Raw genomic sequence first — 56121 nt, forward strand, 5'->3', positions numbered from 1 at the left:
AATGTTCCGCCTTCATAGCCAAATAATTCAGATTCAATCAGCTGTTCTGGCAGCGCCGCACAGTTAATCTCGTTAAGCGGCTGATCCCGTCTATTGCTTAATTGATGAATGAGGCGAACGATCTTGCTTTTTCCGACACCTGTTTCACCAAGCAGCAGCACAGTTGAATTGACTCTGGCAATCTTGCGGACAAGAAGCATAATTTTATCCATTTGTTCACTTTTAGAAATAAGACCTTCGAATTCAAGCGGCTCTTTCAGTTCTTTCTTATATGTAGCCAGTTCGTCTTCCATTTCTTCAATTTTATTGCGCAGCTGCATAAGTTCTGTTAAATCGCGTGAGTAACTGATCACACTTTTTAAAGAACCATCTGGATGAAAAACAGGCTTTGTGCGTACATGAAAGTAGCGGCCGGTATTCGAGACTTGAAACAACTCTATCGGCTGTAAGCTTTCAATGACTTTCAAAGTAGCAGAGGGGTAAAAAATTCCCATCTTCTCCAAGTCCTTGACATGCTTGCCGACTAATCCGCCAGCTATCTGTTCATAGTTTTTTCTGCAGGTCGCATTGACGCGAATGACAACACCGTTTGCATCTGTTACTAAAATTTCATCAAAAGATGATTCAAAAATATCAAATAATTCGTCACGTACAGGATCATGAGATGGGTTCATGACAAGCTTCCTCTCGGGTAATAATTGCCTCCATTATAGCAAAAATTATCCCGAGAGATAAGCATGTCGTTTTTCCCTGTTAGAATTTATGCTTGAACAGCTAGTTGAGCAACAGCTGCTGCCAATGCTTCTTCTAAAATATCTAATCCTTCTTCTGCCTGCTCATCTGTAATAACAAGTGGCATTAAGAGACGCAATACGTTGCCGTAAGCTCCCGCACTCATTAATAACAGGCCACGGTCATTTGCTTCTTTAACAAGCAAGTTTGTTAGTTCTTTGTTAGGCTCTTTTGTTTGACGGTCTTTTACTAATTCCATTGCACACATTGAGCCAAGTCCACGAACATCGCCGATTTCTTCGTATTTTTCAGCAAGCTGACGGAGACGGTTCATGACAGCCTCGCCTAATTTTGCACCACGCTCATTTAGGTTTTCTTCTTCAATAATATCAAGAACGGCTAGTCCGGCTGCACAAGCAAGCGGACTTCCAGAATATGTTCCGCCAAGTTCTCCTGGAGTAGAAGCATCCATAATTTCCTTGCGGCCAATAACACCACTGATTGGCAACCCTGCTGCCATTGATTTTGAAACAGTGATTAAATCAGGCACAACATCAAAGTGCTCGATACCGAAGTAGCGGCCAGTACGTGCAAAACCAGCTTGGATTTCATCTGCGATAAAGATAATGCCGTGTTTTTGACACTCTTCATAAACAGCTTGAACAAAGCGTTTAGATGGAACGATAAATCCACCTTCACCTTGTACCGGCTCCATTACAACAGCGGCAATCGTTTCTGGTGCTGCATCGTTGATAAAGAAGTCACGGAATTGTTCAATAATCATATCTTCATATTGCTCTTCCGTTACTCCTTCTGGACGACGGTAAGCGTATGGATAAGGTGCTTTGTATACTTCTGGAGCGAATGGACCAAATTCATATTTATAAGGTTTTACTTTGCTTGTCATTGTCATGGTTAATAGTGTACGGCCATGGTACCCGCGGGAGAAGGAAACAACGCCTGGACGCTTCGTATATTTACGGGCGATTTTTACCGCGTTTTCTACTGCTTCCGCACCGCTGTTAAAGAAGATTACTTCTTTCTCATGGTCTCCAGGAGCGATCGCTGCTAACTTTTCTGCTAACTCAATATATGGCTCATACATCATTACGTTAAAGCCAGGATGAATATATTGATCAACTTGCTTGTGAAGTGCTTCTGTCACTTTTGGATGGCAGTGACCAACGTTCATTACACCAATGGCACCAACAAAATCGATAAATGTATTGCCATCAACATCATGGATTAATGCACCTTCCGCTTTTTCAGCAAAAGTTGGTACACCGTTTGATACGCCTTTTGGCACAGCATTTTGTCTTCTCTCTAATAATTTCTTTGCCTTTTCGCCTGGAAGGCTGCCGTTAACCTTTGCAAATTTTCTTGTCATGATGTTCTTACCCCTTTTCTAAAAAATAATTTCTACACTGATCTTATATGCAAAAAGCATGCCAACATTTAAAAAGGCGTTAATACTTATATTATTAAGAATAGACAGTCTTTTATTAAGTCACGGATGACTTATTTAAGTCATCCGTGACTTATTCATGAACAGCTGTGTACCCGTACTTCTCCATTTCAAGGTAAATCGTTTTTAACTTCGGATTTCCTTCTCCGACGATCTTATCCTCTAACAGCACAACAGGATAGAACATATCTTCCTCAATGACTCTTTCCGCAAACGCTTTTTTCTTCTCATCATCCGGCGGTGACTGGATATCTACATAGCTGATAGTAAACGGCTGGTTCGGATATTTTCTTGAAATAGCCGCTTCAAGCCACTCATACGTTTCTTTAGAAGACGGCAGATTTACGCAGCTCGGACAAAGCTGTTCGGTTCCATAAATGGTAATTTCGACTTTCTTTTCCATCATTCCTCCCCCTTCCCTTATTATCTTTATTTTAACGAAAAATTCATACTAAAGAAATAAGAATTCTCATTGACCAAATCTTTATCAATAGATGGATTTTTCTCATTATAATCATTATAATAAAAGAGAGAATGAGAAAGGAGTGTATCATAGTGGAAGAACAACAAATGGAAATGCAAGTACGAGAAGTATTAGATAAATTACGCCCATTTTTGCTTCGTGACGGCGGCGACTGTGAATTAGTAGACATAGAGGATGGCATTGTGAAACTTCGCCTTCTTGGCGCATGCGGATCATGCCCAAGCTCCACTATTACCCTTAAAGCGGGAATTGAGCGTGCTCTTTTAGAAGAAGTACCAGGTGTCGTTGAAGTAGAGCAAGTATTTTAATCTAAGCGGTAAACAAGCTTTACATTTAGCTGATAAATAAAAAAAGCAGAGATTCCAATATGCGGAGCCTCTGCTTTTTATGTATCTCTGCTTAAGTAAAAGGATTGTTCGGGTTGTAAAATCTCCCCTGTTCTCTCACTATAGCTGTTTCTATCTTCTATAGCTTAAAAAATCTTTGTTAACAAGGGTTTTTGGAGCCCGATCCGCAAAGATTGCCTCTAAGTTATCACAGCATGTTTCCATCATAGCAATCCGAGTTTCTTTCGTAGCACTGCCGATGTGAGGCAGTGCTACCACGTTTTTCAATTGAAGAAGAGGGTGATCTGCACCAATTGGTTCTTCATTAAATACATCAAGACCAGCCGCCGCAATATCCCCTGCTTGAAGTGCCTCATACAGCGCTTCTTCATTCACAATCGGCCCTCGGCTTGCATTAATAAAAATAGCGTCTTTCTTCATTTTTTGGAATTGTTCACGCTGGAACATGCCTTTTGTTTCCTTTGTCAGCGGAGCAAGACAAATAACAAAATCAGCTTCCCCGAGCAATTCATCTAATGAGCAATAACGAGCACCGAGCATTTCCTCGGCTACTTCATGGCGGTTACGGTTATGATAAATGATTTCCATATCAAAACCGGCAGCCCGTTTGGCAACGACTGTTCCTATTTTCCCCATACCAACAATACCGATTGTCTTATGATGAACATCTGTACCAGCTAAAAGCATAGGCGACCAGCTTTTCCACTCGCCTTGTTTCACAAACTCTGCTGCTTCAATCATCCGGCGGGCTGTCGCTAAGAGTAGGGCAAAGGCCAAATCAGCTGTCGTATCGGTCAATACATCCGGCGTATTGCAGATAGCTACATTATGACGGCTCGCTGAATCCAAATCAATGTTGTCATAACCAACAGCCATATTCGCAACGGCTTTCAAATTCTTTCCTGCTGCAAATACTTCTTCATCCATACGGTCTGAAATTACCGTTAAAAGAGCATCTGCCTCTTGTACCTTTTCTAGCAACACTTCTCGAGGAACTTGCACGTCCTCCTTTGACCACATGTCGACTTCATAATTCTCCTTTAACCTTGCTACAATTTCTTCCGGAAGCTTTCGAGTTACATATACGAGCGGCTTCAAATCTCCACCTGCTTTCTTCTATTATTCACCTTTTCATTTTAGCATAATTCAGATAAATGCTCCTTTTTCAGCAAAAGATTATCTGAGCCAACTAATAATCGGCATATTTAACTGATTGGCTGGCAGTCCTGCTTGCTCATAAAAGAAGCCTAAAAACTGCTCATACTCATGTGAACTTGCCGTATATTTCTTTAATATTTCTTCATTTTCTTTTCTCCGGTGGAAGGAAGCAGCGGAAAAATAATTTTCTACGCAATCAAAATAATGGGCCGGAAATAATAGACGGGCATAAATCAATCGCCAGGAAAAAGAAGATAGCGGCCTAACTTGCTCGTACTGCCTAATAAAGTCGATAAAACGTGTACGGTAAAACAAAGAGCCTCTCCAATATTCAGATCGTATCCATTCCGCTATATCTCGTGCAGGATAATCAAATACCCAATTGAACGGCAAATGAACAGCAGGCTCCCTTAACCAAGCCTGTTCATTAAATAAAGAGTGACAAATAGTCCCTGAATCCCATTGTTGCGGGGGGGCATCAATATCCGTATCAGCTGCATACTGCAGAGCATTTTCTGTTAACCCCATATAATAAGGGAAGGACTCCACGATCAGACGCGCAAAAGGATCATCTTGTTCTCTTACTAACTGACTAACGCCTTTTTCTAGCTTTTCTAGCCGCTGCTCCCACTTTTCTCTCCATTTGCCTAATTCGCTTGCTGAGTTTATTTGAAAAGAAAGAGATTGACCTCTTAAGTGAAAATGCGCCAGCTTTCTGCCAGTGACAGCTTTTATCGAAGACGGCCGCTTGCTTACAAGCACAACGAAATCTTTATTTTCTTCTGTTATTAAAAATCGGCCATTTACAGCAGGCAAAAATACAGCCGTTCTCTTTTCCCCCTGCTGCACCATGTGCCGGGACATTTGATGAAGCTCATATAAATATTGTTGTTCCTTCTTGGTAACGTCCATAATATGATAAAGTAACCCATCTCTTTCATAACACATTGCTTCTGAGCGAAATGGTGCCCGTTCTGCCTGTATATTAAAATGCTTCATTAATATTTGCTTGCCATCCATTTGCTTTCTCTCCTCCTCTTCTTCATTTTCATTGAATAGTCTGTACAGCTTAAGGGTATATAGGTAACAGAGTACTTTTTTAATAAAAAAAAGGAATTTCTTTATCTCACCTGGAATTCTTATTACAGGGAAAATATTCATTATTAACATATTAGAGAAAAAGGTGATCGTATGACTCTCGAAGACAAATCAGTAATGAGCATGTCCGAAAAAACGGCACGCCGCTGGCTCGGTGAAAGAGGAGTAACAGTAGATGATATCGCTGAGTTAGTAATGTTTTTGCAAAAAAAGTACCATCCCAATCTTGAAATAGAAGAATGTAAAAAAAATATAGAAAAAGTATTACAAAAGCGCGAGGTGCAAAATGCCATTTTAACGGGTATACAGCTCGACGTGCTGGCGGAGCAAGGCCAGCTCGATGAGCCGTTGCAATCTATCATTGCGAGCGATGAAAGCCTGTATGGTGTGGATGAAATTCTAGCGCTTGCCATTGTGAATGTCTATGGATCAATCGGCTTTACCAACTACGGATACATTGATAAGGTGAAGCCTGGCATTTTAGAGCACTTGAATGATAAATCTACTGGTAAGGTTCACACATTCCTCGATGATATCGTAGGCGCTATAGCAGCAGCTGCCTCTAGCCGTCTTGCCCATAAGGCGGCCAACGCAGAATAACAAAACACCCGGTTTAGCCTCATGCTAAACCGGGTGTTTTGTGTCTTGTGTCTTGTACTGATGATTCTTATTGATGTACCGACCATAAAAAGCAACTTACGAGCCATTTCTCTTGATTTACCGGCCTTAACTGCCTGTCACACGGCTCATCCTATATTTCCCACTCATCGAGATTATTTCTTGTATAAACCGGCTGCTCTTCTACTCCAGCGAGATGTTCCTTCCTTGTCACGCCCGTATGAACAAGCAATGTGTCGATCCCCGCCCGGATCCCCGCCAAAATGTCAGTCTGATAATTGTCACCAACCATTAATGTTTCTTCTTTCGTCGTGCCAAGTACTTGGAGGGCTTGTTCCATAATAATCGCTTCTGGCTTCCCGATAAAAGTAGGAGCTGTTTCTGTTGACACGGCGATGACCGACGTGAGAGCACCGTTGCCTGGAAGAAGACCGCGCTCAGTAGGAATAGCAATATCCCCGTTTGTCGAGATGAATGCAGCTCCATTTCTCACTGCAAGACAGGCCACCGCTAATTTTTCATACTGGATATGGCGATCAATCCCGCATACAACAACATCTGGCTGCTCATGTTCCACAAGGGTAAACCCTTTTTCCTTCAATGCTGAACGAAGCCCTTCTTCCCCAATCATATAAATAGCAGCTTGTTTATCCCTCTCAAAAATATAGTTAGCTGTGGCCATGGCCGCTGTAAATACTTGTTCAGGCTCAGTAGGAATGTGAAATCGGTTCAGCTTTTCTGCTACTTGAGCCGGTGTACGCGATGAATTGTTAGTAACAAATAAATAAGGAATATTTTTTTCCTTTAAACGGCTAATAAAATGACGCGCTTCTTTTATTTCTTCTGTACCCCGATACATCGTGCCATCTAAGTCAATCAAGTATCCTTTATATGCCTTCATGTTTCCTCCTTATGAACAAAAAACGCTTTCATAATGAAAGCGCGAAATGGTTATGGCTTAAATGCAGAAACTGGTCCTAATTCATTTGTTAAGTAGGCTCTTACTTGTGCTGGAAACTGTTCCAGCGCAGAAAAATTCTCTTCAAACACTCGCTTTACTTCCTTGTAATCAACAGCGGTGTAGTGCTGAACGAGCATTTTTCTTAAGGCCACAACAGCTTTTAACGAAGCGGCCGCTTCTTTTTCAATAACCTGTTCATCCTCTAGGATATCAACAATATCCTCATAGCTGCCCGGATCCCTCATAATAAAGCCATCAATCATGGCATTGCCAACATCGAGCATAGATTCAATCACGATATGAGCGATTCGTTCTAAAGCCGCCTGTTCAATGGCTGCTTCCCATTGTGGCTGTTTAGCAAAGACAGACAGCTTAGCCTCCATATACTTCAGAATTTCTTCAATTTTCCCCCGATCCACAAAATACACGACGGGCACCTCTTCTCTTAACTTTCTTTGATTTCCTCTTTATTTTATCATGAATCTATAAACAAAACACATCTTCGTCCCAGGTGAATCATGGTACAATCGAAACAAATAGACAGGAGTGACACGCTATGACAGAAAGATTTTTTCTTTACGATGAAACTGAACCAACGAAAACACGATATGTTAGCTTTATGGGAGAGCACCAACGCTTTGATCTCGCTTTAATGCAGACGGATCGTTATTTTGGAAAGCGTATTGTGTTAGATATTCAAGGCAGCCGCTTTGCCATTATCGGTCGGGATGATTTAGAAGAACCAGGGTATCTTGAGCATGTATTTAAGCTGACTGAAGAGGAAGCAGCCGAGCTCCGTGACTTTTTATATGAAGTCATTTAAAGCATAGTCAAAGCGCTGCCGGGCATGCTAATAATGAAGGCTTTATCACTTCACTAGATTTCAGTAGGCAAAACGAGGTAGTTAAAGCTGTATAACCATAAAGCAGCCGGAGGTAATGATTATGTTCTTTAATGATGAAGAATATACCGATTTTTCTAATGTAGAAACAATGCGCAACTATTTAACAGTGGAACAAACACCAGAAGGCCCTTATGGAGCACCGCGCGGAAAAGACGAGCCTGTGGAAAATAAATCTTCACCATGGGAAGAAGGACAGCGTTTTTATTCAGCATTCAATTACGAAAATAAGTCTCTTCATCAGGGACTGCCGCGTCGATTCCCAGGAGCGCACCCGACGCATGATGATAAGGAAAAAGATCAAGTAAGGATGTATCAAGATATCCCTCCGAACACATAAAAAAATCGAGCAAAGGGCTCGATGTAAAACAGTGGATGATAGGGGGTTTCTTATTTCTTTTCCAATTAGAAGCTTATCCCTCAAAACAGCATAAGATAAAAAATAAAATCGAGTCATCTTGCTCGATTTTATTTTTGAACTTTTTTGGCAACGAAATAGGCGCAGCCGAAGTTGCAGTATTCATATAAGTACTCTTTCAGCGTGCTAATTTTTGAATCAAATGTAGCTTTCTGGTTCGCATCTTCATAGAACCCCTTTAGGCGAAGCTGGCCGTATCCCCAATCCCCGACAATGTAATCATATTTCGTTAAGATGTCGCTGTAGCGTTCTCGGAATACTTCTTCATTAAAGCCATCGCTTCGCTCTTCAATGACCTCATAGCAATGATTTTGAATGCAAATCATCTCTCCTCATTCCTTTCTTCTTCCTTTATTATAGCCGATCAGCCAGTAATTACTAAGAAAAAAATAAGCAAAAAGGGGCAATCTACGTGTTGAGGGGGTGTTAACATGAAAAAACCATTGTTAACTGTGGGAGTTGCCAGTTTTTTAATGATGGCTGGCTGTAATGCAAACGATACAAACAACCTTGCCGGCGATGGTAACAATCGGGACCGTAATACAATAAACGTTGCTGACCGATATGACCGTGACCGGTACGATATGTATAACGGAGATCGTGGAAATGGCGTAGATGGCAGAATTGGCGGAATGGATAGAAACGACCGTTCTGACAGAGGCGGCCTCATGACCAACAATAGACAAGATGGCTTCGGTTATGTCCGCCACCAAAAGGGAACCGTTCGAGGACAATCCGTTTCTTCTCGGAACATGCATGTTCTTGATAGGGAGCGAACAGCAGACACGATTGGCCGGTTAAGCCTTGATCTTCCAAAAGTGAATGATGCCTCTGTACTCGTGACAGACCAGGAAGTATTAATTGCTTATAATACCGATGCTAAAGATGCCAAAGACCGCAGAGGAGTAGCCGAACAAGTAAAAAGAACAGCCTTAAGCGTTGTGCCGAGCTGGTACCGCGTCTACCTGACCGATGATACCGACTTGCGCCGTGATATTGAAAATATTGCACAAACAAATGGCGGGATGGATGTAGCTCGTGATTCTATCGGCCGTACTGTAAAACTAATGAAGCAAAATTCGCCTCAAGGCTATACAAAAGCGGATAGAAGAAATAATCAAAATGGCGGAATGAACGGATCAAATGGAATGAATAACAACAATGGGACGATTGGCAATAAGGGAATGAATGGCAACGAATCAGGCACGTCACAAAAAACTGGAACTCCGCAAACAACAGGTACTCCAGGCACAAACTGGACGACTGGACCAGACGATCAAGATCATACACCTGGTCGAGCTAACCCTTTTACTAACGGAGGCAGCTAACTAAAAACACCCGGTTTCTCTCTTCGCATCAATCTTTGATACCGTTAGAGACCGGGTGCTTTTAGTTTGTCCAGCTGCAGCGGCCAGCCCGTACGGCGGTTTCGGTCTCTCTGGCGGAGTCAAAGAACGACTCCTTGTCGAGACCTCCAACCTCCTATCGGGCTAAACAGGCCGCTTCCGCTTTTCTTTTTGTCTAGCTGCAGGCGCTAGCACGTACGCCGATTTCACTCTCTCTGTCGAAGTCTGAAAAGCGACTTCTCGTCGAGAGCTCCAATCCGCTATCGTGCTGAGCAAGCACCTTCCGCTTTTCTTTGTCTAGCTGCAGGCGCTAGCACGTACGCCGATTTCACTCTCTCTGTCGAAGTCTGAAAAGCGACTTCTCGTCGAGAGCTCCAATCCGCTATCGTGCTGAGCAAGCACCTTCCGCTTTTCTTTGTCTAGCTGCAGGCGCTAGCACGTACGCCGATTTCACTCTCTCTGTCGAAGTCTGAAAAGCGACTTCTCGTCGAGAGCTCCAATCGGCTATCGTGCTGGGCAAGCGCCTTCCGCTTTTCTTTGTCCAGCTGCAGGCGCTTAACGGCTAGCGGACTTCCTGCTCCTTCTTGCGATAAGTCAACATCGAATCGCTTTCACTCTTCGTGTTTCCTTTATCTCATGCGGAGCCGTCCAGTCCATACGCCGCTGAGCAAGCACCTTCCGCTTTTCTCTTTGTCCAGCTGCGTCTCCTTGCCCCTCGAGGTCATAAGCCGATCTGGCTGTGTGGCTGAAGAACGCCACTTCGCCATTTCGTCTTATGCTTGTCGGGACAGAACAGTCGGCTCCGCTTTTCTTTATCACGCTTCTAGTGTTTCTTTTTCGCCGAGTTCTTGTTTGGCTTTTGATGCTGAGTTTACTTGTTCATCTGCGTGGTAAGAGGAGCGGACAAGCGGACCGGCTTCACAGTGGCTAAAGCCTTTTGTCATGGCAATTTCACGAAGTTCTGCAAATTCGTCCGGATGGTAATATTTTTGTACCTTTAAATGTTTCTTTGAAGGCTGTAAATATTGGCCAAGTGTCACAATGTCTACATTATTTGTACGAAGATCATCCATCGCTTCGATGATTTCTTCCTTTGTTTCTCCAAGACCGATCATAATGCTTGATTTTGTTGGAATATCAGGCTGCATTTCTTTTGCTCTTCTTAAAAATTCAAGGGAGCGTTCGTATGTAGCACGGGCGCGAACTCTCGGGCTTAAGCGCTTGACTGTTTCAATATTGTGATTTAAGATGTCTGGCCGTGCATCCATCAGCATTTTTAAATTCTCTTCTACTCCTCCCATATCGGAAGGAAGGACTTCAATAGAAGTAAACGGATTCTTGCGTCGGATCGCCCGCACTGTTTCCGCAAAAACAGCAGCACCGCCATCTTTTAAATCATCACGAGCCACAGCTGTTACGACAACATGCTTCAAATTCATTAGCTGAACAGAATCTGCTACCCGTTCCGGTTCTGCCCAATCCAGTTCAGTCGGCAAGCCTGTTTTGACTGCACAAAAACGGCAAGCACGCGTACACACATCTCCAAGAATCATGAACGTAGCTGTCCGGCGCACCGCCCAACACTCATGAATGTTAGGGCATTTTGCTTCTTCACATACTGTGTGGAGGTTTTTCTCCCTCATCATCTTTTTTAAGCCTGTATAGTTTTCATTTGTATTTAATTTTATTTTCAACCAATCTGGTTTGCGTAAATGTTCCTCTTTCTTACTCATCTCTTCATCTCCCATCATTCTTCTTCGACCAAATAGCTGATTTTCCAAAAGAAAAACAATTCTCTAGCCACTGTACCACAGTCCATATTCTAACACAATTCTAGCCCTTTTCATGTTTTTTAGACGTTTTTCTGCATGAAACAAACAGAATTCCACAAAATAAATCAAGAACGCTAAAAGGGAGAGAATTATATTGCAAAAATCGCTTTGGCTCTTATTTATTATTTTTTCTTTAATGGTCCTTCCTGTTGAAGCAGCTGATCTAAAAAAAGATGAAAAAATGTACAAGACACGAATAGAGCTATTCAAGAAAATGGAAGCTGCTACGTCCATTCCTTGGTACTATTTTGCTGGTATGGATCAATATGAGAGAAATTTACGCTTTGTCCGCAAAGACTTGCCTGAACCTGATACGGTTTCTATTTATATTCCTGAAAGTAAATGGGCTGGACCCTTAAATCCTAATCAAGAAGATATGAATCCAGCTACGATTGCAGCTTTTCAAGGGTTAGGGGCAGATGGAAATGGTGACCAAAAAGCTGATCGGTTAAATGGAGAAGATGTCCTTGCTGCCGTTGGCAAATATTTGCTAGCGTATGGAACAGATCATGATAACATTAAAATTGCCCTCTGGCGCTATTACGGACGAGACAAAGCAGTTAGTATCATTATAGGCAATGCTAGGATGTATAAAGCATTTGGAAAGCTTGACCTTCAAGAAAAAGCATTTCCTCTTCCCCGCCGCTTCAATTACACATTTAAAAATACATGGGGGGATGCCCGAGGATGGGGTGGACGCCGCATTCACGAAGGGACTGATATTTTTGCTGATTATGGTGTTCCTGTCCGCTCTACTTCTTACGGCATTGTTGAAATGAAAGGTTGGAATCGTTATGGCGGCTGGCGAATCGGTATCCGTGACATTAACAATACGTACCACTATTACGCCCACTTAAATGGCTTTGCAAAAGACTTACAGCTAGGACAAGTCGTTAAACCCGGCACCATAATCGGCGGAGTTGGGAGTACAGGGTATGGGCCACCTGGTACTTCTGGAAAATTCCCTCCTCACCTCCACTACGGAATGTATAAAGACAATGGACGCACAGAATGGTCCTTTGATCCTTATCCGCACTTAAGACAATGGGAAAGAGCCGGCTCCTGAGTGGCTAGCCGGCTTTTTGACATAAAAGACGTGTAGAAGGCTGTTATTTTGCTATTCCCCCTCCCTACTTCTTCGATGGCAGCTCAATAGCAGGTGTCATGCTCCCGCCGCTATTATAAAACTCGGGCACATCACCATGAATCATCCCAATCGCTACCGGAATATCCTGTATAACGGTGGTCATATCAGTAGCAAATGGCACAATAATTTGTACGTTTACTTCTACTTCGATAAAGACTTCTACATAGGCATTGTTAATACCGTATGGCTTTACATTCGATTTTACATTAGACGTTACCTCACCGATAGCATGAAATCGAATCGGGATTTTGGGACCAAGGTTTCCTAATAAAACGTTGTTGGTGACTTGCCCAAGCGGAACGTAATATACAATCCCTTCCGTTTTATCTTTCTGATCTGTTTCAATCTCCACGTCAGACAACAATTCCAATGCCTGCAGATTGCCGCGTTCGGCCTCTTTTAAGTTTAACTGAACCAAATTCGTTGTTTCGGCCATGACTCTATTAATAATTTTTGCATTCAGCTTTGTAGTTGATGGATTATTTGGATCACTTTCGATAATGTCATTAATATCCATTACACTGGCGACCTTTTTATTAATGGCTTTATTGATGACCAAGGCCGCAATCTTTTTCGTTTCAGCATGAGCGTAGCCAATCAATGTCGGCTTGACGTTTTTATTAATGATCCATAAACTAGCAGCAGTCGAAAAGGTAAATAAAACAAGCGTAATAAGAAATACATAACGAAGAGGGAGTGGCCCTCTTTTCGATCTCCACCTTTTTTGTGCAGCCAAAAAAATCCCTCCTTCTTAGCTAATGTATGCTAAAAAAAGAAAGGATCATGCAACAAAGTTTTATTCCTCAAGATGAAACTCATGACGAAGCAATTTCCACTCCATCACATCACGTAAAAATTCAGGCATAAAATGTTTTTTGGACGGCGACCGATAAAGCTGTGGGAAAAATTGTCCATAGGCAAACATGTCTAATGTCGCTAGCTTATACTGCTGGTCATTGATAATCTCTTTCCCATCAATCGTAAAGCGATAACCGTCCATGTCTATCCCTAAGCGATCATATACAAACCGCCCCATCACTTTTCCTCTAAAACCAAGCCCCTTAATCGTTAAATGAGGCCACTTGTCGTCTGTTGTCTGCTTCAATACTTCCTTTAATTCCGCTCCTGACACTTCAATAAGACAAGGGTTAATCGGATGAGGAAGCATTCGGTGAATGTCGTATTTCGTGACGGTTCCCGCCGGAAGACCGCCAAGAAAAAGTCCAGCATTTAACAAGGCACCATCTGCCTTGCACCACTCTCTTAACGCTTCGCAAAGCAGCTGCGGCAATTCAGAAGGGGCAAACCAGTCACTCTTCAGCGGCTGAGGCAAAGAGATCACCGGTTGACTAAGCATCTGCTTCCCTTCCTGCTCGTATTCTTCAATCTCCTGCTGCTCATCCGCCGAGGCGGGCAACTCTTCCGCTGTATTGTACACACGTGCTCGTTTTCCGATGATTTGCTTCGTTTCTGTGTCGACTTCAATCATCACATGCCCAACATGATATCCAAACCGGCCAGCTGCCGCCAGCAGCGTCCCTTCCACTTCCTTTCCCTCATGAAGCAGATGATGTGTATGAGCACCTAGTACAACGTCTACCTCTGGGAGAGAGTAGGCCATTTTTTCATCCTCATAAATCCCTAAATGGGAAAGAACGACGACGATATCAGATGTCGGACCTATTTCTTTTACCTGCTTCTCTAATTCATCAAGCGGCTGGGACAGCTTCCAGCCAAGCTGCTCATAAGCCCCTGAAAAAAAAGCAGTAGCACCCGTGATCCCCAACGTCATCCCATTAGATAAGTGAAAAAAACGAAAAGGCTGAGCCCACTTTGGACGCTCACCGCTCTGATCATAAAGATTAGCAAGCACAACAGGGAATTGAGCATTATCGTATAACCTATCGAGCCCTTCTTTCGGCAAGGTGATTCCCTCGTTATTTCCGATTGTAACCGCGTCATAGCCGGCTTCGTTCAACAGCTCAATATTCCGCTTGCCAAGTGATCCTTCCGTCATCGGATGCGACCGATCCACATGATCGCCAATGTCAAAGATCAACACGTGTTCGCCTTCTTCTTCATGCCATCTTTTCCGAGCCTTCAGAAAACGCTGAATACGCGGCCAATTCTCAAAATGACTATGAAGATCGTTCGTATGATAAATATGGATGGTCTCTTTCAAACTCTCACCCTCCTCCTGTGTTAAGCCAGCCCTTCATAAATTAATCGAATGCCCATAAGGATTAAAATGATCCGCAATACCATCACTAAGGCATTAGATTGCAGCCTCGTATTTAAAAAAGCACCAAACTTCGCTCCAACCCAGGCGCCTGGAACGAGTAACACAGCATACAGCCAGAGAACATTTCCTAATGCGACGTGCGTCACTGAGCTGACCATCGCTGATAAAAAGATCATGAACATCGATGTCGCTACCGCTACATGCGGCGGGAACGCAAATAATAAAATCATCGCAGGCACCATGAGCGCTCCTCCGCCAATACCGAAAATGCCCGAACAAAACCCTACAATAAAAGCAATACAGATGGCTGTCCCTGATTGAAAGCTATATGTATAGACCTTGCCATCCCTCTCTATAAACTCTCGGGTAACCCCCTTTGTCTTCCTTGATGGCAGCGGCTTTATTTTCGAGCGAAAGATTAAAACAATCGCCATCACAATCATAAAGATACCAAAATAAACATAAAACGAATGAGTGCTTAACTCTTTATTTACAATGGCACCGACAATTCCGCCGGGCCCGCTTCCGATGAAAAAAAGCAGACCGCTTTTATAATCAACGGTCTTATATTTCATATAAGCCAGTGTAGAAGACAAGCCTGTGAAAATCATAGTGACGAGTGATGTGCCGACCGCCTGTTGGGGGGAAATAGTCGTCAATAGTGCTGTCGATGTTCCTAAAAAAAGAAGAGAGGGAACAATGACGATACCTCCTCCAAGCCCCGCGAGTGCTCCAAGTGAGCCAGCTGCAAAACCGATGGCTACTAGTACAATCCACTCCATTAGCTGGTCCTCCTTAAAACAGATCTAGCTGGCGCGAGGCCAAATTCTCATAGGTTAAGCCGGCCAACTGAATAAACTGCTTAGCATTATCCGCGGCGTCACCACCAGAGTTATTGTTGAACAGCATGTAGACATGCTTGCTTTGCTGCTGAAGTTTCTTAGTAAATTCGACCCACTGATTCAATTCATTTTCATTATAACGGTATAAGTAGCGAACTTCACGCCAATTTTTATTGCCTTGCTTTTGCCATCCCTGTTTATTACGGCCATGTAAACGTACGAGTGTTTTCTCCGGATCGGTTGCTTGTAAAATAATAGGAATAGAGCCTTCCCCTGCCTGCGGTTCATCGCAGACTGTATGAATCCATTTTTCATCTTTTAAAAAAGTAATCGTCTTTTCAAGTAAAGCTGGCGAATACCATGATTGATGGCGAAATTCAACAGCAATCGGCGCATCGCCCATCCGTTCTTTACAGTAGCGTAAATACTCGACATTTTTGCGCTGGCAATCAAACCATGGCGGAAACTGAAACAGTACCATCGCCAGCTTTCCAGCCTCTTTCATTGGTACAAGCGACTCGATAAACGCCTGAAACATCTCTTCCTTCGATTCAAAAGGGATTTCCCCCCGTTCGTGTCCAGTCATGCCCTGATAGGCTTTCACAACGAATTGAAAGCTCTCTGGCGTTTCATCTACCCATTTTTTCATATTGCGTAATGGCTGTACGGCATAAAAGCTTGCATCCACTTCCACCGTTGGAAAGTGAGCTCCATACTCCTTTAATTTATCACGAGCAGCAATCCCGCTTTTATATAGCGTGTCATGATCGCCCCATCCCGTCACACCTACGTATAACATCGGCATCCACCTCGCTTTTATTTTAGCATATAAAGACTATTCCTTAATTATTATCCACTTGACGTTAGAAACTAAACTATTGGCAGTTGATTGTTCATGCCCTCTGCTTCTCAGCTCTTTACAAGGAAGAAAAAAGGGCAGCCCGTGGGCTGCCCTTCCAGATGAACAATTAACCGATAGACCCTTCCATTTCGAACTTAATCAAACGGTTCATTTCAACCGCGTATTCCATTGGAAGTTCTTTTGTAAATGGCTCGATAAAGCCCATAACGATCATTTCTGTCGCTTCTTCCTCGGAAACGCCGCGGCTCATTAAATAGAACAATTGCTCTTCAGATACTTTAGACACTTTCGCTTCATGTTCAAGTGAAATGTTATCATTTAAGATTTCATTGTATGGAATTGTATCAGACGTCGACTGATTATCCATGATGAGTGTATCACACTCGATGTTAGAGCGTGCACCGTCTGCTTTGCGGCCGAAGTGAACAATACCGCGGTAGGTTACTTTTCCGCCATGCTTCGAAATCGATTTGGATACGATAGTGGAAGATGTATTCGGCGCTAAGTGGATCATTTTGGCACCAGCATCCTGGTGCTGGCCTTTACCAGCAATCGCAATGGATAGGGTTAAGCCACGCGCTCCTTCACCTTTTAAGATAACCGCTGGGTATTTCATCGTTAACTTAGAACCGATATTTCCATCGATCCATTCCATCGTTGCGTTTTCTTCACATACTGCACGCTTTGTTACGAGGTTATATACGTTGTTCGCCCAGTTTTGGATCGTCGTGTAACGGCAATAAGCATCTTTACGAATCACAATCTCAACAACCGCACTATGCAATGAGTTTGTTGTGTACACTGGTGCTGTACAACCTTCTACATAGTGAACAGAAGACCCTTCATCCGCAATAATTAACGTACGCTCGAATTGCCCCATGTTCTCAGAGTTAATACGGAAATAAGCTTGCAGCGGCGTATCTACCTTCACGCCTGGTGGTACATAGATAAAGGAACCACCTGACCAAACAGCTGAGTTTAGTGCTGCAAATTTATTATCAGTTGGCGGAATAACCGTTGCCCAATACTTACGGAAAATATCTTCGTTTTCCTTTAAAGCAGAGTCTGTATCTTTAAAAACAATTCCAAGTGATTCTAAATCTTCTTTCATGTTGTGATACACTACTTCAGATTCATATTGCGCAGAAACACCGGCCAAGTACTTTTGCTCTGCTTCCGGAATGCCCAGCTTATCAAACGTTTGCTTGATTTCTTCCGGTACTTCATCCCATGAGCGCTCAGCACGCTCAGATGGTTTTACATAGTAATTAATTTCGTCAAAGTTAAGAGCCGATAAATCCCCACCCCATTGTGGCATAGGCATATTGTAGAAATGTTCTAGTGACTTCAAGCGGAAGTCCAGCATCCACTCTGGCTCGTCTTTTAACTTAGAGATTTCTTCAACAATTTCACGTGTTAAGCCGCGCTCTGAGCGATACACTGAAACATCTTTATCTCTAAAGCCGTATTTGTAATCCCCGATCTCCGGCATTTTTTTAGCCATGTTTCATTCCTCCTGTAGTTTTATTATTCCTTCTCAGTTAAGCCTTTTTCCATGGCTTTCCATGAAAGTGTCGCACATTTTATACGGGCAGGGAATTTAGCTACCCCTTGTAACGCTTCAATATCACCAAGATCTAAGTCGTCCGGGTAATCATTTCCTTGCATCATCTCTGAAAAGGTTTTTGAAAGTCGTAAGGCCGTTTCTACGTCTTTGCCTTTGATCGCTTGCGTCATCATCGAAGCAGAGGCCATGGAGATGGAACACCCTTCCCCATCGAACTTTGCTTCTGACACCTTGCCATCTTCTACATTCATTGTTAGATGAATACGGTCTCCACAAGTCGGGTTGTTCATATCAATGGTTAACGTTCCATCTTCTATTTGCCCTTTATTGCGTGGATTTTTATAATGATCCATGATGACTTGGCGGTAAAGCTGGTCTAAATTATTAAAAGACATCGCTGAAATACTCCTTTGTTTTAACGAGTCCTTGAACGAGCTTATCTATGTCTTCTTCTGTATTATACAGATAGAAACTGGCTCTCGCTGTTGCCGAAACATCTAGCCATTTCATGAGTGGCTGTGCACAGTGATGACCTGCACGAACTGCAATTCCTTCCGCATCAAGCACAGTCGCCACATCATGTGGATGCACATCGTCCAAGTTGAATGTAACGAGTCCGGCGCGTTTTTCACCGGCAAGCGGTCCATAAATTGTCATGCCTTCAATGGTGCTAAGCTGTTCCATTGCGTAATCAGCTAAACGATGTTCGTATTGCTCAATTTCATCAAGTCCAATTTCTTCGAGAAAATCAATGGCTGCTCCAAGACCGATCGCTCCTGCGATAATCGGTGTGCCGCCTTCAAACTTCCAAGGAAGCTCTTTCCAAGTTGATTCATACAATCCAACAAAATCAATCATTTCGCCGCCAAATTCGATCGGTTCCATCTTTTCAAGATGTTCTTTTTTGCCGTACATCACACCAATGCCTGTCGGTCCGCACATTTTATGCCCTGAGAAAGCAAGAAAATCACAGTTTAAATCCTGAACGTCTATTTTCATATGCGGAGCAGTCTGCGCGCCGTCTACGACCATGACGGCCCCTTTTTCATGGGCAATTTCTGCAATTTCTTTAATCGGATTAATCGTACCGAGAACGTTAGACACCATCATGATGGAAACAATTTTCGTCTTTTCAGTAACCATTTCCCTTACATCTTCAAGTGAAACCGTTCCATTGTCTTGAAGTGGTACATATTTTAGCACAGCTCCTTTTTCTTTAGCCAGCTGCTGCCATGGAATGATGTTACTATGATGTTCCATGTACGTAATCACGATTTCATCGCCTTCGTTTACATTCGCTCGCCCGTAGCTTTGAGCAATAGTGTTAATAGACGTTGTTGTTCCGCGGGTGAATACAATTTCTTCACGAGCTTTTGCATGAATGAATTTACGCACTTTATCGCGTGCGCCTTCATAAGCATCCGTTGCCCGATTTCCGAGTGTGTGGACTCCTCGGTGAACGTTGGAGTTGTCTTCCCGGTAATATTTATTAAGCGCTTCAATGACCTGCACAGGCTTTTGAGAAGTCGCTGCACTATCTAAATAAACAAGTGGATGGCCGTTCACTTCTTGGTCAAGGATAGGGAAATATTGTTTAATTTCCTTCGCGTTCATTAGCGTACTTTCCTTTCAATAACCTCAGTTAACTGCTTTTTCACGCCTTCGATTGGCATTTTTTCAACTACCGGCGCCAAGAATCCATGAATAATTAAGCGCTCTGCTTCTTGTTGGCTGATTCCGCGGCTCATTAAATAATAAAGCTGAAGAGGATCTACACGGCCAACAGAAGCCGCATGGCCAGCTGTTACATCGTCTTCATCAATAAGAAGAATCGGGTTAGCGTCACCGCGCGCTTTCTCGCTGAGCATTAATACGCGTGATTCCTGCTCTGCATTTGATTTAGAAGCGCCATGCTCGATTTTACCAATACCGTTAAAGATCGACTTGGCTGCCTCTTTCATTACTCCGTGCTTTAAAATATAGCCTTCTGTATGTTTGCCGAAATGAACAACTTTTGTTGTAAAATTCTGAGACTGGCTGCCTCGGCCAACGACTACTTGCTTCGTGTCTGCAAAAGAGCCGTCTCCGATTAAGTTTGTGACGTTTTCAGAGATTGTATCTCCATCATTCATCATGCCCAGTGCCCATTCAATGCGAGCATCGCGGCCAGTAATTCCACGACGGTTCACGTATGTCGTTACACCGCTAGCTAAGTTATCAACAGCTCCATAAACCACTTTGGCATTCGTGCCAGCTACAACTTCTGCTACGATGTTGACGATCCCATTTTCAACAGAAACAGTCGATACATAGTTCTCTACATACGTCACAGCACTGTTGTCATCTGCTACAACGAGTACGTGATTAAATAAAGCCGCTTCAGCATTATCTTGAATGTATACAGCTTGAATCGGCTCTTTCACTTCAACATTCTTCGGCACATATAGAAAAGCTCCGCCGTTCATTAAAGCTGCATGCAGAGCCGTCAATTTATGTTCATCAGGTTTGACGACGCTCGTCATAAAATATTTTTGAACGAGATCACTATGGTCGCGAACAGCTGTAGCGATATCTGTAAAAATGACGCCCTGTTCTGCTAGTTCCTTTGAAATAGAAAGATAAGCGGGCGTTTGGTTACGCTGAACATAAAGGTTTTTATCCGCTTCTTCTAGGTTAATCAAGGACTTTACTTCTTCTGGAAGTTCTTCAAGAGAAGCAAACGGCTCGCTTGTTACCATATGAGACGGGAATTGAGTAAAGTTCCAGTTCGTAATCTTCGTTTTGTCTGGTTTTGGCAGCGGCAATTCTTCCGCTTTTTCAAGAGCTGCCAGGCGCAAATCTGCTAGCCATTGTCCCTCGCCTTTTTCTGTTGAAAAAGAGCGAATATACTCTTGGTCTACTGGTAGGTTTGTTTCTACAGTCATGTCCGTCCTCCTAGTTATCCAACTTTCATTTATCGATAGAGAAAGCCGCTCCGGCTATATCGCAAAATCTCCGCTCTAACAGCCTGTCATTTGCTTATCGCAACCGAGAGGCGGCTACACTTTTCTTATCAAGCTCTAGCGGCCAGCCCGTACGGCGGTTTCGCTCTCTCTGTCGGAGTTAAAGAACGACTCCTTGTCGAGACCTCGAATCTCCTATCGGGCTGAGCAGGCCGCTTCCGCTTTTCTTATTGTCCAGCTGCAGGCGCTAGCGCGTACGCTGATTTCGCTCTCTCTGTCGGAGTCTGAAAAACGACTCCTTATCGAGAGCTCCAATCTGCTATCGCGCTGAACAAGCACCTTCCGCTTTTCTTATTGTCCAGCTGCAGGCGCTTAACGGCTAGTGGACTTCCAGCTTCTTCTTGCGATAAGTCAACATCTAATCGCTTCGCTCTTCGTGTTTCCTTTATCTCATGCGAAGCCGTCCAGTCCATACGCCGCTGAACAAGCACCTTCCGCTTTTCTTTATTTGTCCAGCTTCGCCTCCTTGCCCCTCGAGGCCATAAGCCGATCTGGCTGTGTGGCTGAAGAACGCCACTTCGCCATTTTGTCTTATGCTTGTCGGGGCAGTACAGTCGGCTACGCCTTTCTATTTTGTCCAGCTGCAGCGGCCAGCGGCTAGTAGGCTTCCGGCTCCTCCCTGCGATAAGTCAACATCGAATCGCTGTCGCTCTTCGTGGTTCCTTTATCTCATACGGAGCTGTCCAGCCCATACGCCGCTGAACGGCCGCTTCCGCTTTTCTATGTTACTGACTTACGGTTTCGTCTTCGATGCCGAGTTCTTGTTTGATCCAGTCGTATCCTTCAGCTTCTAGTCGTTGAGCTAATTCGGATCCACCTGATTTAACGACGCGTCCTTGCATCATTACGTGTACGTAGTCTGGAGTGATGTAGTTAAGGAGACGCTGATAGTGAGTGATCATTAAGCAGCCAAATTCTTCACTACGCATTTCGTTGATTCCTTTTGCTACTACTTTTAAAGCATCAATATCAAGACCTGAGTCGATTTCATCTAGGATCGCAATTTTAGGCTTGATCATCATTAATTGTAAAATTTCGTTGCGTTTTTTCTCTCCACCAGAGAAGCCTTCATTTAAATAACGCTGCGCCATGTCCTGATCCATTTCTAACAGATCCATTTTAGCATCCATTTCACGGATAAATTTCATTAAAGAAATTTCATTGCCCTCTTCACGGCGGCTGTTAATAGCTGAGCGAAGGAAATCAGCATTCGTTACCCCGCTAATTTCACTTGGATATTGCATAGCAAGGAAGAGACCAGCACGTGCACGCTCGTCCACTTCCATTTCAAGAACGTTTTCTCCGTCTAGTTCAATGCTTCCACTTGTAACCTCATATTTAGGATGACCCATAATAGCTGCAGATAAAGTGGATTTTCCTGTTCCGTTTGGACCCATGATTGCGTGGAACTCTCCACCTTTTATCTCAAGATTTACACCCTTTAAAATCTCTTTTCCGTCAATCGATACGTGTAAATCTTTAATCTTTAATGTTGAAGCTGTCATGCTCATACCTCCGTCATCATCGAAAATGCTCGATTTTTATTGTCATTCTCAATTTATTCTCATTACAATCTTATAACAAATGAAAATTATATTCAACCGGTCTGAATGAATTGTTCCGGATATTTGATGATAGTCCATCCTTTATATGAAATCAAGAGGAATGGTAGCCATTTCTTTTAGCTTCTCCCTCGTTCATTTATCTTATTTACAAGCTGTTTCTCTTTTTTAAAACCAACAAAAAAACTCCATATTTGTGTGCACGTTCCATTTAAACTCTCCAAAAAGATAAATCTGTTCGGGAAGTTCTCTCTACAATAAAAGAGCCAGCATCAATGCCAGCTCTTCCTCATTTGCGTATATACATTTAATTACAGGCTCTTTTATATGTGGTTGTTGATTTTCGCAGCGGGTGGTCCTTGAGCCTTCTCCTAGCGTGCGCTCTTGCAGGGGTCTGGTCTCACCAGGACACGCTTTTCTCGCTGGAGTCGCCGCCTTCCGCTACAATTAACTATTAAAGAACAACAGTCACCTTTTATAGAACCTAATTATGAAATATGATTCGTAAATTTACGGTTATGATCAGCAACGATACGTCTGCTTTCCACATATTCCTCTTGACGTTGACGTTCAACATTCATTCTCACTTCATGATTTTGGCGGTACACTTCATATCCAACTCCATGGGATCCATGCATAGCCTTTTCCATACTTTCCGTGTACTGCAAATTCAGTGAGTTTAACGAGTTAATGGGGAATCAATCCTTTCAATTTTTAGAATGAGATTTTTCTTACAGGAACCATCGTAACAGGCTTTATAGTTTTTCACAAAAGGCATATATGCTCTTCTTACCTGCTCACGCGTGATTTTACGTGCTTCCTGACTTTTATATAGCCTCATTCTCAAAATTTAAACCATATCCTTCTCAATTCTTAATTTTCTAAAAGTTCCTCCATTAATCGTTACGTTTATTTAAACATGACCAATACCCTTTTTTAATGCTGTGTTTTTAATTCATCCATCGCTTCTTGAACAAGGGTTACTGCCTGGCTCATTGCTGCTCCGCCCCCGAAAGCTGCCGCTACACCGAGCGCTTCAAATATCTCTTGTTCGCTGCAGCCTTGGTCGAGACAACCTTTCACATGGTAAATAATACAATATTCATCCTGTGAATAGACGCTGATTCCGAGAGCAATTAACTGTTTTTCCTTTTGGGCGATTGCTCCCTCTTTAAAACATTCTGCTGTAAATGCATTAAAATGCCCAGCAAGCCCTGGCATTTTTTTTGTGAATACACCTAGTCCCTCTTTATATTCAAGCAATGCTGCCTCTGTTGATGTCATTACTTCTTTTTCCATGGAATTGCCTCCTCATTTTTTATCTTTTTTAATATGCAGCAACTAAAAAAGCTTTATTCAAAGAAGAAGAAAGATGTGCAGCTGAACATAAAAAAGCCTGCAGGATCACCTGCAGGCCTTCTATTCTTATTTATTAACTGGTACGACCGCTCCGCCCCACTCTTTCAAAATGAAATCTTGGATTTCTTTTGAGTGAAGAACTTCTACAAGAGCTTTGATTTTTTCTTTGTTTTCGTCACCTTTACGAACTGCAATGACGTTCACATATGGTGAATCTTTGTCTTCAATCGCAATTGAGTCTTTTAACGGATTTAAGCCAGCATCGATTGCATAGTTAGAGTTGATTAGAACCGCATCGCCTTCTCCATTATTATAAGCTTGTGGAAGGAAAGCAGCTTCATAGTTATAGTCAAATTTCAAATCTTTTTTGTTTTCTGCAATGTCTTCAATTGTTGCTTCTTCTTTCTTAACGCCATCTTTTAACTTAATAAGGCCTTCTTTTTCAAGCATTGTTAAAATACGGCCATGGTCTGCTACAGAGCTGCTCATTAAAATTGTGGCACCTTTTGGAAGTTCCTCTAGGCTTTTATATTTTTTAGAATAAACACCAATTGGCTCAATATGAATACCGCCAGCGTTTACGAAATCATAGCCATGCTCTTTCTTTTGAGACTCAAGGTAAGGAATATGCTGGAAGTAGTTTGCATCCAGGTCTCCCTCTTCTAATGACTTATTTGGCAAGATATAATCTTGGAACGTTTCAACCTTTAACGTGTAGCCTTTCTTCTCAAGCAGCGGCTTAGCTTCTTCTAAAATGACAGCGTGCGGCACATTAGAAGCGCCAACGATGATTTCTTTATCTTCTTTACTGCCTTCTTTTGCTTTCTCGTCTTTCTTATCGTCTGAGCCCCCGCCACAAGCAGCCAGGGCAAACACAGCAAGCGCTGTTAATAACCCAATTAACCACTTTTTCATTTTTCTTCCCCCTTGTAAATTTATCTTTTATCTAATTTATTAGTGATTAAATCACCAATTAATTGGACTACAAACACAATAATTAAAATAACAATCGTAGCAACAAGTGTTACATCATTGCGGCTGCGCTGGAAACCATCAAGATAAGCAAGATTTCCAAGACCGCCAGCGCCGATTACTCCAGCCATTGCTGTATATCCAACTAGAGCAATAGCTGTAACAGTAATACCAGAAACAAGTGCCGGCATCGATTCTGGAAGCAGCACCTTGAAGATGATGGTGCTCGTTTTTGCTCCCATTGCTCTTGCTGCTTCAATGACGCCTTTATCAATTTCCCGCAGACCGATTTCTACCATCCGCGCGTAAAAAGGGGCAGCGCCAATAATAAGAGCTGGCAAGGCAGCATTTTCGCCAATCATCGTTCCGACTAAAGCCTTTGTAAAAGGAATTAATAAAACAATTAATATAATGAAAGGAATCGAACGGAAAATATTGACGAAAGCTGAAACGATGCCATAAACCGCCTTGTTCTGCCAAATGTTTCCCTTAGCTGTTAAAAACAACAGCAGGCCAAGCAATATACCAAGGATAAACGTAGCGAGTACGGATATACTCGTCATATAGAGCGTTTCAGTGGTCGCTTCCCACATCTTTTCCCAATCTACATTAGGGAGCCATTGTTCAAGCATGACTAATCACCTCCGAGCTGACTTCCTGCTTTTCGAGGTAAGCCACCGCTCGTTCCACTTCTGCCTGGTCTCCTGTTAAATGAACAAATAGTGAGCCATAGGCACCATTTTGCGTTTGAGATACTTTTCCTTGAACGATGTTTACCGCTATGTTGAATTGACGTATTAAATTAGTAATAATCGGCTGCTCTGCGCTTTCTCCGATAAAAGTGAGCTTGACTACTTTTCCTTCGGGGAACTGCTCAAGCAAGTGATCGATTGTTTCTTTTGATTCTTCAAGGTCCGTTACTTGCTGGACAAATCGTTGCGTAATCGGCTGCTCCGGTGATTTGAAAACATTCAATACTGGACCCATTTCGACGACACGCCCCGCTTCCATTACAGCAACCCGATGGCATATCTTGCGGATGACGTGCATTTCATGCGTAATCAAGACGATCGTTAACCCAAGCCGCTTATTAATATCAACAAGCAAGTCTAAAATCGCATCTGTCGTTTGCGGATCAAGCGCTGATGTCGCTTCGTCACATAAAAGGACCTTCGGATCATTCGCCAATGCCCGAGCGATACCGACACGCTGCTTCTGGCCGCCGCTTAACTGAGAAGGATAGGAATCCTCTCTGCCTTCAAGACCAACCAATTTAATCAGCTCATCTACTTTCTTTAACCGCTCTGCTTTAGGCACTCCGGAAATCTCTAATGGAAAGGCGATGTTCTCTCGCACAGTTCTTGACCAAAGAAGATTAAAATGCTGAAAAATCATGCCAATCTCCTGGCGTGCCTGGCGCAGTTCTCCTCCTCGGATTTTTGAGATTTCACGTCCACCTACAACCACTGAACCGGAAGAGGGTGTTTCCAATCCGTTCAGCATTCGGATCAGCGTACTTTTTCCAGCACCGCTATACCCAATTACGCCAAAAATCTCGCCTTTATCTATCGCTAAGTTAATATCATCTACTGCCGTCACTTTCCCATTTCTTGTGGAAAAGATTTTCTTTACATTCTCTATTGAAATCATGCGGCGGTTTTCCTCCATTCCACCAGAAAAAATAAAAACCTTTCTGCAAAATGAGCAGAAAGGTGTGCTTTAACAGTTCCTTTCTCTCATCTTCCAAAGCACGAAGCTTTGTGTGAATTGGCACCTTTTCAACAAGCATTTCACCGTTGACGGTTGCCGGGCTTCATCGGGCACGTCCCTCCACCTCTCTTGATAAGAGTCGTATATAATATGTCCTTCTCAATGGATTTGATTTTATCATTATTTCTCGAAAATTGTCAATCATCTGTAGAAAAATGTTTTTACGCTGTTCCAGATGTTTCATAATAAGGACGGCAAAGCCAGAGAAATGATTCAAACCAAAGCTTTACACGATAAAATCCTGCCACTTCCACCGCTCCCATTCGCTCATAAAGACGCAGCTGTCCCCGCCCTTCTAAAAGAGGTTCTACTCCGCCTCTTAACCGTAAGTGCCAATGATCTGTGTGCCTATTTGACAGTTGCACCCCCTGATCACTAATCACAAGCAGCCAACTCTCGCCTTCTCCCTCTAAAAGCACATGCACGGGTTGAAGCGGAAGCAGCGGCCAAATATGCGTTCTATCTCGACAAGCAGCCTGCATAGCCAGCAAGTTCTCTTTCATGTTATTTCCCCCTCTGTTCACTTTATCTATAAACTTCAAACAGAAAAGGAAATATCCTTTATGAATCGCTCGACAAAGTATGCCGCTCCCATCGCATATTTCGTCAAAAAAGAGCTGCTTTCATCTAGAAAGCAACTCAGATTTTTATATGCTATTTAGTTGATCAAGTATAGTGGTTCAGCTTTTCATATAGATGAGGAACCGACTGAAAAGCATAAATCTTCTCCATTAATTCCCCTTCTTTAAAAATAAGCAGGCACGGGACGCTTTCAATGGCGTATTGAATAGCAAAGCCTTCATGATAATTGACGTCAAAACGAACCCATGTAAATGGAGGTACTACTTTTTCTGCAACGTCTACCATTTTTCCAGCTAGCTGACACGTTCCACACAGCGGTGTATAGGCGTAAACAGCTGCTAAGCGCTTCGACTTGATCATTTCATTTATGTCTTGTTCCCTCTGCATGTCATCCATCCTTTTGTAAAAACTCTCCATGCACATCAATATTGGCGCCGAGCAACACAGATGCCAGGTGACGGTAAGGAGCAGTAGCAACTTCTTTATAGACACGATCGATGTACAGATGTCGCGCTTCAGGCAATTCACGAATAAATTGCTTACGGAGTTTTTCTCCTGCTTGATCGGCGTCAACGAGAATATATACGTCTTGTCCGTATAAGCTTTCAATCAGTTCATCCAGCCGGCTTAGGCCAATGGTTCCATTCGTGCAAATGATATCTACTGGCTCATTCACAATTTCCTTTATTTTCTTCCGATCGGAAGCGCCTTCTACAATGATAGTTTTCTCCATACGCATGAACATCCCTCCACCGTCTGAATATCTGCCTCGCAACATTATTGTCCTTTATTTATTAAGAAATTGCAAAAGAACACTTCCAGTTAAGGAAGTGTTCTTTGGTTATTAGTCTTCTTGTGTCATTTCGTCATATTGCTCAGCTGTCATTAAGTTGTCAAGCTGAGAAGCATCAGATAATTCGACAACGATCATCCACGCTTTTTCATATGGTGATTCATTCACGAATTCTGGATTATCATCAAGGTCTTCATTGACCTCAACGACTTTTCCACTGACAGGAGCATACAGCTCTGAAACTGTCTTTACAGATTCAACGCTGCCGAATGGCTCATCAGCTGTTACTTCATCGCCTACAGATGGAAGCTCAACGAATACGATATCGCCAAGTTCTGATTGCGCAAAGTGTGTAATACCAATACGAACTTTTTCCCCTTCTGTTTTTACCCATTCATGCTCTTCTGAATAACGCAATTCTTTTGGTGTACTCATCCAAATCCCTCCATTACCTAATTTCAATTAAAACTTTACTTATTATAAAGGCATAAAGCAAGAAAATAAGCTTTACGCATCCTTTACAACCATTGTTTTTTAAATTCTTCTTCTTTAAAACCAACGGTAACCTTCTCGTCATCCGTTGTGAGCGGCCGCTTAATCAGCATGCCGTCGGAAGCAAGCAGTTCTAATAATTCTTCATCAGAAGCCGTGCTTACTTTGTCTTTTAACCCAAGCTCTCTGTATTTCTGTCCGCTCGTATTAAAAAATTTCTTTAATTCAAGACCGCTTTTCTTATATAGTTCTTCCAGCTTTTCCTTTGAAGGCGGCTGCTCCACGATATGTATCTCTTGAGCATCGATATTATGCTCTTCCAGCCATTTCTTTGCTTTACGGCATGTCCCGCACTTCGGATACCAGTAAAATGTTAATGTCATTTCTTCATCAGCCTCCTATTTGCACAGCATCTGCCATTAACATCTTTTCGACATGATCTTCAAATTCCCTGCCTCTTTTATTAAAATATACCTTCTTTTTCAATAAAAGACAAAGACCTTTTTCTCATTTAAACAAGGAACCGGTATGTAAAATCATCCATAAATGGTTTTTGCATTCCTTTCTAGGGAATAGGCTTGATGACGGAGGTGTTAATCATGAAAAAAATACAGGAGGATGCACTGTTCGTTATTGAAAAGCTAAAAGAAGAAAAATATGACAAAATCAACGAGATGTTTACGACTAAGAAGCCCTATGACTTAGCTTCCATTTTCCAGAACCTTCCCGAAAAACACCGAGCTTCCATGCTTGAGCACCTGAATGAAGCCTCTATTGCCAGCATGCTCCCAAAGTTCAACCAACTAAAACAGCTGGAATTGCTCGGAAAGATTGGGCCTGCCAGAGCTAATAAAGTACTTGCTCTTTTAGACACAGACATTCTTTCTTCTCTTTTACGCCATTTTCCTAAAGCGGATCTGGATCGCTTTTTATCAGAAATTAATGATACTGAAGCTCAATACTTAAAGCAAATGATGAGCTATGAGCGGGATACAGCTGGCAGTATGATGACCAATCGATACTTGTCTGTGCAGCTTGAAGATACGGTGGCGGCTGCGGTCGAAAAAGCAAGAGTCCATGCCATGTATTCTGAAATATTATTTATCATTTATGTGCTGGACAAAAATAACCGGCTTGCTGGTACCGTCTCTTATCGAGATCTTGTTATCGCCCAGCCAGATGACTTAGTGAAGGACATTATGCTAAAGCAAATTATTTCAGTTCCTTATACGGCCAAAAGAGCGGAAATTAATAAGTTGCTCAAACGCTATGATTTTACTGCCATTCCTGTATTAGACGATCAAGAAAGGCTGCTGGGAGTGATTACGTTTGACGATATGATGCAAATCGTCATTCAAGAGGCAAATGAAGATATCGGTAAATTGTCCGCTGTAAATAAAGAAATCGATTTTGACACAAAGCCTGTCACCGCTGCCAAACGGCGGCTTCCTTGGCTGATTGCTCTTCTTTTTATTGGGCTTGTGTCCGGAAGTATTATCGCTAGATTTGAAGACACCCTTGAAAAAGTAGTGGCCCTCGCTTTCTTTATGCCACTTATTGCCGGAATGACCGGTAATACGGGTACCCAGTCCTTGGCGGTCGTAGTCAGAGGATTGGCGGAACAAGAGATTAACCCAAAAGTAGTGACACGGTTAATCTTCCGCGAGTTTCGTGTCAGCTTAATAATTGGAGTCACATGCGGCCTGCTCATTTCGCTGATCGCCTTTATTTGGCAAGGGAATATGCATCTTGGAATTGTTGTCGGCAGCTCTCTTTTACTTACACTCATCCTCGGCACCCTGGCCGGCACGATCGTCCCGCTTGTACTTTATAAGTTCAATCTTGACCCTGCTGTCGCTTCGGGACCTCTGATCACAACGATCAACGACATCTTCTCACTCGTCGTCTATTTTTCAATTGCTTCCTTCTTCTTAAGCAGGCTAATTTAAATAACAGAGTGCCCTAAAAAAGAATTTTCAGGGCACTCTGTTCCATAGTTTCTTATACTGTATATTTCTCTGTCTGAATCAACCGATCCGCTGCTTCACGCTTTTTCGCAATTACATTAATCGGCATGTATCTCGTTAATTTCCGTAGAACAGAGATCATCATACGCAGCGTATCGCCTTCTTCAACGGCAATAAGTGTTTCTTTTGCGTCAGCCTCAATTTGATTAAATGCTTCTTGGCAAAAAATTTGAGTATATAGGAGCTTTTGCTTCGCTTTTGCTTCGCCAGCCTTGGCAATGGCTTTTTCCGTGCGGAGAACAGCCGACTCCATTGCATAAATATTGTTCACAATATCAGCAATATTGGCGAGTACTTCCTGTTCTTTCTCAAGCGCTTTTCCGTACTTTTGAACGGCTAAGCCCGCGGCAAGCAAGCCAATTTTCTTAGCATTCTTGACTAAATATTTTTCCTGTTCAAGTGCTTCTGCACCAACTTCTTCCGGCATCAGCATCATTACTTCATTTTGCAGCTCCTGTGCTTTTTCAAATAACGGCAATTCACCTTTAAAGGCTTTACGGACGTATGTGCCTGGCACAAGTAAACGATTAATTTCATTGGTCCCTTCAAAGATGCGGTTAATTCGGGAATCACGATACATTCTGGCAATTTCATATTCTTCCATAAAACCGTAGCCGCCGTGAATTTGCACTCCTTCATCTACTACATAATCAAGCACTTCCGAGCCGAAGAACTTTCCTAATGAACATTCAATGGCATATTCAGCGATGGAAGCGGCAACGGCTAAGCCATCCTTTTGCTCTTCTGCTGAAAGCTGGCTCATCCGGTCTTCAAAATATCCGACTGTGCGATAAATAGCACTTTCACTCGCATAAATTTTCGAAGCCATGTTAGCAAACTTTTCCTTAATGAGATTGAAAGAGGAAATTGGTGTCTTGAACTGTTGGCGTCCATTTGCATACTTTAGTGAAATGTCCAATGCTCGTTTGGCGCTTCCTACCGTACCGACTCCCAATTTATAGCGGCCGATATTTAAAATGTTAAATGCGATCACATGGCCTCTGCCTGCTTCTCCAAGCAGGTTCCCTTTCGGCACTTCTGCATCCTGTAAAATAAGTGTCCGCGTTGATGAACTTTTAATGCCCATTTTATCTTCCTCTGCCCCTGTTGACACACCCGGAAAATCTTTCTCTACGATAAAAGCAGAGAATTTATCGCCGTCGATTTTAGCATAGACAACAAATACATCCGCAAAGGCCGAGTTCGTAATCCATTGCTTTTCTCCATTTAATACATAGTGCGTACCCGCTTCATTTAACTTAGCTGTTGTCTTAGCGCCGAGTGCATCGGAACCTGATCCTGGTTCTGTCAATGCGTAGGCAGCAATTTTTTCACCAGTAGCTAATGCTGGCAAGTATTTTTGCTTTTGTTCTTCATTGCCAAACAGCACAATCGGCAGCGAGCCAATGCCAACGTGAGCTCCGTGAGTAATAGAGAAGCCGCCGGCAACCGCCATTTTTTCGGCGATTAAAGCGGAGCTGACTTTATCTAAGTTCAATCCACCGTATTCTTCCGGAACATCGGCACTCAATAGCCCGAGTTCTCCTGCTTCTTGCAAAAGCTTTACAGAACGTTCAAATTCGTGCTTCTCTAAATAAGGAACTTGCGGCATCACACTGTTATTTACATATTCCTCCGTTGTTTTGGCAATCATTTTTTGCTCATCAGAAAAGTCCTCTGGTGTAAATACTTGATCACACGTGACATCTTCAATTAAAAACGCTCCACCTTTGACGGCCTGTCTTTCTGTTTGTTTTGCCATGTATAATTCCTCCCATTCCCTTTTGTTCTTTTCTTTTATAAGAGCTCGAATACGCCGGCTGCTCCCATACCGCCGCCAATGCACATGGAGACCATCCCAAACTGTTCCCCACGACGTTTCATTTCGTGCAGCAGTGTTAATGTTAATTTGGCTCCCGAACAGCCAAGCGGGTGTCCAAGAGCAATAGCTCCACCGTTGACATTTACCTTCTCTTCATCAAGCCCCAGTTCCCTAATGACTTGGATAGACTGTGAAGCAAAGGCTTCATTCAATTCAATGAGCCCAATATCAGAAAGTGTCAGGCCAGCAAACTTCAACGCTTTTGGAATAGCCACCACCGGTCCGACTCCCATGATTTCTGGAGGCACGCCGCCAACAGCAAATGATCGAAATTTCGCCATCGGCTTTAGGCCGAGCGCTTCTGCCTTTTCCCGTTCCATTACCATAACGGCTGCTGCACCATCACTTGTTTGCGAAGAGTTCCCTGCGGTAACGGTGCCTGTTGCAGAGAAAGCCGGACGCAGTTTGGACAGCACTTCCATATTCGTTCCCGGACGAACCCCTTCATCCTGTATAAACTGTATCTTCTTTTCTACAAGCTTACGATCCGGTCCTACGTGGCGAAGCGTTACTTCTACCGGAACCGTTTCATCAGCAAATTTTCCTTCTGCAATCGCCTGTGCAGCCTGTTGATGGCTTCGAACAGCAAAAGCGTCCTGTTCTTCACGTGTGATGCCATATTTCTTCGCTACCTCTTCCGCTGTATGCCCCATGCTCATATAATATTCCGGCATTTCTTCAGCGATGCGAAGATTCGGACGGACAACGTGACCCATGACCGGCACGAGACTCATAGATTCTGCTCCCCCCGCAATAATGGTCTCTGCCTGCCCTACCATAATCCGCTCTGCCGCATATGCAATAGCTTGCAATCCCGAGGAACAATAACGATTAATGGTGACAGCTGGCACAGTATAAGAAAGACCAGCAAGTGCCCCGATGTTTCGCGCCATATTTAACCCTTGCTCTGCTTCTGGCATGGAACAACCCATAATTAAGTCATCAATTTCCCCTTCATAGTTCCCTGCGCGCTTGACGGTTTCTTTCACTGCAATCGCACCTAAATCATCTGGGCGAACCGTGGCAAGTGTGCCTTTTTTTGCGCGCCCGACCGGTGTTCTGGCACCGGCAACGATCACCGCTTCTTTCATCAGCTTTCTCCCCTTTGCTTTTTCATCTATGGAATAAAAGAGTTGATTAGTTACGCAATGGCTTGCCTTTGACGAGCATATGCTGCATACGCTGCTGTGATTTCGACTCGGCGATTAAGCTTAGGAACGCTTCCCGTTCAAGATCAAGTAAATAGTCTTCCTCCACCTCGGTTCCAAATGGCAGCTTTCCTCCAGCGATCACATAGGCCAGTTTAGAGGCAATTTTAAAGTCATGTTCGGAAATAAAGCCTGATTCCAACATGGAACGCGCCCCTAAAAGCAAAGCAGCATAGCCTGTTTCCCCTACAACTGGGACTTTCTTTCTTCTTGGCGCCTGATAACCATTTTCATAGAGATACAGAGCCGCCTGTTTTGCATCATGAAGCAGGTGGTCACTATTGATGCTCATGCCGTCTGCTTTTGATAAAAAGTTATTCTCTCTTGCTTCTGCCGCTGATGTCGACGTTTTAGCCATGGCAATCGTTTCAAACACCTTGTTGGCGACTGCCTGTAAATCAACTTGCACACCATTCGCCATCTTCTCTAAATGTTTGATGTACAGCTCCTTATTTCCACCGCCGCCTGGGATGAGTCCGACCCCAACCTCTACAAGGCCCATGTATGTTTCTGAACTTGCCTGTATATGTGCTGCCGGCAGACAAACCTCTGCACCGCCGCCAAGCGTCATAGAAAACGGAGCCGCCACGACTGGTTTACTCGAATACTTCACCTTCATCATCGCCTGCTGGAAGCCTCTTACGACCATTTCTATTTCCCAAAGGTTGTCGTCCTGTGCCTCCAGCAAAATCATGGCTAGATTAGCGCCGACACAGAAGTTCTTCCCTTGATTGCCGATGACGAGGCCTTTATAATGTTTCTCTGTTTCCTCTACCGCGTAATTGATCATTTGAACGATATCCGCTCCAATAGCATTGTTCGGTGAATGAAATTCTAGTAGAACAATGTCGTCCCCAATGTCAATTAAGCTTGCTCCACTGTTCTTTTTAAGAACTTTCCCTTGCTTCTTCAGCTTTTTTAAATCGATCACTTTTTCACTGACTGGGACTTTCTGATAGTCGCCGTGATGATAAAAGTGTGTTTCACCAGTTTCTTCTTTATAGAAAGAGGTATGGCCATTTGCGGTCATTTCCTTCACCCAGGCTGGAACAGCTAATCCTTCTGCTTCCATCTTCTGCAGGGAGGACTGTAAACCGATCGCATCCCATATTTCAAAAGGTCCTTGCTCCCAGCCAAACCCCCATTTCATCGCTCGGTCAATGGAGACAATATCATCAGCAATCTCACCTGTCAGACGAGCTGAATAGACTAACACTGGTGCGATAATCCTCCATAAGAAATAGCCAGCTTTGTCATCGCTATAGATCAATGTTTTCCATTTTGCTGATAAACCTTTTTGCTGCTTCGCCAGTTCGATTGAAGCCGTTTTCATTTTTTTACGCTCACCGTACTCCATTGTTTCCGGGTTAAGTTCCAAAATCGTTTTACCTTCCTTTTTAAAGAAGCCTTGACCGCTTTTAGCACCAATCCAGCCGTTATCACGCATTTTCTTCATAAATTCAGGTACGTCGAATACTTGCTTTTCCTCGCCCTCCACCTGTTCATAGACATTGTTAGCCACATGAATAAAAGTGTCGAGACCGACTACATCGAGCGTGCGGAATGTCGCACTTTTAGGACGGCCAATCAATGGGCCGGTAATCGAATCTACTTCACCGGCTGATAGTCCCGAAGCCGTCATTTCTTGAACCGTTTTCAATAAGCCGTACGTTCCAATCCGATTGGCAATAAAGTTAGGAGTATCTTTAGCAATGACCACTCCTTTGCCGAGAATATCTTCACTAAATGCCTTCATATATTCGAGAACTTCTGGATCCGTATCCTTCGTTGGAATAATTTCGAGCAGCTTCAAGTAACGCGGCGGGTTAAAGAAGTGTGTACCAAGAAAATGACGGCGGAACTCTTCTGAACGTCCTTCTGCCATCGCCTCGATGGATATACCCGATGTGTTGGAGCTAATAATACTGCCCGGTTTACGGTGTTTCTCTATCGTTTCAAACACTTGCTTTTTCACATTTAAATTTTCTACGACAACCTCGATGATCCAGTCAACGTCCTTCAACTTTTCTAGATCATCCTCTAAATTTCCCGCTGTAATAAACTGTAGATTTTCCTTGGATGTGAGCGGAGCAGGCTTTTGTTTTAACAGCTTTTTTAAAGCGCCGGCAGCGTATTTATTTCTGATTTCTGGATCGTTTAGCGTAAAACCTTTCGCTTCCTCTTCTTTTGTGAGCTCTCGCGGAATAATATCTAATAATAAAGTCGGAATGCCGATATTCGCCAAATGAGCAGCAATGCCTGAACCCATTACGCCTGAACCTAAAACGGCAGCTTTTTGAATGTGCTGAACCAACATGATTTCCCCCTTCACATCTTTGAATGAATGCTCATTCATTATTTCTATTTCTAATATAACCCAACCTTTCAATTGGTGCAACGATAAAAAAGGGAAAAATTAAAATTTTCAAACTTCGTTGCAGAAAGCCAAAAACTGCTGCCCATACTAGACAAACAGCAGTTTTCTAGACGTTTAACAATCACGGATCAGGATGTACACGGTTTTTACAGGTCCGTGTACATCAATGACAAGGTTTAGTTCAATATCAGCAGAGTTGCTCGGTCCCTTAATAAAGTTAATACAGGTATGATAAGAAGGATGGTACGCTGCTTTTCCAATTAGCTTCGCTCTGATATTTTCCACTTTTAATACATCTACCAGAAATTCAGTAAACTCATAGTTTTGGCCGCAGGCTCCCTCGCCTTCGAATCTTCCACATATCGACTGTTATAAGCAGGCTGTCCGCAGCATACCTGCCCTTCAGGGAACGATAATTGGCAGCCACCCCTCTCTAATACCTGTACCATGTCCTTCCCAACATTTGCATAGAACATATCTACTAGACATGTAATAAATAAACTGCCTTTCATCCTGCCACCCTCTTTATAGAAGTGTTTTGTCATTCTTAACTACTCTTATTGTGATGCAGAAGTCGAAGTATTTTTAAAATACAACCTTTAAGTAAAAGGTTATTTCCTCTTTCATTCATCTTCCACTTAGTGATTTTGAAAGTCATTATCAATTACAGTTGACATTCATTCTCAATTAAAATATGATGAATACGTGAGCAGCATACTTGTCCCGTTGCTGTTCTCTCATCAGAAAGAATAATATGCACACGGCTGTGCGGTGCCCACCCGCATAGCCCCCCTCTCATAAAGTCTTCTTTCATCCTAAAAAACGACCGGGATACCCGGCCGTTCAAAAATTTGTCCTCTCCACTTAAACTATTAATAATACAGCACATTCACTTTCTTGCATTTCATACAAGTTTCATCATATTGATCGCCTTTAAAACGATGATCACAGTTTTGTTGAATCACTCTTACACGATTTTGCAGGAACAGAAGTTTTGCTTTTAATTGATCGATCTCCTCTTCTGTTTCTAAAAGCAAGTTTGCTTTTAGAAAATTTAAATCTCAGCACTTCTTATAGCCTTGAATCCTTCCAAAAGTTTTGCACGATGTGAGCGGATGGGGAATAGGCTTGAAATTGATAGCCTTGCTTCTTTAGATAATCAAGAATTTGCGGAAGCATTTCTGCAGTGATTTTTTTCTCGTGCAATAAAATCACAACGTGCTGGTCGCCTCTCTTCTTTTGCTGGGCAATTCCAGCTTGGATATTTTGTAGAACTCGCGCTTTGGAACTAGCATTATACTTCCAGTCCTCACTATCTATATCCCAATCCCATAACTTGTAGCCTCTTTTAGCCATCGCATCACGAAAAGGCTGCTTTAAATAAGGAGAACTGCCGAATGGAGCGCGAACTAGCACCGAAGATTGGCCGGTAACTTTTTTCAATGTCCCATTCGTTTGGTCCATTTCACCGATAAAACTTTGCGGTGAATTGTACAGCGGATTTACTTTATGCGTTACACTGTGTAAACCAAGATAGTGCCCTTCTGCTGCCGCTCTATTAGCAGCAGCTCCATATCTTGCAATATTAGGCTCGACATAGAAAAACGTCGCTTTTACTTGATAAGAAGCAAGGGTATTTAGAATACTGGCCGATTGAGGGCTAGGGCCATCATCAAATGTAACATAGACCGTTGGAGTCTTAGCTGGCGAATCGCTGTTAAACCGATCAAAAAACGGTTGATTTGCTGTTAAAAACTCTTGATTGGATAGCTTCGCGCCAACCTTTGTATAAATTCGGACAGTGCTGCGCTGGCTCAAGTAATCTACTTGAAAGCCAAACTGCTCCGCAAGCCAGCGAATACCGATATAAAAACGTCCATTTTCAGTATAGGTAACAGCGGGAGCAGCCGCTTTTCCGTTCAGCAAGGCTGTGTTCGTTTTAGTGTTAATTTTTAATTGCTGTCCGTTTTTTTCAAAGGTGTAAACTCCTTCTTTCTCATTAACTGTCTGTTTGATATATAAGTAGTGCGCTAGTTTTTCTGACGGAGCAACCGCCTGCCCCTTAATCATAAACGCTTCTCCGGTAGTAAATGGAAGCATCTTATCATGAAGTCCTATATAGATATTTTTCTTTTCAGCTGCATAAGTTGGCATGCCGCCTGCACAAATAAAGAACAACACCAAACTACACAAAAGCATGAATCTTCTTTTCATCCTCTTACCCCTTTTTCCCCCACTAAGGTTTTTCTATTTTTCTATTTTTCTCCATTATAATACATATCTTTTTCTTTTGTTACAAAAACATTAAAAATATTACTCAATAAAGTTTATGCAAAAAAGTGACCCTTATCACTCTTTTTCTGTATGTAAAGAGTGAAAGGAGGTGAGCCCGTTGGCACAAACAATACTAGTCAAATCTACCTTAAGTCTTGTATTCGACCATGGATTCAATCGTGATGGAAAACCGCTTTATAAAACAAAAACGTTTACTAATGTGGATGAAAAAGCAACGGCCGACGAATTAGAAACAGCCGGAGCAGCTATTGCCGCTTTAACTGACACCCCGCTTGTCACCATTGCCCGAAATGATTATTTTGAAATCTATTAATTAGGAGGAAAATAAGCGATGGCCAAAACACTTCAACTGCAATTTACGACAGAGCTTGGAAAAACAGCTAGCCTATCCATTGAAAATCCGAAAGAGCCGATTGATCCTTTAATCGTGAAACAGTCTATGACAGCGATAGTGGAATCAAATGTATTTAATTCCACATCGGGAGCTTTCACAGGCATTAAAGGCGCTAGCCTCGTCGATCGAAGCGTCGAAACCATTCCCATCAGCTAATGAGCAGAAGAAAGGAAAGCTAGAAGACTGGCTTTCCTTTCTTCTATAGGAGGAGAAAAAATGGAGCAAATTATGCCTTTTATTCAGGAGGTAGGATTTCCGGTTGCCGTTACCTTTTATTTGTTATATCGAATTGAGACAAAGCTGGACGGCGTTATTCAATCAATCCAAACATTGCCTGAGAAAATGCGGGGCTCATAAGAAGGGACAGCGTGCAAAAGCACGCTGTCCCTTTCGTCCTGACCAACCTTCTCACTCATCTATGTTGGCCTTCTTCTCTTTTCATCATCACTTTCTTCAATTCCCTTTTCTTATCTTTCTTTACTAATACATATAGTACATCTTCCGGAAAAAGTGTTGTAGCGCCTTCCGGAGTAATGAGCTGATCGTCACGTATGACGGCTGTAATTAATGTTTTTGGCGGCAAATCAATTTCCTGAATTGGTTTATTAGCTGCCGGCGATTCTTCCAGGATGCGTACTTCTACCATTTCACTATTTGTTTTACCGATTGAAATCAACTCTAGGCTATGCGGTGACTGTGACCTCTTTCCAGCTCCAGCCACCCCGAGCAGTTCAGCCGCTTTGGAAATGGTCGTTCCTTGAATGACAGTGGATAAAAGCACAACGAAGAAAACAACATTAAACATGAGCTGCCCGTGCTCAAGTTCTTCCACCAAGGGATAGGTGCCAAGAATGATCGGTACGGCCCCTTTCAAACCAGCCCAGGAAATAAAGAGCTTTTCTTTTACATTTATTTTTGAAAAAAGCAAACTGACAAAAACCCCGACTGGACGAGCAACGACCATAAGGAAAATAGCCAATGTGATCCCTTGCCATGCCACATCAAGCAGATCCTTCGGAAAAACAAGAAGACCTAAAATCATAAACATGACCATCTGCATCACCCATGCCATTCCCTCATTAAACCCAAGAATAGAATGGCGATAAGTTAAATCAGCATTTCCAATGACAATGGCCATTACGTAAACAGCTAAGAATCCGCTCGCATTCATAATGGTAACCGTACTAAACGCAAAAATAGATAGAGCGATAGATAAAACCGGATAAAGACCAGAAGAGTCGAGATTAATCTTATTAATCAACCAAACAGAGATGACACCGAACAAAATACCGAGGATGAGTCCGAGCCCCATTTGCCAGAAAAAACTTAAAATGAGGGTAAGAGGTTCAAATGAAGGAGATTGAATCACTTGAATTAAACTAATCGTCAAGAAAATCGCCATTGGGTCATTAGAGGCTGACTCTGCTTCAAGCACGGTTGTCAACTTAGGCTTCACATTTTTACTTCCAAGAACACTAAAAACAGCGGCGGCATCAGTCGATCCAACAATCGCACCGACGAGAATACCTTCTGCCCATGTTAAATCAAGGACAAATTTTGCGGCAATTCCCATTGTGATCGTTGTAGCAATCACCCCAAGAGTAGCAAGCGATAAAGATGGTTTGTACACCGTCTTCACGCTTTTCCACTTCGTCTGCAAACCGCCTTCAAATAAAATGATGACGAGCGCCACCGTTGCAAGCAATTGCGCGAGCCAGGCATTATCAAAGAAGACAAACTGGTTTAATACCATGCCGACCGCAATAAACAACACGAGTGATGGCAATCCGAGTCTAGTAGAAAACTTAGCACTTATGACACCAACTAACAAAAGAATAGAAAAAGCTAACACAATGTTTTCAATCGTAAAATTCATCGCACTCTCCTTTTCAGAAAATGATATCTCTTCTTATCTTATAATACATCCACGTTTTCCCTAAAATAAACCTGCAAAAAAGAAATTCATGTTTACCACCATTTCTTTCATCCCAAACATATATTTATACATTTTAAGGAAACAAATATTTTTACTCACGCTAAAAGTAGGAGTTTTTACGTTTTATATAATTATATGTTTTTAATTAATTTAAAGAGGCTATATAAGAAGCGTACAACAAATATTCCACTTTAAGGAGAGGATACAAAATGGCAAACAACAATAATAACGATAAGAAAATGAGTGTAGAAGAAGCTGGACGCAAAGGCGGAGAAACTACTGCCCGTAACCATGATAAAGAATTTTACCAAGAAATCGGACGCAAGGGCGGAGAAGCCACAGCTGAAAAACATGGTAAAGAATTCTATGAAGAAATTGGCGAAAAAGGCGGAAATGCCCGCGCTGAACAAAGAGAATCTAACGAATAAAATTAAAAAAATAAATGTTTAATCAGTTTATAAAAAGGTAATATAAACCACATGATTCATTAAATTAAAAAGGAGCTGGATAAAATGGCAAACAACAATGAAAACAACGAAAGAAAAATGAGTGTAGAAGAAGCTGGACGTAAAGGCGGAGAAACTACAGCTGAAAACCATGACAAAGACTTCTACCAAGAAATTGGGCGTAAAGGCGGAGAAGCTACTGCGGAAAACCACGATAAAGAATTCTATCAAGAAATTGGACGCAAGGGCGGAGAAACTACGGCTGAAAACCATGATAAAGACTTCTATCAAGAAATTGGACGCAAAGGTGGAGAAGCTACTTCTGAAAATCATGATAAAGAATTCTACCAAGAAATTGGACGCAAAGGCGGAGAAGCTACTTCTGAAAACCACGACCGGGATTTCTATGAGGAAATCGGTGAAAAAGGTGGAAATGCCCGCGCTCAGCAACGCGATAATGACTAATTAACTTTTAGTTAGAAAAGCTAGAAGTGAATAATCAAAAAACGAGTGAACCTATTAAGGTTCACTCGTTTTTTTCATTCCTATTTCGTTCTCAAAATCTCATGACGATCTGTTATACTTTTTCTCCATATGTATCCAGCCGTAATAAATAGCCCAAAACACTAAAGGTACTATGATCGCATACTGCTTCATTCCAGCAGGCAGATAACAAACTAGTATGACTAGCAATATAAGTGCTGGCAGCAAAAGAATAAAATATTTTTTCTTGTCCATTGCCTTTCTCCCCCCTCCTTAACACAATGGTCCGTTCCCTTTCACTTGCACATTTCATACTTCTACATTTTTAGTTGACCAAGTAACTAATACCTATCTTATTATCCTTTTTCATATTAAACCAGAAAAAGAAGTTTCAGGAAACTGTACTTTATTACTAATAATCAAGCTCTTCTCATAAAATTTATTTCCTTTTTTAGTATGATTCTATCATTTTGTTTTAGCAGTATTTACAATAATGATAAAATTTGTCACCATCAAGAAGAATATATTTTCTTATTAAACTTTGAAAAAAGGAGTACATTTCTATGAAAAAAACTCTTCAGGTTCTTTGTATCATGAGTTTATTTATGCTCTGCTTCTCTTTTGTCAACAACCATTCAGCAGAAGCAGCAAGCCCTAAAAAAGCCTATGTAGCAGCCGAGTCTGTATACTCTGGTGGCGGAAACAGCAGTAAGTCTCGCGGGATTGATTTATTTATGGGTCCAAAAGATGCAGCTATTTATGCTTCTAAATTAAATTCTAGCTGGAAAGCCTCTGTTGCGTGGGCGGCGGCAGGTTTCATTCCGGGAGTCGGGCCTTTTATTACAGGGGTAGGAGTAGCTGAAACTGTAAAATCTCAACAAGCTGCTAAAAAAATTGAAAAATTAGCTAAAAAAAATAAAAAGGTTCACGTTTTTACTCAAGATGGTTTAATTTCAGTTAAAGAGTGGGACGGCAAAGCTTCATCTATTAAGACTTCGATGCCAAAAAGCAGCACCCAAAAAATGGGCAATATTAGAACAAGTATTAAAACAAAGATTCTCAAAAAAGTAGTGAAATAAGAACTTTTTCTAAAATCGTTATTGTTACCCATTGATACCATTCCTTCTTTATGACGATCAGATCCTTTTATAAAAGGGCTGGTCGTCTTTTAGATAGGCTCTATTATAGTTGGTTGTTGATTTTTGCTACAGGCAAACGCTTTCTGCGGGCGGCCCGTGAGCCTCCTCATCGTATACGCTCCTGCATGGCCTCACTAGGACTCGCTTTTCCCGCTAAAGTCGCCGTCTTCCGCTCTAATCAACTATTAAAACTAAAAAATAACATTTATCATTAACAGAGCTTTTAGCAAAAAGACTCCTCCTTCTTCTACACCGCTTGCTTTACATTCCAAGTTTGCCATATCAATAATTAAATCCCCTTCAGGTAGTGTTACATTCTACTTAAAGGGGATTACTTTATCTTATCTATTGAATTATTACCCAGCTTGTTCTTGCTGCTGTTCTCCTTTTGCTGTTTCTTTTGTCGTAAGCAAGCTTACGACGACGAAGACGATAGCAGATAACGGCAGCGCATAAAATAAAGGGTCAACATGTGTCATCGGATAAGCTAATAGCGTATCTTTTCCGAATAAAGCTTTGGATAGCCCTAGAACAGCTGCTTCCTTTTCATGCAAAAATATGAATCCTAAAATACTGATAGCGAAACCAACAATCATGCTTGCTTTTGCTCCTGCTCTTGTGGAACCTTTCCAAAAGAACGCTCCAATCATAACAGGCAAAAAGCCGGCTGCACATATGCCGAACCAGAAAGCTGTCGCCTGTGCGATAACACCTCCTGGCAATACATAAGACAACGCAACAGCTGCTACAATGCCAATTAATACGCCAATGCGGGAAGCATCGATTCCGAAAATTGATGTAATGCCAAAACTCTTCAAGATATCTTGTCCAAAAGCAGACCCTTGTAAGTGTATAAGCGAGCTGATCGTTGAAATGGCTGCTGATAACAACGTTAAAGTAAATAAATAAACAAACCATTCTGGCATTAAGTGATTAATCAAAGCAGGGATCACAAGATCTACATTTCCTTTCGCTACCTCTATAGAAAGCTTCCCTACGTGCTCGTGGAAATAAAGATTACTAATCGGTCCAAGCATAAAAGCGGCACCCGTCATGAAGAAAATGAAGACTCCGCCCACAATGACTGAACGGTATAGAGCCTGATTATTCTTGACTGTCATGAAACGCATGACAAGCTGAGGCTGTGCCAATACACCAATTCCTACCCCCATGACAATCGTACTGACTAACGTCCACCAAATGGGAGAACCTAGCTCCGGCATCGAAGTCCAGCCGCGGTGTCCTTGCTCTACTAAGGGCTGTGGAACAAGCTCTTTCATCGCCGTTAAGCCAGCATGTCCATCTATGACTCCCCCTACTGCTTTATAGCCCATAAACAAGAAGATCGCCATCCCGATAAACATGACAATAGCTGCAAAAGCATCGGTATACATAACGGCTTTAATCCCGCCGCTTAACACATAAAAACCGACAATAACGGCTAATACCAACAATGCCACATTATAATTCATCGAAAGGGTTTCTTGCAGAAAACGCCCCCCTCCAACTAAAACAATGCTCGTATAAGCCGGCATTAGAACAAAAATAATAATACCAGAAAAAACAGTGATGAATTTCGACTGATAGCGCTTTCCTAAAAGCTCAGCAAATGTGTAAGCCTCCAGCTGCTCAGACACTTTTCGAATGCGCGTCCCGAAGAAGACAAAGGAAACAAAAACACCGAACACAATATTTAAAAAGCAAAGCCATAGCAGACCAAAGCCATATAAGGATGCTACACCGCCAAAACCAATTAAAGAAGAAGTACTAATAAAAGTGGCTCCGTAAGAAAGCGCCATAACAGTAGGATTAATGCCTCTTCCTCCGACTAAGTAATCCGCTTCCGACCTTGTTGTTTTATAACCATAATAGGCAAGAGCCGACATGATGCCCAAGTAAAGTAAAAGTATCGGGATTAATATAGCAAAATTCACTTACCTCACTCCTCTTCTCCACGATTCCACATAACTGCCCCGAAGACAACACAGCCAACCATCGATAAAATGGTGCCAATCCAAGCAAAAGCAATGATCGGATCTTCCATACCAAACATGATGACTTCCTCCTTTTATTCTGCCTCTTCGAAAATGAAAAAAAGCTATAACAAGCTTTCAGGCTGTTGATAAATGCCCGCTTTCTTCCTTGCTCGCCTGCCATGCTCATGCCCTTCATGGGCACTCTGCTATTTGTTAGGCTTGCGTCTCAAAAGACAACTATCAATCAGCCTGATCACTCTGCCTGCGCTCTCAACTCTTTCGTATGTGGCTCATTCTATTTTTCTGAAGCTGTTTTTTTGTAACGAGCATGGATATTATTCTGTTTATACGTGCCAGCCTCACTAAATTCGATTAGCTCCATAGACAATGCTAAATAACGCTTAGCGAAAAGATCAGCGAAATGTTTTTTTATAACGGCAAACAATTCATCACACACCGCTTTTTTTACTTCTTCAGAGCGGCCTGCGCCAATTTTCAACGCAGCATGGACAAAGGCATCATCTTCTGTCCCATCAGCAATAAAATAATCTTGCAGTTCAATAGCTCTTGAACGAATGCCCCCAATTGGAAACACATCACCATAGGAAATAAGCGTTTGATTGATTTTCTTGAGCAGAGCCGGAATATGCGCCTCTGCTTTAATATTATCCGTATATTCAATGATGAAATGCGGCATGCAGGTCTCCCCCTTTTATGTTGTCTGCTGAGACGTTACCTTTTTAGAAGTCTCCTCGATGCCAAAGGTTTCATCTCCAACAATAGTATTCACCAGGCGGCCGATCCCTTCGATTTCCGTAATGACTTCATCCCCAACTTTTGTATCAACCGACCCTTTCGGTGTACCTGTTAAAATAATGTCGCCCTCATTCAATGTCATAAAGCTGCTCAAGTATTCAATTAAATAAGGAATATCAAAAACCATATCTTTTGTGTTGCCTTCTTGCGTGAGCTCTCCATTTACATACGTTCTCAATGTCAAATTCATTGGATCCTGAACAGCTGCTTTATCAACGAACCAAGGGCCAATTGGTGTACACGTATCCCGATTTTTCACTCGTAAATTTGGACGATAGTAGTTTTCTAAATAATCGCGGATGGCGTAATCATTAGCGACGGTATAACCTGATACATATTCATAGGCCTCTTCTCGTTTCACATTCCGTGCCGGGCGGCCGATGACAACAGCAAGCTCACATTCATAATGCATATAGTCAACGTCTGCTGGCCGCCGTGTCTGTCCTCGATGTCCAATAAAGGTGTTTGGCCCTTTTAAGAAAACAAGAGGCTCTTCTGGTGCTTTAAAGGAAAGTTCCGCAGCATGATCGGCATAATTCAACCCTAAAGCAAAAACAGTTCTCGGTTCTACTGGCGGAAGCCAGACAACATCTTGTTCTTCGACAATCCGGCCATCGTTTAGCTGTAAGCGGCCGTCTTTCTCCACCGCTTCATGAATCGCTCCTGCATAAGCTACTTTCGCTCTCTTCATTTTAAGCCCCCCTCTGCTGTTTCTTTTTCAGGTACAATCGTATTTTCTAGCACGCCTACTCCCTCTATTTCAATACGGACAACATCTCCAGCTTTAGCAAGCGGTGCCTCTTCAGGAACACCTACAAGAAGCGTATCCCCGACGTGCAGCGTCATGAAATCTGTGACGTCTGCCAATAATTTAGCAACTGGGCGAATTAAGTTTGCTGTTGTATTTTCCTGACGCAATTCTCCATTAATATATACGCGTGTATGTACCTGATCAGGATGTTGAACCGCCTCCCGCTTTACGATCCATGGGCCGATTGGACAAAAGCCATCGCGTGCTTTTTGGCGGATTGCCGGGCGATAGACGCTTTCATGTGGAATGCTGACGTCATTCACCACCGTATAGCCCGCTACATAGCCAAGTGCCTCTTCTTCACTCACCCGTGTAGCTGTACGGCCAATAACAATACCAAGTGCCGCTCCCATTTCAAGCGCCTCAACTCCTTCTGGAAGTGGAATCGGCCGGTTATGGCTATTAATTGTGTTGGCTGGCTTAATGTAAAGAATAGGTGCTTTAGGAGCTGCTTTATAAGGCGCTTCATTCACCGCCTCTCCTAGTGCTTCCAAAGCTCCTTTATAGTTTAAAAGCGTGCCATAAACCGTTCCGGAAACCGGTGCATCAACAGCTAATTGTTCAAAGCTGAATGACTGACCTTCTTTTTCAACGACACCTTCTGTCAATTTCACCTTAATTTCATCTGATTGCAGCGTGCCTTGAAATTTCACGTTTGCTGTTATCATCTTTCTTCCACTCCTTTGGCAATATTCTTTCTAGCCCTTTTTTTCATGGAACTTTGTGAACAGAACTTTTTATAAAGAAATTCTGGACAGGGTGAAAGGGGAGACATATGGCTGCTCCCCTAGTTTCTCTTTTATTTATTAACAAAGCGGCCATTAAATGACCATTTCATCTCGTTGAATATAGTCACTCACTTCAGAGGTTTCACTTTGCTTGCCAAACATGTATTTCAGCCATTTGATGTTTACTTTTTTTCCATACGTATCGGTGAAACAATCTTTCAGCTGAATAAGCAAAGACGGCTGACGGTCTGTTATAGACATCTGATGGCAAACACCTTCATACACCCGCCCCTCTATTTCTGCTTCCACGCGGTACACACCTAGCTTTGGCAAGCGGTACGCTTCCGCAATATCCGCCTTGATAAATTGATGGTTCTTATAAAATAAAGAGTTTTGTTTTACTTCACCTCTCACCTCGTAAGCATAGCCGAGCAACTCTGAAGCACGCTCTACTTTCCCAGCAGCTAACAACTCACGGACCGCTGTCGAACTGATTTTTTGAGCTTGCTGTTCTATTTTTTGAACTGTCGTCACTTCAAACTTGCCTCGTCCTGCTTCTGTGAGTGTTTCCATGTTGCCTTTTCCTTTATGGCCATAGTGATAGTCAAATCCGGCCACTACATGTTTGCAGTGAAGCCCCATAATATAGTGTTCAATAAAATCTTCAGGGGATAGCTTTGCAAAGTCCGGAGTAAATTTCACAATGAATAATTGATCGACACCAAGTTCCTCAAAACGCTCTTCTTTTACTGGCAGCGGCGTCAAGTAAGTCATAGGCTCCCGGTCTGGAAAGAGAATATCTTTCGGGTGAGGATAAAAAGTCATAACGTTGAATTGATATCCCTTTTTTCTTGCTGCTGCTTTTGCCGCCTCAAGAATGCCGCGATGCCCGATATGGACTCCGTCGAAAAAACCGAGTGCCAGTACACAAGGAGCTGACCCAGCTTGTGTGGGAATTTGGTTTGGATATTCAATGTGAACCGTTTCCATCAGTTGCATGTCCCCTTTCGTTTTACTTAAGCGAGCTGTCCTTCTGCAAGCTGGCCGTATTTTCCTTCAAAGAAAGTAAGCGGTGACCCTTCGCGTAAGACAATGTCCTGCACTTCACCGATGAACAGTGTATGATCTCCGGCTACTTGCTTTGAATAAACGTTACAAACCACATTGGCAAGCGCATCTTTAATGACTGGCACATCCTGAATGCGATCAAATTCAGCCTCGCGCTTTTCCTTAATCTGGCCAGCGAACAACATAGACACTTCCTGTTGCTCCGCCGCTAAAATGTTGACAGCAAATTTGCCAGATTCATTGATTTTCTCAAGCATTTTTGCTTTTTCACCAATTGAAATTAAGACAAGCTTCGGATTGAGTGACACGGACATGAAGGCATTCGCTGTCATGCCGTGTGCTTCTCCGTCCAACTCGGTCGTAATCACTGTGACGCCTGTCGCAAATTTCCCCATGGCGTTGCGAAATAAACGATCATCCATTCTGTGTTCCTCCCGTTACGTTAAATGATAAATTCAGGTTTCTTTTGTTCAAGCTTCGCTGCTTCTGTTTTCACGTATTCTCCTGTTTCGATATCTAAGAATGGAGATGTTTCATTGAACCAGCTATCCGGCGCTTTAGCTCCCCAGAATGTTTGGCGGCGAGGATCATTTAAATCCCAGCGAATTGGTTCAAAGTCAGGATCACTTGTTAAGTAGTCTCCGTTATACAGCTCAATACGGTGACCGTCTGGATCTCTTAAATATAAGAAGAAAGCGTTAGATAAACCATGACGGCCTGGTCCGCGTTCGATGCTGTCCGCATATCCAAGGGAAGCAAGAACATCACAGCAATGAATCAAAGCTAAAGGATCTGGCAGCCAATAAGCAAAGTGGTGAAGACGCGGGCCTTCTCCATTCATGAACGCCTGGTCATGAACGCTTGGCTTGCGGTGCAGCCAAGCTGCCCAAATGCTTTCATCTTCCGTTGCTGTATATTCTGAGCAGGCAAATCCCAATTCGTTAATGAAGAAATCGTATGCCTTTTGAACGTCCGGCACTGCACAGTTCACGTGGTCGATCCGTTGAATTCTTGCCCCTTTATAAAGGTCATAACGCTGAAGCAGACGCTCTGCTTTATCCATTTTGCAGAAGAATTCAAGCGGCAAGCCAGATACGTCATGTACATGAAGCGCACGTCCAAGTGCATACTGTGTACCTTCTTCCAGCCACTTTGTTTTCAATCCTTTTGATTGGAAAAGTGCTGCTAGCTTATCAAGGTCTTCTTCTTTCTCTACTTTATAACCAAGTGCGTGAACACCGACTTTTTCAGACTTCTTCAACACTAAGCTGTGATGAACATGCTCTTCTAAGCCTCTTAAATAGATGCAGTCATCCTTTGTTTCTGTTTCAATAAATCCTAAAGCATCCACGTAGAATTTTCTTGAGCGCTCGAGATCCTTTACATTCAGTACTGTTCTTGCAATGCGGATAATATTAAAATCCATTGCCCTTGCCTCCCTTTTTCACTTGTATGAATAGCTATCTTTTATTCAGGCTGTTGAAAAAAAGCCTTCTTCCCTCTTCATCTGCCGGCAGCATCCTGATCCTCATCCAGATTTCGCCTTGAAAGAAAAGCCTTCTCAGCCAGCCTGACATTGTGTCCAGTAAAATTTGCTTGCGAATTATTTTTGAACAAGCTCTTCAGAACGGTCTAAGAACTCTTTTACGCGATCTACATACTCTTGCTTGTCATAGCCGTTATACAAAGCACTTGCCATTCGCACTGGATCGCCGAAGAAGAAGCGCTCATACAATGTTTGTCTTGTACCAAAGGCACTCATGCAAACATCCCATGCTAAACGATACAACTTCACACGATCGTAAGCGTTTCCAGTAGCGGACTGTAAGTATTTATCGAGATCCGGACGGAGCTCTGAATTAAAGTCTGCTTCGTTTGGAATCGCCATTAAGCCGCTGGCACCGAGCAATTGCATAATTTCACTAAAGCGCGGGTAGATCTTCGGATAGTAGTTGCGAGCAATGTTCAATGGCGTAAAATCCGGTGTCATGATGCCCCATTTATCAACTTTGGCATTCGCTTCTGCCGCTGCTACGTAAGACTTAACTGTTTCTAACGCTATAATGATTTCAGAAGCTTTCTCTTGAACGTGCTGATATTGGCCAATGTTAATCGTTTCAATCATGAGCTGAACTAAGCCGAGGATAAACTCTGTTTTTGCCACGTTTTTCGAAACAACTTGGTGCGTCATATGAACAACCGCATTACTTTCGTTATAAGCCTGGTTACAAACGCCAACATCACCGAGTGCAAAGACGCGATCCCACGGAACTACCACATCGTCAAAGACAACGATCGTATCCATTTCCTCAAAACGTGAGCCAAGCGGATGGTCAAAATTAGACTTTCCGTAATCGAAGGATTCACGGCAGATGAACTTTAACCCAGGCGTATTATTTGGAATAGAGAAAGCGTAAGCATAAGGGTTTTCTTCTTCCGCTTGTTTTAACAGGGTAGACGGGAATACCATGATTTCATCTGTAATGCCGCCTTGAGTAGCCAGTAATCTAGCTCCTTTAATCACAACGCCTTCTGACGTTTTTTCTTTAATGCGGGCTGCGATATAAGGATCTGGCAGCTGAGCAGCATTCACACCGCGGTTTACTTGCGGCTGGATAAGTGTATGCGTTAAAGATAAGTCATTTTCTCGACAGTATTCATAATATTTCGACATATTCTGAGCGTAGAAAGGATCTTGCTTGCCGAACATTTCAGATGCTGATCCGTAGGCCATCATTCCAACATTAATGTAATCCGGTGAACGCCCCATCATTCCGTTGTTATGCCGCGCCCATTCCTGCATCATTTTGCGGCGCATTTCCAAATCTTCTTTCGTTCTTGGCTGGATAAAAGACGTACCAACACGATCCCCGGTCGTTGGTGACTCGTACGTCATGAAATCCTTTTTCTTTGGATCATGCTGCATATCATACAACTCAGCCTGTGTTTTCATAACTCCTTTGAAAGCAGGATGCTCGGAGATTTTTCCTTTTACTTGCTCTCCATCAATCCAGACGTTCGCTTGAGCCTGATCGACTCTTTCGATGTATTCCTTACCTGTTTTAGCTGGCATATAACTCTCTCCTTTTCAGTAAAAGTGGAAGGCACTCGGTCAGCGGCGACCAGCATAAGACGGGCTGATGAAATGGCGTTTTTCAGCCATGCAGTCAGCTTGGCTTATGACCTTGAGCCGTTAGCGCCTGTAACTAGACAATCTTCAAAGTGGAAGGCGCTGGCTTAGCGCCCTCTCTTTTAATTATTCTGTTTACTTTCCGAATTGCGGGATATGGTGATCGCCAATGGCCACGTGAATGATTTTTGGTTCTGTATAAAATTCAAAGAGTGCATAGCGTCCGCCTTCTCGACCGACACCGCTGTCTTTCATTCCGCCGAATGGAATTCTCAAATCACGGACATTTTGTGCATTGATCCAGATCATGCCGGCTTCTACTGCCTGGGCTACACGATGCCCGCGTTTAATGTCGTTCGTCCACACGTATCCAGCAAGGCCATAACGCACATCATTTGCTGCTTTAACCACTTCTGCTTCGTCTTCAAATTCAATGACCGCCATAACTGGCCCGAAGATTTCCTCCTGGCACACTCTCATCTCATTTTTGGCATTTAATAAAAGTGTTGGCGGCACAAAGTTGCCGGCTTTCACTTCTTCAGGCACTACTCCCTGAATTACCTCACAGCCTTCTTCTTTAGCCAATTCAATGTAGCTTTTAACTTTATTAAAATGTTCTTTTTCAATTAGAGGTCCAAGCTGTGTTTTGGAATCCATTGGATCGCCGATCTTAATATTCATGAGACGTTTCTTTAATTTTTCTACAAACTCATCTTTAATGTTTTTATGAAGGAACAGACGAGAGTTCGCTGTACAGCGTTCTCCATTAAAGGAGAAGATTCCCCATACCGCTGCATCAAGAGCGCGGTCAAGATCCGCATCATCGAACACGATTAGCGGGGACTTGCCGCCAAGTTCCATCGATGTTTTCTTTAACGTATCTGCCGAATTCTTAATAATGACAGAGCCTGTCGTTGTTTCTCCAGTAAAGGAAATGGCTTTTACATCTGGATGTGCCACAAGCGTTGCGCCTGCTGTTTCTCCGAAGCCGTGAACGATGTTGAACACACCTTCTGGGAGGCCCGCTTTATCAATTACTTCTGCCAGTTTGTTCGCTGTCAAAGGGGATAGTTCTGCCGGTTTTAGGATCACTGTATTACCCGTTGCCAAAGCCGGAGCGACTTTCCATGTTTCTAGCATAAATGGCGCATTCCATGGTGTAATTAGCCCGATTGGTCCAAGCGGCTTATATACAGTGTAATTAATGAATTCATCATCCATTGGGTACGATTCTCCATGCAGTACCGATTGCACCATGCGAGAATAAAAACGGAAGTTCTCTGCTGCACGAGCTGCCTGTTTCTTCGTCTGGCTGATCGGAAGACCCGTATCAAGAGATTCCAGATAAGAAATTTCTTCCGCGTTTTCTTCGATCAAATCAGCGATTCGTTCGATATACTTCATGCGTTCTGCCACTTTCATCTTTCCCCATGGCCCTTCTTCAAACGCTCTTTTTGCAGCTGCTACTGCTTTATTGATATCTTCAGCACGTCCTTCAGCCACCACATTATTTACCTTATTCGTAAATGGATTGATGTTTTCAAATGTGGCACCTGCTTCGGCATCTGTAAACTGGCCATCAATATAGAGTTTTACATCCTCTACTCGTTTATGGGTTAGCTCTTGTTGTCCAGCTGCTTGTACTTGCATCATGGTCACTCCTTTTCCATTTCCTCCACCTTTTCATAGTGGCTGATTCGTTCTCTTGTTCAATTAATTAGTTAGCTGAAACGCCTTCTGGAAAAATATTGTATGATTTTAGCACTTCACGAATTTCATCCTGTAATTCCTGCGTTGGCAAGGCCATTGGCTTGCGCAGAACTGGCTCGATTTTGCCCATCATGCCGAGGGCTGCTTTTACCGGTGCCGGATTCGTATCTTTAAAGAGAACGTCATTTAACGGCATTAATTCATAGTGAAGCTCAAGTGCTCTTTCTGTATTTCCTTCCATCCAAGCGTTGTGCATTTCTGCTACTTGAGCTGGGGCAACGTTTGCTGTTGCACTGATGGAACCAGCACCGCCGATTGTCAGCATCGGATAGCAAAGCAGTTCAATACCGGAGAATAATTTGAAATCTCTGCCACAATTCAGCAGGACACGGTTAACATGTTCAAAGTCTTTGTTGGACTCTTTAGCACCGATAATGTTCGGGCAATCTTCCACTAAACGGGCTAACGTTTTGACCTCTAGGTTGACCCCTGTACGTCCTGGAATGTTATAGACAACGATTGGAATATCGACCGCATCCGCAATCGTTTTATAGTGATTGTAAAGAGCGTGCTGGGAAGGTTTGTTGTAATAAGGAACAATAACCATTGCCGCATCAGCACCCATTTCCTGTGCTGCTTTCGTTAAGCGAAGCGCTTCATTGAAATTAACAGAACCTGTACCCGGCGCAAACGGCACGCGGCCATCGATTGTTTTGATCGCTGTTTCCATGACAAGCTCTCTCTCTTCTACTGTTAGAGAACTTGGCTCTCCTGATGTACCCGTAACGGAAATTCCATGGCTGCCGCTTTCAATCTGCCAATTGATTAAGCTTTTAAATGTATCAAGGTCCAAACTCTCATCCTGTTTAAAAGGAGTAATGACCGGTGCAATCGACCCTTTTAATTTTTCTTTCGCTTCCTGAACTTTTGACATGTTTTCTTCGCTCCTTTTTCATCATCACGAAGAAGTAACGGTTCTACTTCTTCATTCGTTCTAATGGATTCCTTTTTCACTAAATGAGAAAGTTTTAAATATTTAGAAAAAATAGTGGAATCGTTTACATAAATAACTTAACATAGGAATTGAAATATTAAAAATATTAAAAATATTGGTTAAGTATATTTTAAAAGTATACATACTTGTAAGGAGGTTCCAAAGTTGGATATTCGACAAATTCGCTATTTCGCCACCATTGCAGAAGAAGGTCAAATTACAAAAGCTGCCAAAAAACTTCATATGGCCCAACCACCTCTTAGTCAGCAGTTGAAAGCGTTAGAAGAAGAGCTTGGCGTCTTACTATTGGAACGTAAAGGCAGAAGCCTTGAATTAACGGAAGCAGGAGAAGTCTTATACAAGAAAGCCAAATATCTTTTAGAAAAGATGGAGGAAACTGTTATTGAGGTCAAAGAAGTCGGAGACGGTTTAAAAGGGGTCTTATCCATCGGCTCTGTCAAAACCTGCTTCTCTTACATACCAGAACGCTTTCTTCATTTCAGAGAGAAATACCCACATGTCAAATTCCGTTTGAAAGAAGGCGATTCTTTCTTATTAGCGAACTATTTAAAACAACGTGAAGTGGAATTGGCCATCGTGCGGCTTCCCCTTGAAATGGAGGAGTTCTCCTATATTCCACTGCCGCCTGATCCATTTGTTGCCGTTATGCCGGAGAAATGGGATCACCCCGCTGTCATCCAGATGAATGATCTGAAGGACATGCCACTCATGCTGTTGCACCGGGTCAGTGGTGTTGGCCTTTATGAACTCGTCGTGAATGAGTGTAAAAGACATGGATTTAGCCCTAATATTATTTGTGAATGCCCTGACGCTGCGATGTTATTATCGCTCGTCCGGACCGGCTTAGGAACAGCTCTTCTTCCTAAATCAACCCTCCTCTCCTTTCCAACGGATGGTTTGAAGGTAATTGAAATTGAAGATTGCACCACTCAATCTGAATCTGCTATCATCTGGCTCAAAGACCGCTACTTGTCCAAAAAAGCGGAGCGATTTCTCGAAACTTTTTATCCGGCTAAAACCCTGATTGATTAATGAAAAATGAGACCGTGATGCACGGTCTCATTTGTTTATTGATCGTCGTTACTCTAGAAGTTTTGTTCACTTCTTTTACTAGTTTTGCTCGTCTCTTCTCTTTGTTTCGCTTAGCCCCTCCGCCTCTACTGCCGCCAAAAATTCCTCCGGCTGATCGAGGCGCAAGTATATCGTTTCAACTTTTTTAGTGAATCCATATATATACTGAACGGTTGCCGGGCTTTCTAGCTCAATCACGATTTGCGGTTCCCCTTTTTCTATGTCGGCATACATACCATGAAAAGCTGTTTTGTCCTTCTCATTATATTCTCCAGGCACTACGCGGCGAATTGAGAGAATATTTTCTTTTACAGCCGTGACCCTCTTCATTAATCCAATGGGAACTGTAATTTGATCGGGCTCTACGATAATCGGATTAAGACGAATCGCTTGGATTTCACCGATAAAGAAGAACACCGTATATATGTTTAATATCACCATGATCCACGCAATTGCGGGATTCATCGAATGAATGAGCCAATGTACCCCAATGGTCTCCAGTACAACCGCATGAATAAGCATGATATTAAAAGCAATGACGCTCGTGCGACGATGGGCCGTAAAGTACCGATTGGATTCCGGTGTTTTTTGCTTCCAGCTGGCCAACGCAAACTTCCACATCACCCATTCGGAAATCATTACTTTAGCAAAGTGATTCTCTGAAAAAGCAGCTTCTGCTTGCTGCCAAACAGCTAGTGTCAGTGTAGCTTCCTCTCTGTTCGCTTTTACTTTTCGCCGGATGGTCCGTACTGTTTTCATAAGGCGAACGACAATCCAAATCTCAGCCGTAAACAGAGCGGCTTCCCCTGCAACTAACAACCAGCCAACCCATTCCATTCCGGCAAGCCTTCCATCAGGAATGATCGACTTTCCGACAAAGTAGCCGAGCCGAGCAGCGCCACGCCAATGACAGGAGCTATCTGCCTTTTTTTCTTAAAGACGAAGAAGTAAGCAAGAAGCGGAATGACAATGATAAAATCAAGTAAAGATCCCATCGTAACGAATTTCATTTCATGGGCAGGAAGGGGGATCAGGTGATGAGCAGAAAAGTTAGCGA

General features: G+C 42.7%; 63 protein-coding genes, 3 pseudogenes and 1 riboswitch (2 of these 67 only partly in view). Of the genes and pseudogenes, 15 read left to right on the top strand and 51 right to left on the bottom strand.

The genetic code is table 11. The features are described 5' to 3' along the window. The 3 genes from AC623_RS15705 to AC623_RS15715 all read right to left on the bottom strand — a co-directional run. Positions 1-674: the beginning of a sigma-54 interaction domain-containing protein gene (locus AC623_RS15705; RefSeq protein WP_049664043.1), read on the bottom strand. The gene continues 691 nt to the left of window position 1, outside the view; 674 of the gene's 1365 nt are visible here — the first part of the coding sequence; it begins with the start codon at positions 672-674; the stop codon falls past the left edge of the window. Positions 675-760: 86 nt separating this feature from the next. Further along, entirely contained in the window at positions 761-2122 is a 1362-nt protein-coding gene (gabT, locus tag AC623_RS15710) for a 4-aminobutyrate--2-oxoglutarate transaminase (RefSeq protein ID WP_197091019.1), read from the bottom strand. 148 nt (positions 2123-2270) lie between these two features. Beyond that, entirely contained in the window at positions 2271-2603 is a 333-nt protein-coding gene (locus tag AC623_RS15715; protein WP_176713772.1) for a YuzD family protein, read from the bottom strand. An 88-nt stretch (positions 2604-2691) separates the two neighbouring features. Here AC623_RS15715 and AC623_RS15720 point away from each other — a divergent pair. Then, positions 2692-2989 (top strand): annotated as a pseudogene (locus AC623_RS15720) (NifU family protein). Between the two features lie 150 nt (positions 2990-3139). Here the strand turns inward: AC623_RS15720 and AC623_RS15725 are convergent. Together AC623_RS15725 and yutH are read right to left on the bottom strand one after the other, a co-directional pair. After that, positions 3140-4126 carry a 2-hydroxyacid dehydrogenase gene (locus AC623_RS15725; RefSeq protein WP_049664055.1) on the bottom strand — a complete coding sequence of 329 codons (987 nt, stop codon included), beginning with the start codon at positions 4124-4126 and terminating at the stop codon, positions 3140-3142. A 78-nt stretch (positions 4127-4204) separates the two neighbouring features. Then, positions 4205-5206, bottom strand: coding sequence for a spore coat putative kinase YutH (gene yutH / locus AC623_RS15730; protein WP_049664060.1), 1002 nt, complete (start codon positions 5204-5206; stop codon positions 4205-4207). Positions 5207-5377: 171 nt separating this feature from the next. Between yutH and AC623_RS15735 the strand changes: the two genes are divergently transcribed. After that, entirely contained in the window at positions 5378-5884 is a 507-nt protein-coding gene (locus AC623_RS15735) for a phosphatidylglycerophosphatase A family protein (RefSeq protein ID WP_049664064.1), read from the top strand. Positions 5885-6035: 151 nt separating this feature from the next. On the opposite strand, the gene AC623_RS15740 is transcribed toward AC623_RS15735, so the two are convergent. Both AC623_RS15740 and AC623_RS15745 read right to left on the bottom strand, forming a co-directional pair. Beyond that, positions 6036-6803, bottom strand: coding sequence for a TIGR01457 family HAD-type hydrolase (locus AC623_RS15740; protein WP_049664069.1), 768 nt, complete (start codon positions 6801-6803; stop codon positions 6036-6038). Positions 6804-6853: 50 nt separating this feature from the next. Further along, positions 6854-7291, bottom strand: a complete 438-nt coding sequence (locus AC623_RS15745; RefSeq protein ID WP_049664072.1) for a DUF86 domain-containing protein — start codon at positions 7289-7291, stop codon at positions 6854-6856. Positions 7292-7419: 128 nt separating this feature from the next. Here AC623_RS15745 and AC623_RS15750 point away from each other — a divergent pair, with 128 nt between their 5' ends. Both AC623_RS15750 and AC623_RS15755 read left to right on the top strand, forming a co-directional pair. Then, positions 7420-7686 carry a DUF3055 domain-containing protein gene (locus tag AC623_RS15750; RefSeq protein ID WP_049664076.1) on the top strand — a complete coding sequence of 89 codons (267 nt, stop codon included), beginning with the start codon at positions 7420-7422 and terminating at the stop codon, positions 7684-7686. A 121-nt stretch (positions 7687-7807) separates the two neighbouring features. Beyond that, positions 7808-8104 (top strand): hypothetical protein, encoded by a 297-nt coding sequence (locus tag AC623_RS15755; RefSeq protein ID WP_049664079.1) that lies wholly within the window; start codon positions 7808-7810, stop codon positions 8102-8104. 128 nt (positions 8105-8232) lie between these two features. On the opposite strand, the gene AC623_RS15760 is transcribed toward AC623_RS15755, so the two are convergent. Then, positions 8233-8508 (bottom strand): YutD family protein, encoded by a 276-nt coding sequence (locus tag AC623_RS15760; RefSeq protein WP_049664082.1) that lies wholly within the window; start codon positions 8506-8508, stop codon positions 8233-8235. A gap of 105 nt (positions 8509-8613) precedes the next feature. On the opposite strand from AC623_RS15760, the gene AC623_RS15765 reads away from it, so the two are divergent. Further along, positions 8614-9510, top strand: a complete 897-nt coding sequence (locus tag AC623_RS15765; RefSeq protein ID WP_049664084.1) for a YhcN/YlaJ family sporulation lipoprotein — start codon at positions 8614-8616, stop codon at positions 9508-9510. A gap of 612 nt (positions 9511-10122) precedes the next feature. On the opposite strand, the gene AC623_RS15770 is transcribed toward AC623_RS15765, so the two are convergent. Continuing rightward, positions 10123-10347 (bottom strand): hypothetical protein, encoded by a 225-nt coding sequence (locus AC623_RS15770; RefSeq protein WP_049664087.1) that lies wholly within the window; start codon positions 10345-10347, stop codon positions 10123-10125. Beyond that, a complete protein-coding gene (gene lipA / locus AC623_RS15775) occupies positions 10344-11276 on the bottom strand; it encodes a lipoyl synthase (protein WP_082174447.1) in 933 nt (310 codons plus the stop codon). The genes AC623_RS15770 and lipA overlap by 4 nt, the downstream gene beginning before the upstream one ends. A gap of 220 nt (positions 11277-11496) precedes the next feature. Between lipA and AC623_RS15780 the strand changes: the two genes are divergently transcribed. Beyond that, a complete protein-coding gene (locus AC623_RS15780) occupies positions 11497-12426 on the top strand; it encodes a M23 family metallopeptidase (RefSeq protein WP_049666705.1) in 930 nt (309 codons plus the stop codon). Between the two features lie 64 nt (positions 12427-12490). On the opposite strand, the gene yunB is transcribed toward AC623_RS15780, so the two are convergent. From yunB to sufD, 8 genes are all read right to left on the bottom strand, one after another. Beyond that, on the bottom strand, positions 12491-13243 hold the full coding sequence (yunB, locus tag AC623_RS15785; RefSeq protein WP_049664096.1) for a sporulation protein YunB: 753 nt from the start codon (positions 13241-13243) through the stop codon (positions 12491-12493). Between the two features lie 60 nt (positions 13244-13303). Further along, positions 13304-14689: a bifunctional metallophosphatase/5'-nucleotidase gene (locus AC623_RS15790; RefSeq protein WP_049664098.1), complete on the bottom strand. Its 1386-nt coding sequence runs from the start codon at positions 14687-14689 to the stop codon at positions 13304-13306. A gap of 20 nt (positions 14690-14709) precedes the next feature. Continuing rightward, positions 14710-15531 carry a sulfite exporter TauE/SafE family protein gene (locus AC623_RS15795; RefSeq protein ID WP_049664102.1) on the bottom strand — a complete coding sequence of 274 codons (822 nt, stop codon included), beginning with the start codon at positions 15529-15531 and terminating at the stop codon, positions 14710-14712. A gap of 13 nt (positions 15532-15544) precedes the next feature. Continuing rightward, complete coding sequence (locus tag AC623_RS15800; RefSeq protein WP_049664103.1) at positions 15545-16390, bottom strand: DUF72 domain-containing protein; 846 nt, start codon at positions 16388-16390, stop codon at positions 15545-15547. 169 nt (positions 16391-16559) lie between these two features. Continuing rightward, entirely contained in the window at positions 16560-17957 is a 1398-nt protein-coding gene (gene sufB / locus AC623_RS15805; RefSeq protein WP_049664108.1) for a Fe-S cluster assembly protein SufB, read from the bottom strand. Between the two features lie 23 nt (positions 17958-17980). Continuing rightward, on the bottom strand, positions 17981-18415 hold the full coding sequence (gene sufU / locus AC623_RS15810) for a Fe-S cluster assembly sulfur transfer protein SufU (RefSeq protein ID WP_049664110.1): 435 nt from the start codon (positions 18413-18415) through the stop codon (positions 17981-17983). Beyond that, positions 18405-19634: a cysteine desulfurase gene (locus AC623_RS15815; RefSeq protein ID WP_049664113.1), complete on the bottom strand. Its 1230-nt coding sequence runs from the start codon at positions 19632-19634 to the stop codon at positions 18405-18407. The genes sufU and AC623_RS15815 overlap by 11 nt, the downstream gene beginning before the upstream one ends. Beyond that, positions 19634-20944, bottom strand: coding sequence for a Fe-S cluster assembly protein SufD (gene sufD, locus AC623_RS15820; RefSeq protein ID WP_049664117.1), 1311 nt, complete (start codon positions 20942-20944; stop codon positions 19634-19636). The genes AC623_RS15815 and sufD overlap by 1 nt, the downstream gene beginning before the upstream one ends. A 400-nt stretch (positions 20945-21344) precedes the next feature. Between sufD and AC623_RS21570 the strand changes: the two genes are divergently transcribed. Beyond that, a complete protein-coding gene (locus AC623_RS21570; protein ID WP_156187060.1) occupies positions 21345-21623 on the top strand; it encodes a hypothetical protein in 279 nt (92 codons plus the stop codon). A gap of 124 nt (positions 21624-21747) precedes the next feature. On the opposite strand, the gene sufC is transcribed toward AC623_RS21570, so the two are convergent. The 11 genes from sufC to AC623_RS15875 form a co-directional block, all read right to left on the bottom strand. Then, positions 21748-22527 (bottom strand): Fe-S cluster assembly ATPase SufC, encoded by a 780-nt coding sequence (gene sufC, locus AC623_RS15830; protein ID WP_049664126.1) that lies wholly within the window; start codon positions 22525-22527, stop codon positions 21748-21750. 545 nt (positions 22528-23072) lie between these two features. Further along, positions 23073-23234, bottom strand: a complete 162-nt coding sequence (locus tag AC623_RS21575; protein ID WP_231603528.1) for a hypothetical protein — start codon at positions 23232-23234, stop codon at positions 23073-23075. Positions 23235-23520: 286 nt separating this feature from the next. Next, entirely contained in the window at positions 23521-23883 is a 363-nt protein-coding gene (locus AC623_RS15835) for a carboxymuconolactone decarboxylase family protein (RefSeq protein WP_049664129.1), read from the bottom strand. A 126-nt stretch (positions 23884-24009) separates the two neighbouring features. Continuing rightward, positions 24010-24858, bottom strand: coding sequence for a MetQ/NlpA family ABC transporter substrate-binding protein (locus AC623_RS15840; protein ID WP_049664131.1), 849 nt, complete (start codon positions 24856-24858; stop codon positions 24010-24012). 20 nt (positions 24859-24878) lie between these two features. After that, positions 24879-25547, bottom strand: a complete 669-nt coding sequence (locus tag AC623_RS15845; RefSeq protein ID WP_049664134.1) for a methionine ABC transporter permease — start codon at positions 25545-25547, stop codon at positions 24879-24881. Next, positions 25540-26565: a methionine ABC transporter ATP-binding protein gene (locus AC623_RS15850; protein ID WP_049664139.1), complete on the bottom strand. Its 1026-nt coding sequence runs from the start codon at positions 26563-26565 to the stop codon at positions 25540-25542. Before AC623_RS15850 ends, AC623_RS15845 begins: the two co-directional genes overlap by 8 nt. A gap of 83 nt (positions 26566-26648) precedes the next feature. Then, positions 26649-26764: riboswitch (SAM riboswitch) on the bottom strand. 82 nt (positions 26765-26846) lie between these two features. Then, a complete protein-coding gene (locus tag AC623_RS15855) occupies positions 26847-27188 on the bottom strand; it encodes a hypothetical protein (protein WP_049664142.1) in 342 nt (113 codons plus the stop codon). A gap of 163 nt (positions 27189-27351) precedes the next feature. Further along, positions 27352-27654 carry a thioredoxin family protein gene (locus AC623_RS15860; RefSeq protein WP_231603530.1) on the bottom strand — a complete coding sequence of 101 codons (303 nt, stop codon included), beginning with the start codon at positions 27652-27654 and terminating at the stop codon, positions 27352-27354. A gap of 1 nt (position 27655) precedes the next feature. After that, positions 27656-28006 (bottom strand): toprim domain-containing protein, encoded by a 351-nt coding sequence (locus AC623_RS15865; protein WP_049664149.1) that lies wholly within the window; start codon positions 28004-28006, stop codon positions 27656-27658. A gap of 105 nt (positions 28007-28111) precedes the next feature. Further along, positions 28112-28495: a glycine cleavage system protein GcvH gene (gcvH, locus tag AC623_RS15870; protein ID WP_049664153.1), complete on the bottom strand. Its 384-nt coding sequence runs from the start codon at positions 28493-28495 to the stop codon at positions 28112-28114. Between the two features lie 83 nt (positions 28496-28578). Beyond that, positions 28579-28935 (bottom strand): arsenate reductase family protein, encoded by a 357-nt coding sequence (locus AC623_RS15875; protein ID WP_049664157.1) that lies wholly within the window; start codon positions 28933-28935, stop codon positions 28579-28581. A gap of 216 nt (positions 28936-29151) precedes the next feature. On the opposite strand from AC623_RS15875, the gene mgtE reads away from it, so the two are divergent. Continuing rightward, positions 29152-30501, top strand: a complete 1350-nt coding sequence (gene mgtE, locus AC623_RS15880; RefSeq protein WP_049664160.1) for a magnesium transporter — start codon at positions 29152-29154, stop codon at positions 30499-30501. A gap of 52 nt (positions 30502-30553) precedes the next feature. Here the strand turns inward: mgtE and AC623_RS15885 are convergent, their stop codons facing one another. The 7 genes and pseudogenes from AC623_RS15885 to AC623_RS15905 form a co-directional block, all read right to left on the bottom strand. Then, a complete protein-coding gene (locus AC623_RS15885; RefSeq protein ID WP_049664164.1) occupies positions 30554-32341 on the bottom strand; it encodes an acyl-CoA dehydrogenase family protein in 1788 nt (595 codons plus the stop codon). A gap of 35 nt (positions 32342-32376) precedes the next feature. Beyond that, positions 32377-33552, bottom strand: coding sequence for an acetyl-CoA C-acetyltransferase (locus AC623_RS15890; protein WP_049664166.1), 1176 nt, complete (start codon positions 33550-33552; stop codon positions 32377-32379). Positions 33553-33598: 46 nt separating this feature from the next. Next, on the bottom strand, positions 33599-35983 hold the full coding sequence (locus AC623_RS15895) for a 3-hydroxyacyl-CoA dehydrogenase/enoyl-CoA hydratase family protein (protein ID WP_049666707.1): 2385 nt from the start codon (positions 35981-35983) through the stop codon (positions 33599-33601). Positions 35984-36160: 177 nt separating this feature from the next. Then, positions 36161-36274: pseudogene (locus AC623_RS22000) on the bottom strand (LUD domain-containing protein); the annotation flags it as partial. Positions 36275-36342: 68 nt separating this feature from the next. Then, the gene (locus AC623_RS15900; protein WP_049664170.1) at positions 36343-36591 is read right to left on the bottom strand and encodes a heterodisulfide reductase-related iron-sulfur binding cluster; all 249 of its coding nucleotides are present in this window, start codon (positions 36589-36591) and stop codon (positions 36343-36345) included. A 119-nt stretch (positions 36592-36710) separates the two neighbouring features. Beyond that, on the bottom strand, positions 36711-36893 hold the full coding sequence (locus AC623_RS21580) for a hypothetical protein (protein WP_156187062.1): 183 nt from the start codon (positions 36891-36893) through the stop codon (positions 36711-36713). A 224-nt stretch (positions 36894-37117) separates the two neighbouring features. Next, a complete protein-coding gene (locus AC623_RS15905; RefSeq protein ID WP_049664174.1) occupies positions 37118-38260 on the bottom strand; it encodes a polysaccharide deacetylase in 1143 nt (380 codons plus the stop codon). 178 nt (positions 38261-38438) lie between these two features. Here AC623_RS15905 and AC623_RS15910 point away from each other — a divergent pair, with 178 nt between their 5' ends. Genes AC623_RS15910 through AC623_RS15920 form a run of 3 tightly spaced genes read left to right on the top strand, consistent with a single transcriptional unit; the run spans position 38439 to position 39092 of the window. Next, positions 38439-38654, top strand: a complete 216-nt coding sequence (locus tag AC623_RS15910) for a DUF1659 domain-containing protein (protein ID WP_049664179.1) — start codon at positions 38439-38441, stop codon at positions 38652-38654. A gap of 18 nt (positions 38655-38672) precedes the next feature. After that, positions 38673-38891 carry a DUF2922 domain-containing protein gene (locus tag AC623_RS15915; RefSeq protein WP_049664182.1) on the top strand — a complete coding sequence of 73 codons (219 nt, stop codon included), beginning with the start codon at positions 38673-38675 and terminating at the stop codon, positions 38889-38891. 60 nt (positions 38892-38951) lie between these two features. Continuing rightward, entirely contained in the window at positions 38952-39092 is a 141-nt protein-coding gene (locus AC623_RS15920; protein ID WP_049664186.1) for a YvrJ family protein, read from the top strand. A 55-nt stretch (positions 39093-39147) separates the two neighbouring features. On the opposite strand, the gene AC623_RS15925 is transcribed toward AC623_RS15920, so the two are convergent. After that, positions 39148-40611, bottom strand: a complete 1464-nt coding sequence (locus tag AC623_RS15925) for a potassium/proton antiporter (RefSeq protein WP_049664190.1) — start codon at positions 40609-40611, stop codon at positions 39148-39150. Positions 40612-40880: 269 nt separating this feature from the next. On the opposite strand from AC623_RS15925, the pseudogene AC623_RS15930 reads away from it, so the two are divergent. Further along, positions 40881-41087, top strand: a pseudogene (locus AC623_RS15930) (KGG domain-containing protein); the annotation flags it as partial. Positions 41088-41183: 96 nt separating this feature from the next. Then, complete coding sequence (gene gsiB / locus AC623_RS15935; protein ID WP_049664194.1) at positions 41184-41582, top strand: glucose starvation-inducible protein GsiB; 399 nt, start codon at positions 41184-41186, stop codon at positions 41580-41582. A 99-nt stretch (positions 41583-41681) separates the two neighbouring features. On the opposite strand, the gene AC623_RS21815 is transcribed toward gsiB, so the two are convergent. After that, positions 41682-41855 (bottom strand): hypothetical protein, encoded by a 174-nt coding sequence (locus AC623_RS21815; RefSeq protein ID WP_197090985.1) that lies wholly within the window; start codon positions 41853-41855, stop codon positions 41682-41684. A gap of 308 nt (positions 41856-42163) precedes the next feature. Between AC623_RS21815 and AC623_RS15940 the strand changes: the two genes are divergently transcribed. Then, positions 42164-42679, top strand: coding sequence for a hypothetical protein (locus AC623_RS15940; protein ID WP_049664197.1), 516 nt, complete (start codon positions 42164-42166; stop codon positions 42677-42679). A gap of 416 nt (positions 42680-43095) precedes the next feature. On the opposite strand, the gene AC623_RS15945 is transcribed toward AC623_RS15940, so the two are convergent. From AC623_RS15945 to hpaI, 11 genes are all read right to left on the bottom strand, one after another. Further along, positions 43096-44673, bottom strand: a complete 1578-nt coding sequence (locus AC623_RS15945; protein ID WP_049664200.1) for a sodium:solute symporter family protein — start codon at positions 44671-44673, stop codon at positions 43096-43098. Positions 44674-44678: 5 nt separating this feature from the next. Beyond that, positions 44679-44792 (bottom strand): symporter small accessory protein, encoded by a 114-nt coding sequence (locus tag AC623_RS22175; protein ID WP_331457005.1) that lies wholly within the window; start codon positions 44790-44792, stop codon positions 44679-44681. A 218-nt stretch (positions 44793-45010) separates the two neighbouring features. Then, positions 45011-45412 (bottom strand): 5-carboxymethyl-2-hydroxymuconate Delta-isomerase, encoded by a 402-nt coding sequence (locus tag AC623_RS15950; RefSeq protein WP_049664203.1) that lies wholly within the window; start codon positions 45410-45412, stop codon positions 45011-45013. Between the two features lie 15 nt (positions 45413-45427). Beyond that, positions 45428-46222 (bottom strand): fumarylacetoacetate hydrolase family protein, encoded by a 795-nt coding sequence (locus AC623_RS15955; protein ID WP_049664206.1) that lies wholly within the window; start codon positions 46220-46222, stop codon positions 45428-45430. Continuing rightward, positions 46219-47010, bottom strand: a complete 792-nt coding sequence (locus tag AC623_RS15960) for a fumarylacetoacetate hydrolase family protein (RefSeq protein WP_049664208.1) — start codon at positions 47008-47010, stop codon at positions 46219-46221. Before AC623_RS15960 ends, AC623_RS15955 begins: the two co-directional genes overlap by 4 nt. 153 nt (positions 47011-47163) lie before the next feature. Next, positions 47164-48060, bottom strand: coding sequence for a riboflavin kinase (locus AC623_RS15965; RefSeq protein ID WP_049664210.1), 897 nt, complete (start codon positions 48058-48060; stop codon positions 47164-47166). A gap of 26 nt (positions 48061-48086) precedes the next feature. Beyond that, on the bottom strand, positions 48087-48560 hold the full coding sequence (locus AC623_RS15970) for a flavin reductase family protein (RefSeq protein ID WP_049664212.1): 474 nt from the start codon (positions 48558-48560) through the stop codon (positions 48087-48089). 20 nt (positions 48561-48580) lie between these two features. Further along, the gene (gene hpaD, locus AC623_RS15975) at positions 48581-49564 is read right to left on the bottom strand and encodes a 3,4-dihydroxyphenylacetate 2,3-dioxygenase (RefSeq protein WP_049664216.1); all 984 of its coding nucleotides are present in this window, start codon (positions 49562-49564) and stop codon (positions 48581-48583) included. A 177-nt stretch (positions 49565-49741) separates the two neighbouring features. Then, positions 49742-51211 carry a 4-hydroxyphenylacetate 3-monooxygenase, oxygenase component gene (gene hpaB / locus AC623_RS15980; protein ID WP_049664218.1) on the bottom strand — a complete coding sequence of 490 codons (1470 nt, stop codon included), beginning with the start codon at positions 51209-51211 and terminating at the stop codon, positions 49742-49744. 192 nt (positions 51212-51403) lie between these two features. Beyond that, complete coding sequence (gene hpaE / locus AC623_RS15985; protein ID WP_049664221.1) at positions 51404-52918, bottom strand: 5-carboxymethyl-2-hydroxymuconate semialdehyde dehydrogenase; 1515 nt, start codon at positions 52916-52918, stop codon at positions 51404-51406. A 67-nt stretch (positions 52919-52985) separates the two neighbouring features. Further along, the gene (hpaI, locus tag AC623_RS15990) at positions 52986-53912 is read right to left on the bottom strand and encodes a 2,4-dihydroxyhept-2-ene-1,7-dioic acid aldolase (protein ID WP_049664225.1); all 927 of its coding nucleotides are present in this window, start codon (positions 53910-53912) and stop codon (positions 52986-52988) included. Positions 53913-54137: 225 nt separating this feature from the next. Here hpaI and AC623_RS15995 point away from each other — a divergent pair, with 225 nt between their 5' ends. Continuing rightward, the gene (locus AC623_RS15995) at positions 54138-55025 is read left to right on the top strand and encodes a LysR family transcriptional regulator (protein ID WP_049664228.1); all 888 of its coding nucleotides are present in this window, start codon (positions 54138-54140) and stop codon (positions 55023-55025) included. Between the two features lie 78 nt (positions 55026-55103). Here the strand turns inward: AC623_RS15995 and AC623_RS16000 are convergent, their stop codons facing one another. Continuing rightward, positions 55104-55901, bottom strand: a complete 798-nt coding sequence (locus AC623_RS16000) for a hypothetical protein (RefSeq protein ID WP_049664230.1) — start codon at positions 55899-55901, stop codon at positions 55104-55106. After that, a protein-coding gene (locus AC623_RS16005; protein WP_049664231.1) for a hypothetical protein crosses the window boundary here: on the bottom strand, positions 55877-56121 show its 3' portion. 67 nt of this gene lie beyond the right edge of the window; only the last 245 of its 312 coding nucleotides appear in the window; its start codon lies off the right edge, out of view; its stop codon occupies positions 55877-55879. The genes AC623_RS16000 and AC623_RS16005 overlap by 25 nt, the downstream gene beginning before the upstream one ends.

The sequence above is a fragment of the Bacillus sp. FJAT-27231 genome (assembly GCF_001183975.1).
Classification (GTDB): Bacteria; Bacillota; Bacilli; order Bacillales; family Domibacillaceae; genus Pseudobacillus; species Pseudobacillus wudalianchiensis.

What these genes read in the sequence shown, in the direction of transcription:
- AC623_RS15920 (WP_049664186.1), top strand. Translation starts at nt 38,952, where the DNA reads ATGGAGCAAATTATGCCTTTTATTCAGGAGGTAGGATTTCCGGTTGCC.
- AC623_RS15960 (WP_049664208.1), bottom strand. Translation starts at nt 47,010, where the DNA reads ATGATAACAGCAAACGTGAAATTTCAAGGCACGCTGCAATCAGATGAA.
- AC623_RS22175 (WP_331457005.1), bottom strand. Translation starts at nt 44,792, where the DNA reads ATGTTTGGTATGGAAGATCCGATCATTGCTTTTGCTTGGATTGGCACC.
- hpaB (WP_049664218.1), bottom strand. Translation starts at nt 51,211, where the DNA reads ATGCCAGCTAAAACAGGTAAGGAATACATCGAAAGAGTCGATCAGGCT.
- AC623_RS15925 (WP_049664190.1), bottom strand. Translation starts at nt 40,611, where the DNA reads ATGAATTTTACGATTGAAAACATTGTGTTAGCTTTTTCTATTCTTTTG.
- yutH (WP_049664060.1), bottom strand. Translation starts at nt 5,206, where the DNA reads ATGGATGGCAAGCAAATATTAATGAAGCATTTTAATATACAGGCAGAA.
- sufB (WP_049664108.1), bottom strand. Translation starts at nt 17,957, where the DNA reads ATGGCTAAAAAAATGCCGGAGATCGGGGATTACAAATACGGCTTTAGA.
- AC623_RS15955 (WP_049664206.1), bottom strand. Translation starts at nt 46,222, where the DNA reads ATGAAGAGAGCGAAAGTAGCTTATGCAGGAGCGATTCATGAAGCGGTG.
- AC623_RS15750 (WP_049664076.1), top strand. Translation starts at nt 7,420, where the DNA reads ATGACAGAAAGATTTTTTCTTTACGATGAAACTGAACCAACGAAAACA.
- AC623_RS15865 (WP_049664149.1), bottom strand. Translation starts at nt 28,006, where the DNA reads ATGCGTATGGAGAAAACTATCATTGTAGAAGGCGCTTCCGATCGGAAG.
- AC623_RS15875 (WP_049664157.1), bottom strand. Translation starts at nt 28,935, where the DNA reads ATGACATTAACATTTTACTGGTATCCGAAGTGCGGGACATGCCGTAAA.
- AC623_RS15845 (WP_049664134.1), bottom strand. Translation starts at nt 25,547, where the DNA reads ATGCTTGAACAATGGCTCCCTAATGTAGATTGGGAAAAGATGTGGGAA.
- AC623_RS16000 (WP_049664230.1), bottom strand. Translation starts at nt 55,901, where the DNA reads ATGGAATGGGTTGGCTGGTTGTTAGTTGCAGGGGAAGCCGCTCTGTTT.
- mgtE (WP_049664160.1), top strand. Translation starts at nt 29,152, where the DNA reads ATGAAAAAAATACAGGAGGATGCACTGTTCGTTATTGAAAAGCTAAAA.
- AC623_RS15755 (WP_049664079.1), top strand. Translation starts at nt 7,808, where the DNA reads ATGTTCTTTAATGATGAAGAATATACCGATTTTTCTAATGTAGAAACA.
- AC623_RS21575 (WP_231603528.1), bottom strand. Translation starts at nt 23,234, where the DNA reads ATGGAAAAGGCTATGCATGGATCCCATGGAGTTGGATATGAAGTGTAC.
- gsiB (WP_049664194.1), top strand. Translation starts at nt 41,184, where the DNA reads ATGGCAAACAACAATGAAAACAACGAAAGAAAAATGAGTGTAGAAGAA.
- hpaD (WP_049664216.1), bottom strand. Translation starts at nt 49,564, where the DNA reads ATGGATTTTAATATTATCCGCATTGCAAGAACAGTACTGAATGTAAAG.
- AC623_RS15855 (WP_049664142.1), bottom strand. Translation starts at nt 27,188, where the DNA reads ATGAAAGAGAACTTGCTGGCTATGCAGGCTGCTTGTCGAGATAGAACG.
- AC623_RS15795 (WP_049664102.1), bottom strand. Translation starts at nt 15,531, where the DNA reads ATGGAGTGGATTGTACTAGTAGCCATCGGTTTTGCAGCTGGCTCACTT.
- AC623_RS15780 (WP_049666705.1), top strand. Translation starts at nt 11,497, where the DNA reads ATGGTCCTTCCTGTTGAAGCAGCTGATCTAAAAAAAGATGAAAAAATG.
- AC623_RS15905 (WP_049664174.1), bottom strand. Translation starts at nt 38,260, where the DNA reads ATGAAAAGAAGATTCATGCTTTTGTGTAGTTTGGTGTTGTTCTTTATT.
- sufU (WP_049664110.1), bottom strand. Translation starts at nt 18,415, where the DNA reads ATGTCTTTTAATAATTTAGACCAGCTTTACCGCCAAGTCATCATGGAT.
- AC623_RS15915 (WP_049664182.1), top strand. Translation starts at nt 38,673, where the DNA reads ATGGCCAAAACACTTCAACTGCAATTTACGACAGAGCTTGGAAAAACA.
- AC623_RS15940 (WP_049664197.1), top strand. Translation starts at nt 42,164, where the DNA reads ATGAAAAAAACTCTTCAGGTTCTTTGTATCATGAGTTTATTTATGCTC.
- hpaI (WP_049664225.1), bottom strand. Translation starts at nt 53,912, where the DNA reads ATGTCAAAAGTTCAGGAAGCGAAAGAAAAATTAAAAGGGTCGATTGCA.
- AC623_RS15885 (WP_049664164.1), bottom strand. Translation starts at nt 32,341, where the DNA reads ATGGCAAAACAAACAGAAAGACAGGCCGTCAAAGGTGGAGCGTTTTTA.
- AC623_RS21815 (WP_197090985.1), bottom strand. Translation starts at nt 41,855, where the DNA reads ATGGACAAGAAAAAATATTTTATTCTTTTGCTGCCAGCACTTATATTG.
- AC623_RS15740 (WP_049664069.1), bottom strand. Translation starts at nt 6,803, where the DNA reads ATGAAGGCATATAAAGGATACTTGATTGACTTAGATGGCACGATGTAT.
- sufD (WP_049664117.1), bottom strand. Translation starts at nt 20,944, where the DNA reads ATGACTGTAGAAACAAACCTACCAGTAGACCAAGAGTATATTCGCTCT.
- AC623_RS15840 (WP_049664131.1), bottom strand. Translation starts at nt 24,858, where the DNA reads ATGAAAAAGTGGTTAATTGGGTTATTAACAGCGCTTGCTGTGTTTGCC.
- hpaE (WP_049664221.1), bottom strand. Translation starts at nt 52,918, where the DNA reads ATGCAAGTACAAGCAGCTGGACAACAAGAGCTAACCCATAAACGAGTA.
- lipA (WP_082174447.1), bottom strand. Translation starts at nt 11,276, where the DNA reads ATGGGAGATGAAGAGATGAGTAAGAAAGAGGAACATTTACGCAAACCA.
- AC623_RS15800 (WP_049664103.1), bottom strand. Translation starts at nt 16,390, where the DNA reads ATGTTATACGTAGGTGTGACGGGATGGGGCGATCATGACACGCTATAT.
- AC623_RS15950 (WP_049664203.1), bottom strand. Translation starts at nt 45,412, where the DNA reads ATGCCGCATTTCATCATTGAATATACGGATAATATTAAAGCAGAGGCG.
- AC623_RS15760 (WP_049664082.1), bottom strand. Translation starts at nt 8,508, where the DNA reads ATGATTTGCATTCAAAATCATTGCTATGAGGTCATTGAAGAGCGAAGC.
- AC623_RS15715 (WP_176713772.1), bottom strand. Translation starts at nt 2,603, where the DNA reads ATGATGGAAAAGAAAGTCGAAATTACCATTTATGGAACCGAACAGCTT.
- AC623_RS15815 (WP_049664113.1), bottom strand. Translation starts at nt 19,634, where the DNA reads ATGAACGCGAAGGAAATTAAACAATATTTCCCTATCCTTGACCAAGAA.
- AC623_RS15850 (WP_049664139.1), bottom strand. Translation starts at nt 26,565, where the DNA reads ATGATTTCAATAGAGAATGTAAAGAAAATCTTTTCCACAAGAAATGGG.
- AC623_RS15735 (WP_049664064.1), top strand. Translation starts at nt 5,378, where the DNA reads ATGACTCTCGAAGACAAATCAGTAATGAGCATGTCCGAAAAAACGGCA.
- AC623_RS15970 (WP_049664212.1), bottom strand. Translation starts at nt 48,560, where the DNA reads ATGGATGATCGTTTATTTCGCAACGCCATGGGGAAATTTGCGACAGGC.
- AC623_RS15835 (WP_049664129.1), bottom strand. Translation starts at nt 23,883, where the DNA reads ATGGAAAAAGAAGTAATGACATCAACAGAGGCAGCATTGCTTGAATAT.
- AC623_RS15890 (WP_049664166.1), bottom strand. Translation starts at nt 33,552, where the DNA reads ATGAAAGAAGCGGTGATCGTTGCCGGTGCCAGAACACCGGTCGGGCGC.
- AC623_RS15965 (WP_049664210.1), bottom strand. Translation starts at nt 48,060, where the DNA reads ATGGAAACGGTTCACATTGAATATCCAAACCAAATTCCCACACAAGCT.
- sufC (WP_049664126.1), bottom strand. Translation starts at nt 22,527, where the DNA reads ATGACAGCTTCAACATTAAAGATTAAAGATTTACACGTATCGATTGAC.
- AC623_RS15860 (WP_231603530.1), bottom strand. Translation starts at nt 27,654, where the DNA reads ATGCAGAGGGAACAAGACATAAATGAAATGATCAAGTCGAAGCGCTTA.
- gcvH (WP_049664153.1), bottom strand. Translation starts at nt 28,495, where the DNA reads ATGAGTACACCAAAAGAATTGCGTTATTCAGAAGAGCATGAATGGGTA.
- AC623_RS15900 (WP_049664170.1), bottom strand. Translation starts at nt 36,591, where the DNA reads ATGACAAAACACTTCTATAAAGAGGGTGGCAGGATGAAAGGCAGTTTA.
- AC623_RS15765 (WP_049664084.1), top strand. Translation starts at nt 8,614, where the DNA reads ATGAAAAAACCATTGTTAACTGTGGGAGTTGCCAGTTTTTTAATGATG.